Here is a 57,671-nt window from a genome sequence, read left to right on the forward strand (position 1 = left end):
AGTATTAAATCTGTAAGTTATTGATATGATTATAGGGTTTGTGGGGATCCGTCAGCCAGAATGCTTTTCCCGCGTTGATTGTTGTCACTGATAACCTGTCCATTTTCAGATGGATACGGTTATGCCCAGACAGAGAACTTCAATGCGTAAACTTCGTGAAATCCTAAGACTGCGCCTCTATGCAGGCCTGTCCATCCGACAAATCCGCGATAGCCTGCGTATCAGCATCGGCGCTATCCAAAAAGTAGCCACTACGGCCGAGCAAAACGGCATCACCTGGCCCTTGATTTGTATACTGGACGACAGCGAACTGGCCCGGCGGTTTTACCCTCAGGCCGATGCTCAAGTCTCCACACGGCTGGAACTACCCGATTGGTGCGCTGTGCACAAAGAGCTGCGTAAAGCCGGTGTCACTAAACATCTGTTGTGGGAGGAATACACCCAGCAGTACCCCAACCGCAGTTACAGCTACCCGCAGTATTGCCATTTGTACCAACAGTGGCAGAAAAAACAGCGCCGCTCGATGCGTCAGCATCATGTGGCAGGGGAAACCCTGTTTGTCGATTACGCCGGACAGACCGTGCCTGTGGTCTGTGGCAGTACAGGTGAAATCCGCTTTGCCCAGGTGTTTGTAGCTGTCCTTGGGGCGTCCAATTACACCTATGCGGAAGCCACCTTAAGTCAAACTTTACCGGATTGGCTAGGCAGCCATGCCAGAGCCTTCAGCTTCTTCGGTGGTGTGCCCCGCCTGATTGTGCCGGATAACCTCAAAAGTGGCGTCAGCAAAGCCTGCCGCTATGACCCGGACCTCAATCCTGCCTACCAGCAACTGGCTCATCATTACGACTGTGCCATCATGCCCGCCAGACCCTATAAACCTCAGGATAAAGCCAAAGCGGAAGTGGGCGTGCAGGTGATTGAACGCTGGATTTTAGCCCGGCTGCGCCATCACACCTTCTTCTCGCTGGCGGAGCTTAATCACTGCATCAAAGCACTGCTGCAGGAGGTGAATGAACGGCCCTTCAAGCAATTTAGCGGCAACCGCCGGGAATGGTTTGAACAGCTGGATAAACCGGCACTTGGCAACTTGCCGCGTGAAGTCTATCAGTACACTGAGATTAAACAGGTCAAACTGAACATCGATTACCACGTGCAGTATGGCGAGCACCTGTACTCAGCACCGCATCATCTGGTGGGAGAAAAGTTAGAACTGCACGCCACTGACCGCCTTATCACGCTGTACTTCCAGAATAAGCGGGTGGCCAGTCATCCGCGAGTGAACCGGCGTGGCATGAGTACCCAGGCAGAGCATATGCCCACCCGGCATGAAAAACACCACCAGTGGTCCCGTGGCCGGTTGATGAACTGGGCCAAAGACATCGGCCAGGATACCCTCGACTGGGTGGTTCGGGTGCTGGACAGTAAAACGCATGAACAGCAAGGCTACCGGGTCTGTCTTGGATTGCTCAACCTGACCCGTCAGTATCCACCAGAGCGGCTGAATCAAGCCTGTGCGATTGCCAACACCCATCAACTCAATCGCCTGAAAAACATCAAAGCTATCCTGTGTAGCAATCTGGATACCGTGGTCACCGAAGACGAAAAATTACCTGCATTACCCCAGCACCACGAAAACATCCGTGGCCCCCAAAGCTTCCATTAACAGAGACCACTATGAACCAACAAAACATCACTTTATTACGACAACTGAAACTGACAGGCATGGCGCAGGCCTTGCTGCAGCAACTGGAACAACCCGGCACCTATCAGGGGCTGTCGTTCGAAGAGCGGCTACAACTGCTGATAGACCATGAACATCAAAGCCGGGATAACCGCAAGCAACTACGGCTGCTGACCAGCGCCACCCTCAAAGTGCAGGCCAATGCCCGCGACATCAACTACGAACACCCGCGCGGGCTGAGCCAATCGGTGATGAGCGGTTTGCTCAGCAGTGGCTGGGTGAACAAACAACAAAACATCCTGATCACCGGCCCCTGCGGCAGCGGCAAAACCTATCTGGCGTGTGCCTTAGCACACAGCGCCATCCTAAAAGGCCACAGTGCAAAGTACTACCGGTTATCACGTTTACTGCTGGAACTGAATCAACAAAAAGCGGATGGCACTTACAGTAAGGCACTGAAACACATTGCTAAGTATGACGTGCTTATCCTGGACGACTGGGGCCTGGAACCACTCAAGGCCACACAGCGCAACGATCTGATGGAAATCATGGGCGATCGGCACCAACACGCATCCACCATCATGGTGAGCCAGTTGCCAACAGAAGAATGGTATCAGGCGATAGGAGATAACACGCTGGCCGATGCCATCCTGGACCGACTGATGCACAACGCCCACCGATTGAAATTAAAGGGAGAATCAATGCGAAAAGACAAAAGTGAATTGACTGAAAATGAACACCTGAGCTAAAAAGGAGCTGAGCCCAACTCGGGAAAAAACTGGTGTTCACAATCACCAGAATCGGTGTTCAGATAAAACAGAATACGCAATTGACTGGGATCAGTAAAAAAACGAACTAAAAAGTCTAGAATGCTAAACTTGTCAACTGAGAATGTTTTATCTGCTGATGGACTGCTTATAAATGAAAGAGCACATTATTAATGCTGCAATAAACCTCATTGAGACAGGCGATCCTATGCATTTTTCAGTGGCTAAAGTCGCCAAAGCTTTGGGGATATCGCAGGGTAATGTCACTTATTACTATCCAAGACGTGAGGACTTGGTGGAGTCAGTCGTTGAACGACTGATCCTTAGATACACATCTACTTCAAACTTCGACTTTGAATCGGGAAAAAACAAAGGAGAGCTGATCTCGAAAAAATTCCTGAGATTTCTGCTAGAGGACGCTCGAAGCCCTAAACTCGTTAAAATCATGATTTTTATATGGAGTAATGCATTAGGAAACACGAATATAGCAAAACACCTCGCACAGCTCTATAAAATGCCTGTAGAGGTGCATCTTCGGCTCTCAGGCAACGAAGGAACTGAAAAGCAATCTCAAACTATTTATGCCTTGTTGACGATCACGAGCATAATTAACGGCCTCGTTCCAATAATGGGCATCGCGAATTCGCCTTTTAATTACGAGGAATATTCAGTCTACTTAGAGTCACTCCTTGGTAAACTGCTTTTCTGACACACTGATTTCACTTTTAAAGTACATAAAAAACAACAAATTACCTCCAAATGAAACGGCATTTGTAAATCTTCATTTTTGGCTTAAAAATACTCAAATTTAATTAGCAACACCTACCTAATCAATATTAGACTATGGTTATTTAAAGCGGTGTTATACAAGAGTATCCATGCGAAATAATCAGCCAATCACTCGAAACGAAAGAACTTTTCCTGTTACAACCAAATTGATTTCAGTAACCGATACCAAAGGCACTATTATCGAATGCAACGATGACTTCGTTGAGGTGAGTGGTTATGAAAAAAATGAGCTGATTGGTAAACCACATAATCTTGTCCGGCACCCAGAAATGCCAGCGGCGGCATTTGAAGTGATGTGGACTCACCTCAAAGCAGGAAAACCATGGATGGGTTTGGTCAAGAATCGTTGTAAAAATGGTGATTATTATTGGGTAGATGCTTATGTCACACCGGTCACTGAAAAAGGCAGGGTTGTAGGTTATGAATCGGTACGCTCTTGCCCTAAGCGCGAAGACGTTGTCAGAGCAGAGGCGCTTTATGCAAAAATTAATGCCGGAAAACCATTAGCCAAAGCTCCTTTGATATCGAAAACGAACTGGGTACTTATCACTGCACTGGTGCTGTGCTCGGTTCTATTGTTAGCGGGCTTTCAAACGTTATCTGAATTACTACTTGTGCCTTCTGTTTTAATTTATGCCGTGTTGGTATCGCTAAAAAATCAACGCACGCTCCAATCGCTAAATGAAATGCTGGCAAGTAGCTTTTCACATGAACTAGCAGCACAAACATATACAGACTCTCATGGCACACTTGGTTTATTAAAAGTTGCAATATTAAGCCAGACTGCACATCTAGGAACAATAATTACCCGAATCGAAAATGCGGCGCTTAATGTGGCAAAAGAGTCAGAACAAGGCTATCAACTCACGCTGAAAACTTGCAGTGAGATAGAAAGGCAACAAGCAGAAACATTTCAAGTAGCAACAGCGATGAATGAAATGACCACGACCATAGCGGAGGTATCTAAGCATGTGTCTGACACTGCCAGTCACGCAGATATTGCCAATGATTTGGCTGTCAAAGGCAATGAAGTGGCCGAAGTCACGCGCCAATCCATTCAAAAGCTCAGAGATACGGTATCGGATATCAGTACATCAGTAGCGGAAGTATCAGAGCAAACCAGTCTCATTGCACAAGCGGCTCAAATCATCGAACAAATTGCAGATCAAACCAACTTACTAGCGCTTAATGCAGCCATAGAGGCAGCAAGAGCTGGTGAGCAAGGCCGAGGTTTTGCGGTAGTCGCCGATGAGGTACGTAACCTAGCAAAACGCACGCAAGAATCCACCCGCGAAATTTACTCTATTGTGCAGCAGCTAACGTCTAAGGCACAAAATGCAGTAGATACTGCAAATTTAGGTACGCAAGCAGCAGATGAAGGTCTGTTAAAGGTGTTAGAGAGTGGCAAGATGCTTAATGGTATTTCGGACGCAGTAGAACAAATAGCGCACATGTCGACCCAAATGGCTGCAGCAGTGGAGGAGCAGGCTCATGTAGCTGATGATATTAATAGACAAGTGGTGAACATCTCTGATTTAGCCGGCACAAGCTCAGACAGTGCAAATCATACTTCTGACTCTATTACTTTGCTAAAAACTACAGCGGATGAATTGCACGAACTGGTGGTGCGTTTCAAACGCTAGTCGCTTGGCTAAATTACAAAGTCATTTATTCGTAGTATTCGATATAGAGGTTACTCGATGAGATTGGGGCTGTTCAGCAGTGCGCCATTGCTACTTTTTTTGCTAGTGACCTTAAGCCTTGCGCTTGCATCAGTCTCAGCTTTGCCCGACCATTTTGGCCGTTTAGATGCTGACCATTTGTGGCTGACTCATCTGACATTAGAGCTTGCCTCTATTTTTGTGTCGGTCTCAATTGTCGCCATCTTGTTTCAACGGGTGGACGAAACCAAAAGTCGCTTTACCAATACGATTGTCTTTAGTTTCACAACGATTGCATTACTTGATTACATTCATTCGCTGTCATACCAAGGTATGCCGATATTCATAACAGAAAGCTCCACCGAAAAAGCGATTTTTTTCTGGCTGTCATCAAGGACACTAGAATTAATGGCCATGGTAGCAATCTCCTTTCACTTAAAGCTGCATGGTCATAAATTAATATGGCTATCGGCTGCAATGCTACTTGCCGCTCTTATCGGCTACGTAGGGCTTTATCACTTAGATAGTTTTCCAGCCACTTTTATACCAGGAACTGGAGTTACTCAGTTTAAGACAAACTTTGAATATGTCCTTTTTATTGGCAATTCAGTGTTGGCGTTAATTTTTCTCAAGCAATACAAGCATAGTCAGCGTGGTCAGTATTTATATTTCGCTGGCTCATGTTACTCAATGGCGCTTTGTGCATTAACACTCACAAACTATGCAACGCCATCAGACTACAGCCTACTTATTGGGCACTTATTTAAAATACTTTCAGCTGTATTCATTTACAGAGCAATTTACTGGACTGAGCTCAAGCGTCCCTATCAGTTAGCAAGATTGGCCGAAGCAAAAATCTATAAAAAAGATACGGAACTAAACACTATTTTATCCAATATTCCTTTGGGGATTATGCGGTTTGATAGTTCATTCAACTACCTGTATATCAACCCATATATGCAAAATATTTCATACATCTTTGATACACCTCAAATAGGGCGAAACATTCGTGATTCATTACCTAAAGAAGTGCTAGAACTGATGCTGACACACCTTGAGCAAGCGCTATCAGCCCATAAAGTTGAGTTTCAATTCGAATACACTTACTCAAATAACACCACAGTTCACCGCCAAGTGATTATGGTGCCAGAAAAAAATACTGAAGATAAAATAGAAACTGTACTTTGCTTAGTTGTTGATACAACGGAGAAGGAAACCGCTGAACGGATAAAATTAGCGGCGTTGCAGGAAACCGAAAAGCTCCGTAAAGCACTGGATGAACATGCCATAGTTGCGTTTACCGATGCTAAAGGCGTAATTACCTCGGTTAATAATAAGTTTTGTGAGATTTCTCAATACTCAAGAGATGAACTGGTTGGTAATACGCATCAGTTAATTAACTCAAAAGTTCATCCTCCAGGCTTTTTTAAGGAGATGTGGAACACTATAGCCACAGGAAGAATATGGCATGGTGAAATATGCAACAAAGCAAAAGACGGTTCATTGTATTGGGTGAACACGACCATAGTGCCGTATGTGGATAAAAACGGGAAGCCAACTCACTACATCGCGATTAGAGCTGATATCACGGAACGTAAATTTGCCGAACAGGAAGCGCAACGACTGGCCTATTACGACGAGTTGACTTCGTTACCAAACAGGCGCTTATTGAAGGAGAAATTGGAGAAGATATTAAATAATGCTAGCAATGCTGCTCCGGCTGTACATGCATTATTGCTCATCGACCTTGATAACTTCAAAGATATAAATGATTCCTTAGGCCATACTGCGGGTGACGAGCTGTTAAAGCAGGTTGGTTCGCGACTGCAGCAACAAACAGGATTAAATCAGACAGCAGCGAGGCTGGGTGGTGATGAATTTGTTCTTTTAATCGCTGGTGTTGAGCAGACTAAATCAAACGCTTCTATCAAAGTAGCTGCACAAGCAGAACAAATTCGAGCAGCATTAACTGAACCTTACCTTCTTGATGGCCAAAGCCTGAGTATTACGCCGAGTATAGGTGTCGCATTATTCGATTGCTCCGAACATGACGCTTCTGAATTCTTAAAACAAGCTGATATTGCTATGTATCAGTCAAAAGCTCACGGCAAAAATCAGGTCAGTTTCTTCGACCCTGAATTACAAGCTGAACTAAACAAACGCAATGAAATGCTTCGAGAACTGAGCCTTGCAACTCATCAACACGAGTTTAAGCTGTTCTATCAGCCTATTTATAACAAGAATAAAACCACTGTGGGTAGCGAGGCATTAATCCGCTGGAACAGTAAAACACTAGGTATGGTATCTCCAGCACAGTTTATACATTTGGCTGAACAATCTAATCTCATTTTAGATATTGGAAACTGGGTATTGCACACTGCATGTAAGCAGCTGTTTATGTGGTCGTTAGATGAATGCCGCTCTGCCTGGACTGTCGCAGTCAACGTAAGCGCAAGACAATTGCAACAGCCAAACTTCGTTGAAACAGTAAAAATGGCGTTAAAAGAACATGGGGCTAATCCATACCGATTAAAGCTGGAAATAACGGAAAGTATGTTGCAGGTGAATGTAGATGAAACCATTAAAGCCATGAAAGAACTGCGTACACTGGGGATCCGCTTCTCACTGGATGATTTTGGTACTGGTTATTCATCACTCAACTATCTGACTAAACTGCCTATAGATACGCTGAAAATTGACCGCTCATTTGTTGAGAATATGATCAACTCTCAAGAAGATGCTGCAGTAGTCGCTACAATATTATCACTGGCTTCAACTTTGAAGTTAGAAGTCGTCGCTGAAGGTGTTGAAACAGAGGAGCAACTGGAATTCTTAATTAAGTCCGGTTGTCAGTCATTTCAGGGGTATTTGCTTGGAAAGCCTGTGCCAGCTGAACAGCTACGCAACGGATGCTTATGAATAAAGGCATTTTAACAGTTATTAACGTGAATCATTAGTTCACCAAGGGCGAATAGCTGTTGCAAAAAATTGAGGTTCACAAAAAAACGAATGTTGGCTTTGCCTTATTTGCGGACGTTCGCTATTGGTTTAGTACACGTCTCAAGTTAATACAATGGTATGCGACCGCTGTTAACCGGAGTATGTTATCTGATCAACAAAATTTGGATGGGCAGCGGGCTCGGCTCATCCAACGGTTTGAGCACTTTTACAGGACATCACAGCTGAGTCATTCGCTGCAGTTAACTATCGTTACAGTTAGCTAGCGCAACATTTAATAACCACTGCGCAGGCTCAGCAGGTGTGTCCCATCGGCTGCACGGACGATTAGCTTTGCGTTGCTGGTTCAGCTGCCGGTTGCTCGGTGGCTGGCTTACAGCTGCTGATCACTTCTTGCAAATGGCCACCCAAATCTTGCGTCGCAAAGTTTTGGGTTTGCTGTGCCAAGGTGGTTAAGGTTTGCATGGCCTGTTCAAAGCCTTGTTGGCTGATGATCGTTTTCGCATATGCCGCCACATCGGCGCCTTGTTCCAGCATCGATGTCACGGTATTTAAACTGATTTCTTCGGAAAACAGCTGTTCCATATCAGCCAGTAATTTTGCTACTTGCGCTGATTCAACCAAGGCACCTTCGACAGAAATCAATTTTCCCATCGGATCGGCCGCCAAGTTTTTGGCGACACAAGCTGCAACAGTTCCAGATTCCGCACTTTGCGCTACCGCTTGCAGCCCTTGTTCACGAATTTGGGCGATGGCTTTTGCCATTTCCGGATCTTGCATCAGCCATTGTTGTTCTTGGGCATTTTTCGGATCTTCACCCAAATAACCACAACCGGTCATGCCAACCAAAACACTCAGTGCTAATAAAGGACTTAATTGACGCATAAAACACTCCTGATAGTTAAAAAGACGGCGCTACTTTACGTTGGATGCAGACAGTTGAATGCGTAAAGTAGCATGTATGAAGCATCATGCATTTAATGCTAACTAAATGGGGGCTGTTTCAGTCGGATCGAAAGCAATCCGATGAATGACCTGTAAAAAAGGTTGGTTCACCTGAGTTCAGGTGAGTTAAAAGTCTCGAAGAGAATTTGCGCTATATAGGCACACTGAAGCGCCACGTATCGAATGCAGCAGCTTAGCGTTTTCGTTTGCCAGTGATCATCGGTTTGATCAAGGCGATGCGGCCCCACCATTGTAAACCTAATACCGCAACCACATGCACACAAGCGAGGACAAATAAGCCATCTGCCAATCGTCCGTGCAGGGTTTCGAGTGCGTCGCTGCCAAAGAAATAATCAATTTCTTCGAGTAAAAAGCCTGTTGTCGTTAAAGCACTAAACAGCAGCAGAGAGAGATACAGCCACAAATAGCCAAATGGATTATGCCCGGAGTCGGGGTCAACTTGCCGATGCCGAAGATGATTAAAATGGGCTCGCCAATGTGCTTTATCTAAAGCACTGATCGAAAAACGTGCATTGTGGGGACCCAATCTTCCCCATAGCAGTCGGATGATCACCACCAGAAACAGTGTATACCCTGCAGCTTTATGCCAAAAACTACCGGTTTCGAAGATCCAATAATTCAACACGAACATCAAAACAGCAACCCAGTGCAGCAGACGCAACACTGGGTCCCAAATCATCAGCTCAGAACCTTTGTTGTCCTTCACTTTTTCTCTTCTTTCACCACCGCAGCATCTACCGGGTTAAAGTAGATTTCGACTTTTTCTTGCTGTGGGTTTTTGCCATAAATTTCATAACAATTGCCCGGGGTGACTTTAAATTGATCAATCACAAAGCCTTTGGCAATTAAGGCATCTTGAAAACTTTGCTCACTTTGCCAGGTTTCTTTGGCGGCGGTGGTGCATTGCACTTCAGATTCTTTGGCACAACCGGCAAGCACGGCGATAGCACAAATCAGCGGAACAAGTGAATATTTCATACAAGGACTCCTTAGTTACAGATGAGCAATGTTCAACATTGTGTTTCTAAAATCTTGATGATTCTAACAAAGTGGCTGAGGTTTGTCTGTCGATAGTTGGTTCGCTTAGATGGTTTGTTACAAAGATCGGGGCGCTCGCATGTGTTGTCGTTCATTCGGTGGTTGACCACGAGCTTTTTTTCAATCACATACAGCGATTGGATCATCGTTATTGCTTCATCGGCGATAGGTGACAGGCCTGTTTGGGTAATGTTGTCACTTTTGGTCACAGCGATACAAATTAAACGCAGAGATCTCTTGAAACGAAAAATTAGTGATGGAGGCTTTTTAAAAATTCTAGCAGCGAGTTGAGGTCTCGAAATTTGCGAGAGCGCCCAATTCAGTTTTGTCGGCAAACGTCTGCTTTCAGTGAAAAGCAGTGATTAAAGTGTTACTTCGGGGAATCGCTCACTGAGCTGTTATGAAAAATGTGAGGCATAATTTTACTCCTCTACGGTGACTTCTATTGGGGTATGAGCTTTCGGAGCAAAGGTCATTTTATGAAGTTAGAAAAGGGTGGTGAAAACATGAGTGGTCACGCCATGGTCACCGTTTGGTCACCAAACATAAAAAAACCACTTGAGTTTCCTCTAAGTGGTTGATTTGTATGGTGCACCCGCCGCGATTCGAACGCGGGACCTCTGCCTCCGGAGGGCAGCGCTCTATCCAGCTGAGCTACGGGTGCGCAACGGTGGGCATTTTATGGGGCTTTGTGGTTATTGTCCAGCCAGCATTTGGCCTAATTCTGTTGCTTGGGTTTGACGGCGCAAAAATTAACCAACTTCTACTCAAAGCAGCGCTTTTGCCGCAGAAGCTGTGGCTTTGTCCCAAAGGCAACAGAATTCCCTATTTGTCATCTTGTGTGCTTGCCAAAAATATGTAACTTTCAATGCTATGGGAAGGTATTGATATCACAGTAAAACACTGTGATATCAGATAAAAGTGTTCAGTGCTGGCGTTGGACGTTCGGCTTGAGGTGGGTATGGAGTCGGTGAAGGGTAAAGTGTATCGGCCTGCTTTGGGGCTGATGTTTGATGACAAAGTGATCACTGCGTTTTCTAATCTGTGGCGCTGTTTAGGCAATGCTGATTTCAGTACCGCTGTGATGGATGTGCTGGAAGCTGTGTGTCCTACCGATTCTTGTGGGGTGCTGGTGTTTTACCGCCAGCGTAAGCCTTTGAGTTTATTGCACCGTTTACCCTGTGGATCGTAAAGTCTCGGCTGATATTTATTCCACAGGGCCTTATGCGCTTGACCCTCAGTACCGGCTGTTTTTAGCAGGTTGCCCTACAGGTGCTTATTGGCTGCGTGATGTGGCGCCTGATGATTTTTATTCCAGCGAATACTACGAAACCTTTTATTCCAAAACCGGTGTGGCCGATTCTATTGATGTGTTGTGGCGTATTGATGAGGACTCGGCACTGGTGTTTTTTATGCAGCGTAATATTCATAGCAGCGAATTTACTGCTGCCGATTTAACCGCGCTGAATATGGTGTTGCCGATTTTATCTGAAGCTTTGGCCAAACATTATCAACTGGCCGCTGCGTTGCCGCTGGCTAATCCGGATGATAAAACTCACCAGCAGGTGGAATGTACCTTAAGTCATTTTGCCAGTTCTTTGCTGACCAAAAGAGAGCGTGATGTGCTGCTGTATATGCTGCGTGGTTATTCGTCGGCTTTAACGGCGGAGAAGCTAAATACCTCAGATGGCACAGTGAAAATTCACCGCAAGAATATTTACCGCAAGCTGGAAATTGGCTCACAGGCTGAGCTGTTTTCGTTATTTATCAACTGTATTCCTTTTGCCCGGCCTGAAGAGAATACCGATCCACTCCAGCTCTACCAGCAAAGCCACCAACCCCTTCGTACTTGAAGCCACAACTTTGTTGACTGCATGATTATTACAGAATAAGGCTCGCCCCAGTCACATAGTGTATCTATGCTCCTGGGGTCTCGCGAGCTTGTCGCCTCGCTGTGACTGCAATTACTTTGGGGTACTATCAATACCCCTGTGGCAGTGTCTAAAAAATAAACTACTGCTTTCTGGGTAGCCTTTGCTTCTGTCTGGCTGCTTTAAACCACCTGCTTCTACCCCCAACAGGATATATAAGCTTTGGCTTTTACTCTCTATTATCAAAGTGAAATCAAAACCAGACCAGGGCAGTAATAGCAAAGGCACACAGAGGCCGGTTGTTACAACGTAAGCCCGATAAAAATAATAATCACAGGCGGACATGGACCTGTAGCAACAAGCCGGAGTTAACAACATGACACAACAGAAGCTGAAATGCCTGCGCCGTTCCGCTTTGGCTGCGCTGATTACCGCAGCCCTTAGCCAGAATATGGCGTATGCCGATTTATCCGTAGGTTCTATTTTTGGTCAGACCGAAAAGGGTGTGACTATTTCGGTGAAAAACTTACAAACAGGCTTAAAACGCGAACTGACCTCAGACAACAGTGGCCGTTTTAATTTCTCCCAGTTACCTAGCGGCCGTTATCAGGTCGTTGCCAATGGCGTGACCCGTGAAGTCAATGTCGCCATAGGTACTGGTACGCCGGTCAATTTCAGTGAAGAAACCACTGAACGTATTGCTGTGGTGGGTTCGACTATCAGCCCTATTGATACCTCATCTGTTGAGTCGAGTACTGTATTTACCGCCGCTCAGATGGAACGTTTGCCTGTAGGCCGTGATATCAGCGATGTAGCTTTATTAGCGCCAGGCACAGTGCGGGGTGACAGTGGTTTTGGCAAGTTGGCGTCTTTTGGTGGCTCTTCTGTGGCGGAAAATGGCTACTACATCAATGGTTTTGATGTGACCAACGCCCGTACTTTTTTATCTTATGGCCGTGTGCCTTTTGACGCCATTGGCGAGCAGGAAGTAAAACCGGTGGTTTTGGTGCTGAATATGGCCGCGCCTTAGGTGGTGTGGTCAATATAGTCACCAAACGTGGTACCAATGAGTGGAAATTTAATGGCTCAACTGTCTGGTCTCCGGCTGATTTAGCAGCCTCAGGTCGTGATGTAGTCAGTCGCAGTGGTGAAGCAGGTGAGCGCAGTTATTACTCGGCGTACCGTTCGGCCGATGAGCAAGATGAGTTGTCTTACAGCTTGTCCGGTGGTGGTGCTATTGTGCAGGACAAGCTGTTTTTTTACGGCTTACTCGAAGGCAAAAAAGACAGTTTTGATTCGTATGAAAGTGACCGCAGCACGGCTGGCGAAAACACCTCGCCTAATGGTTTGGCTAAGTTCGACTGGTACATTACCGACAACCATATTCTGGAAGTGACAGGCATTCGTAATGTCGAGGAAACCGACTACACCGAATACCTGAACCCGGATGATGAGTATTTTACCGGTAAGCATGGCAACGAGCGGGTGCGTTACACCGAACGTAACGGCGGCGAAATTCTGATTGGTAAATATACAGGCCATTTAACTGAAGATTTTACAGTAGGTGTGCTGGTGGGGCGTTTAACCAACGACTCAGACTACATTACGCCTGATCCACTGGCGGGCGATGATTGTCCTTTGGTGGATATTTACGATCAGGACACAGACGATGTGATTGATGTCGGCTGCTGGAACAATATCGATGTGCGTTCGCTGGAATTTGGTCCCGACAACGACGAACGTAAAGCGCTGCGTTTAGATGCCGAGTGGCGTATTGGTGAACATACCTTACGTTTTGGCTACGACGACGAAACCTTCACTTCCCGTATTGCCGGTGCTGAATATTCAGGTGGCGTATTCTATCGCCGTTATACCCCGGTCGATTTTGAAGACAGCTGGAACGGTGTCGATATTCCGGCCAACGCCCATGTGGTGCGCAAGCGCACCCGTACTTCGCCGTCAGGCCGCTATGAAGTGAAAAACTCAGCTCTGTATTTAGAAGACAGCTTTTATGTCACAGATAACCTGATGTTGTACGCAGGTATTCGCAGCGAGTCTTTTGATAACCTCAATGCCGACGGCGTGTCCTTTGTTGATGCCAGCGATATGACTGCTCCACGTTTAGGCTTTGTTTGGGACGTAGAAGGCGATGCCAGCTCTAAGCTGTATGCTAATGCCGGTCGCTACTATATTCCTATCGCCGCCAACACCAATATCCGTGCTTCCAACTGGCAATATGTCACCACCGAATATTACCTGTATGACGGTGTGGTCGACCCCACTACTCAGGCTCCGGTGCAGTTAGGTGAAAAGCTGGGCGATACCTTAACCAGCGGTCGCAACAGCTCACCCGATCCGGCCACTGTGGCATCAGCCAACTTAGAGCCAATGCTGCAAGACGAACTCATTTTGGGTTATCAGCGTGAGTTGTCCGACTTATGGACTGGTGGTGTCAGCTTTATTTACCGTGAAGTGAAAAACGGTGTGGACGACTACTGTGGTCGTCAGGCCTTTATCGACTTTGCTGAAGATCAGGGTTTTGAAGATTTTGATGCGGATACCTTATCTACTTGCATCATCCTGAACCCGGGTGAAGCTCTGGAAATGGATATGGACGTGGCAGGGGATGGTGTGTTGCAACGGGTGACTGTGCCAAACTCTTACCTGCAACTGGCCGACTACAAACGCACTTACAAAGCGCTGGAGTTTAACTTTGAACGTGCCAGCGACAATGGCTGGTATATGCAAGGAAGTTATGTTTGGGCTAAAAGTCAGGGCAATAGCGAAGGTTTGGTCAACAGTTGGCTGGAATCTGAGTCACCGGGTTTAACCAACGACTTTGACCATAAAGTATTTGTTGATGGTACAGACGGTTATTTATCCAATGACAGACGCCATACCTTTAAGTTGTTTGGTGGTTACGAGCTGAACGAAGAAATGGAAGTATCAGCTAACTTGCTGGTGCAATCCGGTCGTCCTGTTAGCTGTTTTGGTTATGCACCCTTTGACGTCGATGAAGATGAGTATGAAGTGTTTGAACGTTATGCAGCCTCCAGCTTGTATTGCCGCAACGTGGATGGTGAGCAGGAGCTGACGCAACGTGGCCAGTTTGGTCGCACGCCATGGACTTACACTGTGGATTTAGGCTTCTCCTACCGTCCACAATGGATGAAAGGATTACTGCTGCAAGCCAATGTATTTAACGTGCTGAACAGCCAGCGTGTCACTGAATATGATGAGAAAGGCGATTTGTCGCTGGAAGATGAAGGCCAAAACCCTAACTTCCTGAACGATCAAAACTATCAGAGCCCACGCTCTGTGCGTTTAACCGCGCGTTACTCGTTCTAAATCTCCTTCGTACTTGAAGCCGCAGCTTTGTTGACTGCGCCTTCTCGCCCCGGTCACATAGTGATCTATGTTCCCGGGGTCTCGAAGGTTTGTCGCCGCGCTGCAACTCCAATTACTTTGGGGATTGGGTATGAAGTGTTGCTTTTTTAACAGCCAGGCTTGAAGCAACTGGCGCAACGGAATCAAATCTGATGCTAAATCCATCCAAGAAATCCCTAACCCTGCTGCCTCTGGCGTTGTGCTTGTGTACATCAGTGCAGGCGGCAGAACTGACCTCAGGCAAAGAGCTGTGGCTCTTTGGTGGCGGTGAACCTATTTGTTCCAGTGTGGAACTCAAGCGCTGTGCGCCGGATAAACAAGCTGAAGCTGCGGCTTATTTTCAGCGGCATCAGGGCGTGACTCAGAAAACATTCAAGCCTGATGCTAAACGCATCGCTGAATTAACAGCTTTGCCACATTGGCCGGAGAAAGCGGCCAGAGCGCAGCAAGTCAAACCTCTGCTGCTGACTAAGCTTGAGCAGATGCAAAACAAAGACTGGCCGGAAGATAGCTGGTATAGCGAGTTTGAGTCTTTTGAGCTATCCGATGACGAGCAGAATTTATTGGATGATGTATTTGAGCAGCGGCCTGTATTAAAAGACGGCAGCACAGCTCAGGTGAAAGTCTATTTCGACGGCACAGAACTTTATGTGCAGCAGATGTTTCAGCATTTTATTCAGTCAGCGAAAAACCGTGCACTAGCGCGGGCTAAAACCTCTGGTGCTGCAGCTGTTGCTAAAGTAACAGCACAAAAACCTAAGTTAGTGCTGATCAGTGCATCCTCCAATAGCCCTATGGATTGGGTGGATTATTACCTGCAACTCTTTAATGCAGCTGGTGCTGATGCGGTCTGGCTGCCGATAGAGCCAGCCTTAGTGCAAGTGGGCAACTGTGATAGGTTGGATCAGGACAGATTCCGCTGGAATGGTCAGTACAAAAGATCGGAGCGTTACCCTGAGCTGGCAGCGTATCAGCAGAAGATGTGCCGTAATCCAGATTTGATGAAGCAATTACTGTTGGATGCCGACGCCATTTTTATTAACGGCGGCGATCAGTCTCTGACTATGCGCAGCCTGCAGAAAAAGCCGGGCGAATTTACCGAGCTCGCCAGGCTATTGCATCAGCGTATTGATGCCGGAGTGCCACTGGCAGGCTCCAGCGCTGGTACTGCAGTGCAGTCAGGTAATACCAGGAAAAAGATCCCCATGATCAGCAGTGGCCAAACGGTCAAAGCGCTGCAATACGGTGCTTATGCCACCGAACCTAATGCACCTTTGTGCCACTACCATCAAAGCTGCAGCTCAGATTTGGATGGTAGCTGGTTAACTTACAGAGCGGCTGGTGGCCTGCAGTCTTTTACTTTAGGTGTGACAGATACGCACTTTCGTGAGCGCAACCGTGAAGGCCGGTTATTACGTTTACTCATCGATACCAATACAGACTTTGGTTTTGGTATGGATGAAGCCACAGTGCTGCGGGCTAATTTTATCGACCCGGATACAGCACAGTTACAAGTCGAAGGCCGGGGTGGGGTTTGGATAGCAGATGCCAGTGCAGCCAAAGCTAAGGCGGTAAAACAAGGCGATAAAACCACAGGCTGGAGTGCATCAGGCATGAAGTTTAGCCGTTTACTCGCAGGCGATACCGCCTTTTTCCAGCAAGGTATTCAGCAGGCTAAGCTGCAATGCACAGCGCCAGATCTGCTAGAGAACAGCAAAGTAGCCCCTGATACTTATGCTGCAGTGGATGGTCGGGTCTGGCAGGCCTTGCCTGGTCAGGTGCAGGCGTGTCAGCGCGAAGATGGCCGTTGGCGTTACCTGAACTTGTCTATGAGTCTACAGGTGGCCTATGAGTCTGCAGGTGACTTATGAGTGAGTTGCCATCCGGCATCAAGGCAACGGGCTGGCGTATGCCAGATACCTTACTCATTGTATTTGCGGTCTTGCTTTGTTCAGCCTTGCTGACCTTGCTTGTGCCGCAAGGTCAGTTTGATACAGCTCTGGATGCCAACACAGGACGGCAGTTGTTGCTGGCCGATAGTTACCGTATGGCACATAACGGCGAGCCTCAGGCTGTGGCTTTATTTGCTGATGGTGAAAAAACCGGTGTGTTGACGGCCTTTTTTGATGGCATGACCTCGGGTTCCAGAAATGGCTCAGCCATAGGTGTGATTATTTTTATTCTGCTGGTCGGCGGCAGTTTTGGTGTGTTGTTACGCACCGGAGCTGTGGATGAATTGCTGAAGCTTCTGATCAGCAAAATGCAGCATAAAGCCCGTTTGTTATTGCCTGTAATGGCGCTGTTTTTTTCTTTAGGCGGCGCTATTTTTGGCATGGGTGAAGAGGCGATGGCCTTTGCTATTTTGCTGGTGCCGCTGGTGCGAATGCTGGGTTACGACGCTATTACTGCTGTGTTACTTACTTATGGTGCCACTCAGATAGGTTTTGCCACCTCCTGGATGAACCCTTTTTCTGTGGCTATAGCCCAGAGTATTGCTGGCTTGCCGCCTTTGTCCGGCTCGGGTTTTCGTATCGCCATGTGGCTGGTGTTTACGCTGATTTATATAGCCTGGTTTATCTGGCGGGCTGAACGGCTCAGACGCAAAGCCGATCAGCAAACCGATTTTCAGATCACCCATCAGTTTCACTGGGGCCATTCGTTGGTGGTGCTGACTTTAGTAGCAGGCATGGTCTGGGTGGTCTGGGGTGTGGTGACTCAAGGTTATTTTCTGCGGGAAATTGCCACACAGTTTTTTGTCATGGCCATTGTCAGTATGACTTTGGGCACAGTACTGAAACTAAATAACACCAGCTTAAATGACTATGTCGATGCCTTTAAAACCGGTGCGGCTCAGCTGTTGCCTGCGGCTTTAGTGGTGGGCATAGCCCAAGGCATTATTTTGCTGCTGGGCGGCACTAACCCTGAGCAGCCGACTATTTTAAATACCATGCTGCATTCTGCCGCCAGCAGTATTAATGGCCATTCAGAGCTATTTGCTGCTCAGGCTATGCTGGTGTTTCAGAGTGGTTTTAATTTTTTTGTCACTTCAGGCTCAGGTCAGGCCGCTTTAACTATGCCTTTGATGGCGCCTTTGTCGGATCTGGTTGGCATCAGCCGTCAAACTGCCGTGTTGGCGTTTCAGCTGGGTGATGGTTTGGCGCATCTGTTTTATCCCACTTCAGCGGCTTTGATGGGCACGCTGGCCATAGCTGGTGTCGAGTTTAGCCAGTGGCTGCGGGCTATGTGGCCGCTGTGGTTATTGCTGACCGGCATGAGCATGCTGACTATGTGTGTAGCTGTGGCCATAGGGTACTGAAGTCTGGGTATTCAATTTTCTCAATCAGGGCTGCTGTCAGCCGGAGCAACAAGGATTTTTTATGATCACCAGAATTATCAATGGGATCTGTTATTCGCCTGAACCTTTGGGCCAAACCAACCTGCTAGTGGCAGGACGTCAAATTGCGGCTTTAGGAGCGCAAGCAGAGCTGAGCGGAGATATAGTGCAAACTGTCGATGCCAGTGACTGTTATGTGGTACCGGGTTTAGTCGATTCGCTGGCGCATATTATTGGCGGTGGCGGCGAAGGTGGCTTTCGTAGCCGCACTTCTGAGTTAAAAGTTACAGATGCGATTGAAGCAGGAGTTACCACTTTAGTGGGTGTACTTGGCACGGATGCTGTCACCCGCACTTTAACCAATCTGTTGGCCAAGGCGCATGCGCTGGATGAAGAAGGTTTAACTTGTTATTGCCATACCGGCTCTTATCAGGTGCCAGCTTATACTCTGATGGACGATTTACTGCAGGATTTGGTGCTGATTGACAAATTTATTGGTGTAGGTGAAGTGGCTATAGCCGATCACCGCTCATCGCAGCCGACAGTGCAGGAGCTGGCGCGTTTAGCCTCGCAGGCCCGTGTTGGCGGAATGCTTGCAGGCAAAGCCGGTATAGTCAGTGTGCATGTGGGGCCTTCGCCTGAGGGCATCACACAATTGCTGCAAGTGGCAGCCAGCACTGATATTCCTCTGACCCAGTTTTATCCGACTCATATGAACCGCAATCAGGCCTTGTTGCAGATGGGCTTTGATTATGTGGCTCAGGGTGGTTATATCGACTTAACCACCAGCACCACGGCGCAGGATTTAGCTCAGGGCGAAATCAAATGTGCCGATGCCTTGTTGCAGGCGGTCAAAGCTGGTGTGAACTTACAGCAGTTGACTTTTTCATCCGATGCCAATGCCTCGTTGCCGATGTTTGACGCGCAGAATAATTTTGTTGGTTTAGGTGAAGGTCGTATCGCCAGTTTATACGAAGAAATGACAGATGCGATTCGTTTAGGGGTGCCGGTGCAGGATGCGCTGCGGGTGGTGACTTCAAACCCGGCCCGTATTTTAAAGCTGCCGCACAAAGGCCAGTTGCAGCTGGGTGCTGATGCCGACTTGTTACTGATTGATAAACATACTTTGGAGTTAAAGGCGGTGATGGCAAAAGGCCGCTGGTTGTTTTCCGATGGCCGTGTTGCTGTAGAACGCAGCAGCTTATTTTTCTGAGCTGATTCTTTAGTGATCGAGCAAAGCAAAGGTGTTGATTTTTCAGCACCTTTGTTTCCACAATAGCAGCCTGACGACAAACTTAGGATGCTGTGATGACTCCCGCTGTTTTGCTGCTGAAAAAACTTAAAGTGCCGCATCAGGTATTGGAGTATCAACACGACCCTGCGGCTGAATCTTATGGTCTGGAAGCTGCGACCAAGCTGGGTTTAGCTCCGGTTGAGGTGTTTAAAACCTTAGTGGTGGCTTTGGACGGTAAAGAGCTGGTCACCGCCATAGTGCCTGTGGATCAGCTGCTGAATATGAAGCAGCTGGCTAAAGCTGCTGGTGCAAAAAAAGCCGCTATGGCCGCAGCTGCTGATGTCGAACGCAGCAGTGGTTATGTGCTGGGTGGTGTCAGCCCGCTTGGGCAAAAGAAACTACTACGGACTTTTATTGATGAGTCGGCAGCTGATTTTGAAACTATCTATGTCAGCGCTGGTAAAAGAGGTCTGGAGATAGGGCTCAAGCCTGCGGATTTACAGGCTTGCCTTAAGGCTAAGCTGGTGAGCTTATGTCAGCACGAAGGTTAAGAGCTAAGCCTAAGTCTTAACCAAGCGTTGTATCCAATACCATCATTACCGCAAAACCCACCATTAAGCCCAAAGTAGCTGCTGTCTGATGGCCATTGCGATGGGTTTCAGGTATCACTTCATGCGATACCACAAAAATCATAGCGCCTGCTGCTAAACCTAAACCCATAGGATAAGCGGCGGCAAAACCACTGGATAAACCTACGCCAATTAAAGCACCTAAAGGTTCTAACAGACCGCTGGCTGCTGCGACAAACACAGCAAAACCAGGTTTAAAACCTGCAGCTCGTAAGGATAAAGCCACAGCTAAACCTTCAGGGATATCCTGCAGCGCTATAGCAGTGGCCAGAGGCAAACCGACCGACATATCGCCATTGGCAAAACTAACGCCCACCGCCATGCCTTCAGGTAAGTTATGTAAGGCTATAGCAAAAACAAATAACCAAATGCGATCACAAGCTTGAAAACCCGGGCCACAAGGGCCGGTTTTGTCGTGTTCATGTGGGGTAAACGCATCTAAACCCAGCATCAGCAATACGCCTAATGACATACCAAACACCACGACCAAAGCACCCAGAGTGTCGCTTTGAAATAGCTCTGTGCCTGCTTCAATGCCTGGTAATAACAAGGAAAAAGCACTGGCCGCCAGCATCATGCCTGCAGCTATACCTAATAAGCTGTCTTCCATCGCCTGCGGCAAACTACGAAATAACAAAGCTGGCAAAGCGCCCAAAGTGGTGGCGACAAAACCTGCGCTGCCGCCCAGTAACGCCAGCTTTAAGTTTTCAGAGGAAGGGGAGTTGGATAAATGCACAATACTTTGTCCAAGCAGGACCAGTACCGCCAATAAACCTAAAGCTAAACCTACAGCAGCTAGTTTGTGTTCGCCGGCGTGGTGTTTGAGTTCACTCAGCCAATCCGAGCTTACAGATAAGGTCTTTTCGTTCATGCTCAGTCCTTTGCCAGATAACTGCTGTAGTTAATCAAGTTAAGTATTAATCCGCAAGCGGCTTTGCTCTGAGCGGAGTAAAGCATAAAAGTTGCAGCAAAAACTATAAAAAAGGCCAGCGATTTGCTGGCCTTTTTCTCCCCGTCGACGTCTATCGTCCCCTGTTGTTTTTATTCTTTTTGCCCCTGTTTTTTTATCAGGTTAGGCAAATCAATACTCGTAATTTCAATAACCAAGAGTATAAAAAATCAACTGCGTTAGTTATAACTAATTTAACCGGTAATCGCCACCATCTTTTGCACGAAAACACGGACTATTTTGTGTACTGGCGATACAAGGCTGTGCCTGAGCGTTGCCGCGTATCATACTGAACCAGCCAGTCTGCTCACCTGTCAGCTGTAATTGGATGTCTTCAATACCTGCTTTATCCATGGAGCCATTTACTCCTTTGTGGCAAAACAACAATTCGACATGGCGTTCGCCATCTTTTAATAACAGCGATTGTGGCTGCTCCGGATGACCGCCAAAAGCGACAAACTGCGCCGGTGTTCTTAAGCCACTATTGCTACCGTCGGCAAAATAAGCCAATACATGCTGGTAATACACCACATAACTGCAGACTTCTTTATGCGAGCCTCTGTCCAGTGGAAAAACTTTATCCAGAAAAGCTTTGGAGTAATCCATGATCTGACGGACATGACTCTGGTTCAGCTCTGCAATATGGCTGATCTCTTCCCGGATATCATGGTCCTGGTGTGAGTTTTGGGTGGCTGTCATGTTCATGATTTCTGTCCTGTTCTGTGTTGCTTTTAATTAGGTCTTAAGGCTGTAGGGCCAGTAAAGCAGCATTGCTGTTGCTTGATATTTAGTCTATGTTAGTTTTCTGAATAATTTCACAATAAAAACTTCACAGTGTGAATTTTACAAAATGACAGCTAATAAAAGTTTACTCAGAAAGTCGCATTTCCTTGGTACTAAGATCAGAAACCTTAGAAAGCGCAATAATTTGACGATGGAAGACTTGTCGACCCGCTGTATCAGAGTGAACTCTGAGTACGCGCCGTCCGTGTCTTATTTGTCGATGATTGAACGTGGCAAACGGGTGCCGAGTCTGGATATGCTGCAGGTCATTGCTGAAGTTTTTCAAAAAGAAGTCGAATGGTTTTTGGATGGTGAAGAGCAGCAACTGGATATCACACCACAAAAAGGCAGTCGTGGTGGAGTGTCTGGTATGGCGCTGGAACCGGGCTTTTTGTTTTCTAACGATATTCTGCAAATTGCTATTCCGGAGATGTTGTCACAAACCGGTATTAGCGGCCGTCAGTTTGCCCAGCTGCTTATTCGCGCGCATCAGGAGCATCATCAAAACCATTTCCCTGAGCTGGAACGGGCCGCTGAAGAAGTGGGTTTAAAACGTATGCCCTTGTCGGTAGACGATTTAATGCAGATAGTGCAGCAACTGGGTTTGCAGGTGCGCTGGTTTGAGCAAACGCCGAAAGAGGTACTGGACGAGCTGGGCGTATTGTCGAAAAACGTACCAACTTCATACTTTTTACCTCCTGCCACTTTGCATTTAAATAAGCTGTTGCAGCAATGGCCGACCCGGCTGAAATACGAACTGGCTGTGCATATCGGTCATGCGGTACTGCATAACAAAGACGGTGTAAAAAGCGGCATGATGGTGGGTGGTGCTTTTGAATCTGTGCCGACGGACGACAGTGCTGTGGCACCACAGGATATTCTGCATGCCTGGCGTGACTTTGAATCGAGCTTTTTTGCCGGTGCTTTGTTGTGTCCTAAAATGCCATTTCGCCAGTTGCTGGATAAACAAGGCTATGAAATCAGTTCACATCAGTTAGCTGGTGTATCGGCTTCTGTCGCTATGCGGCGGATGACGGCCGTATCTCCTTACAGCCACTGGCATTATTTTGATGCCTATACACCGGGTAAATTAAAGGCGGTGTATAGGGGCAATGGTATTCCTTTGCCCTGGGGCAATATGCGCCAGGTGGAGGACCCGTGTCAGCACTGGGCGGTATTTCGCATGTTTGAAGCAGCCGAATCGGCCCATTCCGCGCAGTTGTCTATTTTAGATGTGCAGGGCCAGCCACGGATTTATTGTTGCGAGTCGACCAAAGTGTCGGACTTAGCGGGCAATGCTCATGTGCTTTGTGCCGGGATAGATTTAAACCCGGCTATTGAGGCGCAGGGCATGGATGTGGAGACTATGGCGCAGGAGTTAAAGCAATTGTGTCGCGCTCAGGGCGGCTCTGCTGTGGTACCTAAAGCTATTCGTTCTACCTTGACCACAGTGTCGAATATTTTGAATATTAACTGGGTGGCCCGAAGTTTAGATAAACCAGCCCAGCTGATTTGCTCGCGTGGTAATCATTGTCCACGAGAGCCAGGCTGTTACCAGCACTGCTCCGCGAAATAAAAGCATAAAAAAAGGGTCCACACTGGACCCTTGATAAGCTTATAAACCTTGCTTTAACTGCCAGCTTAATTGCTGCTCAGCGAAAAATGGCACTATAGGGCTGCCATCAGGCAAAGTGATCTCTGCTGGTACAGTCCAGTCTTGTTTCACTAAGGTGATGGTGCCGCTGTTGCGTGGCAGGTTGTAGAAGTCCGGGCCATAGTGGCTGGCGAAACCTTCTAACTTGTCTAAGCAACCTAAGTCTTCAAATACCTGAGCGTACAGCTCAATAGCGCTCCAGGCACTGTAACAACCGGCGCAACCACAAGCTGCTTCTTTACGGTGCTTGGCATGAGGTGCTGAATCTGTGCCTAAGAAAAACTTCTTATTGCCGCTGGCCACTACAGCACGCAGCGCTTCCTGATGGGTACGGCGTTTGAGCACCGGCAGGCAGTAGTTATGTGGCCGTACACCACCGACTAACATATCGTTGCGGTTCAATAATAAATGCTGTGGTGTGATGGTGGCTGCAATACGCTCTGGTGCGGCTTTGACAAACTCAACCGCGTCAGCCGTAGTGATATGTTCAAACACCACTTTAAGGCCAGCAATAGTGTTTATCAGCTGAGTTAAATGCTGGTCGATAAAGACTTTTTCTCGGTCAAAAATATCGATATGGCTGTCGGTCACTTCACCATGTACCAACAACAGCATCTGCTGCTCTGCCATCACTTCCAGCACAGGGTAGAGTTTACTTAAGCTGCTGACACCGGAGTGAGAATTGGTAGTTGCGCCTGCCGGATATAATTTAGCGGCCACCACTCCAGCCGCTTTGGCGGCTTTAATCTCTTCGGCTGTAGTTTTGTCTGTTAAATACAACACCATCAGAGGTTCAAAACTGCTGCCTGCAGGGCGTGCGGCCAGAATACGTTCTTTATAAGCTAAAGCTTCTGCTGCATTGGTGACAGGAGGAACAAGATTGGGCATCACGATAGCGCGCTTAAAACAACGGGCAGTAGCTGCCACTGTTTCTTTCAGCATATCGCCATCGCGAAAATGTAAGTGCCAGTCGTCCGGGGTTTGCAGAATTAATTCAGTCACAGCGCTCTCCTCTACTGATGCAGTGTCATGCCGTCAGGGCGTCGCAGTTTAGCACGGCTTGAGGTGATACTCAGCACAAGTTTTATTCTGTTGCTCTGGCATGGAGTCATACCACTGGTATAGGTTATAGTCAGTGGTGATAAATCAATATGTTCAGCAGGTTGCATACCATGGAACAGAGCAAGGCTTTAAATCAACAATCTCAATGGTTGCTGCCCTGGCAATGGATAGTTCCGCTGTTTTGTTTGCTTTGTGCCTTACTTATGACTGAATACCAGTCGAGGCAATTGGTCGAACAACGTCAAAATCAGGCATTACAGCAGTTAGTTGGGATCTCAGGCCAGTTGCGCTCTTTTGTCGAAGCTGAACTGAATACTTCTTTGTATATGAGTCTGGGTCTGGCGTCGCATATACGAGCCAGCGACGGCAAGCTGTCTGAGAAAGAAATGCTGTTTTTACTGCAGAACTTGCTGGAGCAAGGCAAACATATCCGCAATATAGGGTTGGCTCCTGACAATATACTGACGCTGATTTATCCGGTTCAGGGCAATGAGCGTGCTTTGGGGCTGAACTACAAAACTTACCGCAACAATGGCCTGAGATTAGGCAGTTAATTGAGAACAAAGAAGCCAAATTAGTGGGGCCAGTTGCCCTTATTCAGGGAGGGGATGGTTATGTTTACCGCGTGCCCTTGTTTTTAAATGATGGCAGTTATTGGGGTATTGTCAGTACAGTACTGGATTTAACGGCTTTTAATCAGATGCTGCTGCAACAGGCAAACAGCTACCAGGTGCAAGTGGGGATCCGCGAAAAAGATGAAAATTCCCCAGCTTTATTTGGCTACTCCCATTTATTTAATGAAGAAGCATTGGTACTGGATTTAAATATCAAAGGTGCACAGTGGCAGATTGCTGTTCGGTTTTTGGATGAGGCGGCTGGTTGGAGTTTGTGGCAATGGCGTTTGTTGGGCGCCTCTTTGTCTGTGGTGTTTTGCCTGATGTTGGCCTGGTTGCTGTACTCCTACCGTCGCAGTGCATTGTTTGCTGATGCCTTGCAAGACAATGAAATATACTCGCGTCGTATTATGGATAGTGTGCTGGATGTGATTGTCACCACAGACCTGGACGGCACCATTGATCGCATCAACAGTGCCATCGCTACAGTGTTTGGTTACCTTCCGATGCAGTTAGCTGGTCAGCCTTTTACCCTGTTGTTAGCGCCAGGTCAGGCAGAAGTTCTGGCTACTTTAGCTCCAGACGAGGGCACGGCGGTTGAACTGAAAGGTAGACGCCAAAATGGTGAAATTTTTGCGATAGATTTATCGCGTAACAGCACTGAACATCAGGGAAAGGCTCGTTATGTCTGGTTGATCCGCGACATTTCGGAGCGGAAAAAAGTAGAGCAGTTGAAAAATGATTTCGTTTCCACTGTCAGTCATGAACTGCGTACACCTTTAACTGCGATCAGCGGTGCTTTAGGTCTGGCTGTTGGTGGCGCTTTAGGGCCATTGAATGATAAACAACAGCATATGCTGACGCTGGCGGAGCAAAACAGTCAGCGTTTAGGTAAACTGATCAATGACTTGCTCGACATCGAAAAACTCGCCGTCAATAAGATGCAGTTTAAACTCAGGTTATGGCCTTTGGTCGCTTTATTGCGTCAGGCGATAGAGCTGAACCAGCCTGTCGCTTTGCAACGACAGGTCAAACTAGAGTTGCACTGTGCTGAGCAAGATGACTTGTGGGTTGAAGTGGATGAAGTACGATTGCAGCAGGTGATGGCAAATTTGCTGGCGAATGCCATCAGGTATTCACCCATCGGATCTGCGGTGGTGGTCAGTGTGGAGTTATCCGCCAACACAGTTCGTGTCAGCGTGACGGATCAGGGGGATGGTGTGGCAGCTGATTTTGAATCCCGCTTGTTTCAGAAGTTCTCTCAGGCAGATTCATCAGATCGCAGACAAGTAGCGGGTACAGGCTTAGGCTTAGCTATTTGCAAAGATTTGCTTAAAGCTATGGGTGGCACCATCGGCTATCATAGCGCTACAACGGGTGGTGCTTGTTTTTATTTTACTTTGCCTCTGGCAACTGAATTGTCTCTTGAATAAGGCGTGTTATGTTGACGTTACTTGATTTAATCGCAGTAGTTTGGTTTTTGTCGTTATGGACAGGCTACACCATAGTGGCTAAACGTAAGGCCCGCACTGTCAGTTGTTTATCCTTTGAATTGCGTCGTAAGCGTACTCACTGGATGCAACAGATGTTAGGCAGAGAAAACAAAATATCAGATGTCACCTTGCTGGCTACTCTGGAGCGCAATGTGTCGTTTTTTGCATCCAGTACCTTGTTAATATTAGCCGGCTTGTTAACAGCTTTAGCGTCGAGCAACAGTATCAGCGATGTCTTAAGTTACCTCACACCTTGGGTGACTCAGACCAAAGAAACCATTCAGGTGAAAATTTTATTTTTAGCTGTAATTTATGTCTTTGCGTTTTTCCAGTTTACCTGGTCGCTACGTCAATATGGATTTGGCGGAGTCTTGATTGGCGCTGCTCCTGATGGCCGCGAAATGACTACAGAAGAACAAGCCTTGTATGCTAACAGAACAGCAAAAGTGATTGATCAGGCAGGACATTCTTTCAACTACGGTTTGCGGTCTATGTATTTTTCTTTAGCTACTTTGTCCTGGTTTATTGATCCCAGTTTATTTATGGCAACCGCAGTGATTGTATTGCTGGTAATGAAACACCGGGAATTTCATTCCAAAGCTCTGAAGGCTTTGCAGGAGTGTTGAGTTGCCAGCTCTGAGTAAAATGAGATCTCATTTTACTCAGAGCCAATAAGTTAGTTACTCAGCCTTGTATTCAAAGGCTTTAATCACGCGGGCAACACCATCCACATTACGAGCCAGATTTACTGCTCTGTCCGCTTCTTGTTGATTGACCAGACCCATTAAAAACACTTCGCCGTTCTCTGTCACTACTTTGATATTTAAACCACTGACGTTTTCATCGGCCAGAAACTTGCCTTTGATACGGGTAGTGATCCAACTATCTTTGCTGCCGGTTGCAAAGCTGATTTCGCTGGCAATACGAAGCTGATTGTGTACGTCTTTGACGCCTTCGACTCTGGATACCTGACCCGCGACTTCGCGCACACGCTCGTTAGGTACCTGACCTGTTAACAGCACTATGCCGTTGTAACTGGTCATATTGATATTGCCCTTATTTTTGGTTTCAGGATTTTCGTCTAAAGCCCGAATCACTTTCACCTGAATACTTTTATCGTCAATCTGACTTCCCAGAGTACGTGGGTCGCCTGCTGATTTCACAGCTGTGGCGCCGCCAGCTAATACAGCTGCGGCACAACCTTGTAATAACCAGCTGGTCAGTACTACCAGCATTAATTTATTCAACATCAAAGATCTCCTTGTTGCGGAAACAGTGTTATGTCGATCAGCTCGCATAACGCATGCAATAAAAAGGTATAACACTCAAACACCCGCGCTGGTCTGTGCGCTGGCACCTTTAATTCTGTGTCCTGATTACCTAATAAACCCGATAATTCACCACTGTTGTCTACCGTCAAAGCCACCACAGTCATATCTTTGGTTAACGCAGCTTCAACGGCTTTAATCAGATTATGCTCCTCGCCAGTCATGGAGATAGCGACCAGAACATCACCAGCCTGACCTAAAGCCCGTACCTGGCGTGCCAGATGGTCAGGGTTTTGTTGATTATCAGGCTGTAAGCTGGAGTTGTTGCTCAACAAAGCGAAAGCCGGTAAACAAGGCCGTTCGGCTTCAAACTGATCCAGAAGCAACTGCGCAAAATGAGTGGCTAAAGCTGCAGATGCGCCTTCACCGCAACAAATCACTTTGCCGCCATTGATCAGGCAGTTCACCAGACTGACAGCCGCATTTTCGATAGGGGCAGACAAAGCTTCGCCTGTCGCTATCATGGTTTGAATATTTTCAGTAAAAAGTTGCCTGATATGGTCTTGCATTAGTTCACTGTTCCTGCAAAAGCGTTCTTAATCCAGCGGATATCTGCTGGCTGTTCGGTAATGGCCACTACATCAAAACGACAATGCTGTTGGCCAACACTTTGTAAATAACACAAAGCTGTACGACTTAGTTTCTGCTGTTTGCTCAGGGTCACCGCAGCAGCCGCACCGCCAAAGTTGCTGCTGCGCCTGAACTTTACTTCTACAAAAACCAGTGTTTGTTGCTCACGCATTACTAAATCAATTTCACCAAAGCGACAACTGTAGTTTTGCTGTACCAGTTGTAAGCCTTGCTGTTGTAAAAACACTAAGGCCTGTTGTTCATAAAACTGCCCAGTGCTTTTACTCATTTACGGCGTCCGTGGTGTCAGCAAACCATCCTTACTGTATTTGCCCCAGGTTAACTGTCGCTGAACCTGTCCACCTGTGGACAGCGCCAGATTGCCAGTTAAACCCTGATAACGCAGTGCAGGAAATTGTTGCTGTTGCTTTAAACGGAAAATTAAGTGATAGGCGTCGTACCCCATAGCAAATAAGCGCTGTAGGGTTTCATCCTGCTGTGGAAACAGCTGCTCAAATTGCTGGCGGAATTCCTGCTGCTGACCAGTACTGAGCATCCAGGGCATTTCAGTAAAAGTGAGGCCCTGCAAATCACGGCGGTCAGTAAATTCTGCCGACTTTTGATGACTACGTGAACTGGCGTATACAGGCACTGTGGTTTTGGTTGGCGCTACTGACACATCAATATAAGGTTTTAGCAAACGGGTTTGCGACGGATCAGCCAATAAATAAATCGCGTCTATATCCTGACGACTATGAGGCTCAGCTTTGACACTTTCACCCGCTAATTTGCTGATGTCGCGAATACGTTGCTCACTGGCTGCGGTTTCCAGCAGTTGTTTGATGGTGCTTTCCATCCCCGCCTGATCGGCAAACCAGTAGATTTCAGGTTCTTTGCCCGCCACTTGTTTCCAGTCACGGCCGAATTGTTCTGCCATACGCTGACTCAATGGGTTACGGGACGCCATCAGCACAGGTTGTTTATAATTTTTTTGTTTAAACAGCATGGCCATTTGATGGGCTTCATCTTCCACACTTAGAGAAAAATAAAATTTATCAGCAGAGTGTTGCACCAGATCAGTTTTACCATTTAAAAACAGCGTAGGAATAGTCCAGTCCGTTTGTTGTGAAATGGCATCCACTTGTTCTCTGAGCAAAGGCCCAATGACAAAATCTACTTGTTCAGCCGCCAGTTGTTGCTTCAAAGCTGCAGCTTCAGTTTGGCTGTCGATAAAAATTAAACGCGCCTGCTGGTTGGCTGAGGCGGCCAGAATGCCTTGTTGTATGGCTTCGGCATGTTGGCGGAAGTTGCTGCTAAAAGGTAATAAAACGGCAATAGTTTGCGGCGAAAACGCATCCACAGCACTTAATTGCTGAATTTCGGCCGGTAATTGCTGTAAAGACGGCACATTTGAGTATTGTTGCTGCCAGTCGCTAATCGCCTGAGTTAAAGCTGGCGTATTCCCTAAATACTGTTGATGCAGTTGTAATAATTTGGCCCAGCCCTGAGTGGTGGTGTCTGTGCTTTGGCTCAGACTACTTAATTGGTCTGGTGTCAGCATACCTAATTGCTGCCATAAAGCGCTTTGATAAATGCTTTGCTCTGGCTGCAAGGCCAGCAATTGCAGATAAGTTTTTACCGCTTTTTCCGGCTCTCTTCTGCTACTTTGATACTCTGCCAGGCTTTGCAGATACGCAGCTTTGTCTTCATCTCTGAACGAACTTAGCGAATACTGGCTGCTGAATTTCTCGATATCGTCATGATCTTCAGCTGCGATCAGACCCTGGAAAAAGGGCAATAAGTTGGCTTGTTGCACATCAGGAGTCGCCTGGCTAGCCAGCACACGGCTTATGGCCTGAGCCTGTTCAGTTTCACCTTGTTGCAGATGAGCTTTGGCCGCTTCAAGCAGTTGCCATTGCTGCTCTGAACCTTGCTGCTGACCGGCTTGTTCAATAAAGTCGGCACCAGACAAAGGCTTTTCTATTTTAACAATTTCTACTTCTTCCTCTGCCAAAGGTGCAGGTTTGACGATCGGAGCCCGTTTTACCGGAGCGGTCTGCTCTGGAGTAGAAGAGCAACTGGCTAACGCTATAGCGCTGCCTAAAAGAATAAATGGCTTCAGTTTGCTGGATTTCACAATGCACAGGTACAATGAAGGAAACATGCAGGTATCTTACTCAGTGCCGTGCCTAAGCTCAATGAATTCCAGCCAAAGTAATTCAAGTACAACGGAATAAGCGCCATATGACTGCACCAAGCGGAAATTTATACATAGTAGCCACGCCTATCGGCAATTTAGACGATATCAGTCAGCGCGCTATCAAAACGTTAAGCTCTGTGGCCTGGGTGGCAGCAGAAGATACCCGACACAGTGGTAAGCTGCTCAGTCACCTGGGTATTTCAGCCAAAATGTTGGCGCTGCATGACCACAATGAAAAACAACGTGCTGCTACTTTATTACAGAAATTACAGGCAGGCGAAGACGTGGCGTTGATTTCAGATGCGGGCACGCCGCTGATTAGTGACCCGGGATACAGTCTGGTGCGTTTATGCCGCGACGCAGGTGTCCGTGTTGTGCCCATTCCTGGTCCTTGTGCTTTGATCAGTGCTTTATGTTGTGCGGGTTTGCCTACAGACAAGTTCCACTTTATTGGTTTTCTACCGGCCAAAAGCCAGCAGCGTCAGAACGTACTCAGCACCATTCCACAAGGCGTGGGTACCTTGATTTGCTATGAAACAGCGCGCCGTATCAAAGACTGTTTAGAAGATGTAGTGAAAGTCTTTGGTGCAGAACGTGAGCTGGTGCTGGCCAAAGAGCTGACCAAAACCTTTGAAAACTTTGTGTATGGTACTGCTGCACAAATTACAGCATGGCTGGATGAAGATCCGGCCCGTTGTCAGGGCGAAATGGTGCTGATGATAGCGCCGACTTTAGCCGCCGAAGAAGAAATTAACCCGGCCGCTCAGCAAACCTTAAAACTCTTGATGAGCGAATTACCACTGAAAAAAGCCGCTGCTTTAACCGCAGAAATTCACGGTGAAAAGAAAAATGCCTTGTATAAGCTGGGGTTGAGTTGGGGCGCTGAAGACTAAATTTTCGGCTGTGGAATTGAAGCTGGGTGATGAAAGCTTAGTTCCGTTTAGCCAAATTCATCGGAGTTGCAACGCGGCGGCAAGAGCTTGAGTCCCCAATCACATAGATAAACTATGTGATTGGGGCGAAATGGCGCAGCCAACAAAGTTGCAGCTTCGAGGAAGAAGGGTATAATGCGCGCCGTGAGTTGGCCCAGACAATCGCTGCCTGCGTAAGCAGGGGGAGGAAAGTCCGGGCTCCATAGGGCAGGGTGCCAGGTAACGCCTGGGGGGCGCGAGCCTACGACTAGTGCAACAGAGAGCAAACCGCCGATGGCCCACGCAAGTGGGATCAGGTAAGGGTGAAAGGGTGCGGTAAGAGCGCACCGCGCGACTGGTAACAGTTCGTGGCACGGTAAACTCCACCCGGAGCAAGACCAAATAGGCCCCCATTGGCGCGGCCCGCGTTGGGGGCGGGTAGGTTGCTTGAGGCGTGCGGTGACGTACGTCCTAGAGGAATGATTGTCCACGACAGAACCCGGCTTAACGGGCCGACTCACACCTTTCTTTTTTAACAAGGTAGCTAGCCTTGTGTCAGTTTTGCTAGTCTTGCTGCCTCTGTTCTTTCGTTCTGATTGTTATGCAAACAACAAAATCTTCGATACCTGAATCCATCCCCTTCTGGCAAGCCTTCTGGTTCTGGTTAAAGCTGGGCTGTATCAGCTTTGGTGGGCCTGCGGGGCAGATTGCTATCATGCATACTGAGCTGGTGGAAAAACGCCGCTGGATCAGTGAAGGCCGGTTTTTGCATGCGCTGAATTATTGCATGTTGTTGCCTGGGCCTGAAGCACAGCAACTGGCGACCTATTTAGGCTGGCTGATGCACCGTACTTTAGGTGGGGTGGTAGCGGGTCTGTTATTTATACTACCTTCATTAGTGTTACTGGTGCTGCTGTCCTGGGGGTATCTGGTCTACGGTGAACATCCTTGGGTTGCCGCTATTTTTTATGGCATCAAACCTGCTGTAGCTGCGATCGTCTTACACGCAGCCTGGCGGATAGGGGGGCGGGTGATGAAACATCCGCTGCTTTGGGCTATTGCCATTGCGGCTTTTGTCGCCATTTTTGCGTTAAAACTGCCTTTTCCGCTGATTGTTATAGCTGCAGCTGTGACTGGTTTGATTGGCAGCAAACTGGTACCAGCCGCTTTTTCCGCTAATACACACTCAAGTGCGCAGAAAAGTTATGGCCCGGCCTTGATTGACGACAGCACGCCCACGCCTTCTCATGCCTTGTTCCGCTGGCGCCGTTTTAGTCTGGTGTTGTGCTGTGGTGTTGTGCTTTGGGCTTTGCCTATGGCGGCCTTGACCCTGAGCCTCGGCTGGCAGCACCAACTGACGCAAATGAGTTGGTTTTTTACTAAAGCGGCTTTGCTGACTTTTGGTGGTGCTTATGCGGTATTGCCTTATGTCTATCAGGGGGCTGTCGATAAATTTGGCTGGTTAACGCCGGGGCAAATGATGGATGGATTGGCATTGGGTGAAACTACGCCAGGTCCGCTGATTATGGTGGTGGTCTTTGTTGCATTTGTCGGGGCTTATGTCGCGGCCAGCTTTGGACCTGATCTGATGTTGTTTGCTGGAGTCACTGCGGCGCTACTGGTGACCTGGTTTACCTTTTTGTCTTCCTTTATTTTTATTCTGGCTGGTGGTCCTTTGGTGGAATCCACTCAAGGCAAGCTGCAACTGACCGCACCATTAACTGCCATTAGTGCCGCAGTGGTGGGTGTTATTGTCAATTTAGCGCTGTTTTTTGCTTATCATGTGCTTTGGCCTGCAGGTTTTTCCGCCACTTTTGATTGGCAAGCCGGCCTTATTACCGTACTGGCTGCATTGGCATTGTTTGTGGCGAAACAGGATGTGATGCGGGTGATAGTTGGTGCTGCCATAGCGGGACTGTTGTTGTCTTTTTGGAGTCTTAATTAATGTGGATTGATTTGAATCAGCTGGATGCATCAAAAGCTTATAAGCTGCTCACCAGTATTATAACGCCGCGCCCCATTGCCTGGGTTTCTAGTTTGTCTGCAGACGGCGTATTGAATCTGGCGCCCTTTAGCTTTTTTCAAATGGTGACGGATCAGCCTCCTACTTTGATGATTTCCACTCAGCATAAAGCCGATGGCAGTCGTAAAGATACCAGCTTAAATATCGAAGCTACCCGCGATTTTGTCGTTAATCTGGTGCCATTTGCGCTGGCGAATGAGATGAATATCAGCGCTGCGGCTGTACCTGGGGATCAAAGCGAATTTGACTTAGCGCGACTGGAGCAAGCTCCATCCAGCCAGATTCAAGTACCTCGTGTGGCTTTAGCTCCGGTGGCGCTTGAATGCCGCCTGGCGAAGCTACAACCTTATCCGCCGGAAAACCCAAGCTGTGAAGTGATTTTTGCAGAGGTACTGGCGTTATATATTAATCCTGCGATATTGGACGCCAATGGCTTACCTGATCCATACAAAATGGATTTGATCAGTCGTATTGGCGGTTCAGGTTACAGCAGGGTTGCTGCTGATATATTTCAATTAGCCCGACCTGCTTCGGCAGTCCGTCGCTGAACTTCCTGTTTTTAGCCCTGACTCTGTCACCAGCGTCAGGGCTTTTTTTATTGTTAGTTGTGAGCGCTTGCTAACTTCATGAGTCTTTGTTTTATTGGTTTTTTCTTTGGCTTTTATCCATTTTACTCAGGTTTCCAGCTTTGATCTTCGTTGTTGTCAGTTATTGTGTTTTTTAGCCTTTACCTTGTTCTCTTTAAGTATTCATGGATAAGTATCTTTTTTTTATCAAATAGAATCATAGGGTTATTTGATTTTTTTGATTTCAGAAATGGATGCCTTCAGGTGAGGAGATGCAGCTTGGTCGCATACCTATGGTCGTTAGTCTAAGAAGGTTGGTTATGCGTAACTTAATAAAAAATTTCAAAGTATTTTAAAGTTTTTTTCTTCCACTTTTTCCCACAGAAATCAGGATCTTCGCGCTAAGCCTTGTTTTTACTGGATCTATCAAGATCAAACAAAGGGGTTTTCACCTTGACAAGCTTTCTTCTGCAGCCCTAAACTGTACATCAGTGGGAAATTGTGGGTATTTGTGGATCAAATATCAGGATCAAACAACAAGAAAGTGGGATTAACATGTTCCGTGGGTCGTTTTCTTTAACATTGGATGATAAGGGTCGGTTAGCGCTGCCAACGCGTTACCGCGATACCTTATTTGCTGATGCTGAAGGGGCCATGGTTTGTACTATTCACACCAAAGATCCTTGCTTGCTGCTCTATCCATTGCCTGAATGGGAAGACGTTGCAGAACAACTGCAGCGTTTATCCAACCAAAACCCACAAGAGTTGCGCTTCAAACGTTTATTGATAGGCCACGCGTCGGATTGTGACATGGATAAAAGCGGCCGCATTCTATTACCTGCGCCACTAAGAAGCCATGCCAGTCTGACAAAAAACATCCGCTTAGTCGGACAACTTAACAAATTCGAGATTTGGGACGAAGAGACATGGAACAAACGTGTTGCCGAAGATATGGCAATCGAACGTGATATGTCTGCTGATGCTGAGATCTCCGAGCGGCTGCAGGATTTTGTACTCTGATGGAGCAAAGCGCCCATATCTCCGTGCTATTGGCCGAGACCATAGACGGATTAGCCATTAAACCCGACGGGATTTATCTCGACGGTACTTTTGGCCGTGGTGGTCATAGCAGAGTGATTTTATCCAAATTAGGCGAACAAGGTCGTTTGTATGCTATCGATCGCGATCCTGCTGCTATTGCCGCCGCAGAGCCTTTATTAGCCGATCCTCGTTTTTCTATTACCCACAGTCCTTTTGCTGCTTTGGCCCAAATCGCTGAAGACCAAGGCATTAGCGGCAAAGTGGACGGCATACTGCTGGATTTAGGTGTGTCTTCACCTCAGCTCGATGATGCTGAACGTGGTTTCAGCTTTATGCGCGATGGCCCGCTGGATATGCGGATGGACCCTACATCAGGTATCTCTGCTGCTGACTGGCTGGCTAAAGCCGATGTGGAAGACATTACTTTTGTATTACGCGAATATGGCGAAGAAAAATCAGCCTGGCGTATTGCCAATGCCATAGTGGATAGCCGCAGTGAGCAACCACTGACCCGCACAGCTCAGCTGGCCAGTTTAATCAGCTCAGTGGTGCCAAAAAGCCATAAAGAGAAAAAACATCCTGCAACCCGCAGCTTTCAGGGCATTCGCATTTATATCAACAGCGAACTGGATCAGATCAAAACTGCGCTGGATGCTGCTGTGCAGGTATTAAAACCTGGCGGCCGTTTAACAGTGATTAGCTTCCATTCGCTGGAAGATCGGATGGTAAAACAGTTTATGCGCTTAAAAAGCAAAGGCGCTGCCATTCCGAAAGGCTTGCCTTTAACCCAGGATCAACTGAACTTGTACACGCCGTTGAAGCTGATTGGCAAAGCCATAATGCCGTCTGATGCCGAGCTGGAACACAACGTCAGAGCCCGCAGTGCCGTATTGCGTATAGCGGAGAAAACCGCATGAGCTCCATCAAACTGAACCGTCTGATTGTAAGCGACATCTGGCAGCATAAATTTCTGCTGGTGTTGATCCTATGCTGTTTAGGTTCAGCTTTAGCCGTGGTGGAGTTCACTCATATGAACCGCCAGCTAACCATGTATGAAGATAGAATTTTGCAACAACGCGACACCTTAGAAATGGAGTGGCGTAATTTATTGCTGGAGCAAAGGGCCTTGTCTGAACACAGCAGGGTGGAAGAGCTGGCAGCGACCAAACTGAATATGGTCAGGCCCAGCGGCCCGCAAGATGTGGTGGTGCAGGAACCATGATAAAGAAACCCGCAGCACCTAAAAAGCAGGCAAAAAAGAATCAACAGCCGACTGTCATCAGTTGGCGTTTTGCTTTTGTAATTGTGTCCTTATTTGCAGTATTCAGCGGCCTGATTATCCGTGCGGCTTACTTGCAGGTGTTAGAACCTGAAATGCTGCTGGAACAGGGCGATATGCGGACCTTAAGGGTAAAATCTGACGCGGCGATGCGTGGCATGATTTTAGACCGTAATGGCGAAGAACTGGCGGTCAGTGTGCCCGTGCAGTCGATTTGGGCAGACCCGCAACTGGTGATCCGCAACAGACACAAAATTGATGAACGTCGTTGGCATGCGCTGGCCGATATGCTGCAGATCAGTCCGCAGCAACTGTCGGATAAAATTGGTGCCGATGACTCCAAACGTTTTGTTTATCTGCAACGTCAGGCCAGTCCCGCTACTGTCGATTACATCAAACAGTTGAAAATTCCGGGTATTGCCTTTCAGCAGGAATCACGCCGTTATTATCCTGCCGGTGAAGTGACTGCACATTTGTTAGGTTTTACCAATGTCGACGATCAGGGCATGGAAGGTATTGAGCGGCAGTTTAACGACGTGTTAACCGGTAAACCTGCACTAAAAACCATACGTAAAGATGCCAAAGGCCGTGAAATTGAAGTGCTGTCACAAACCGATGGCCAGGCGTCGAATAATATTCAATTGAGTATCGACCAGCGTATTCAGGCCGTAGCCTACCGTGAACTGAAAAAAGCTGTGATGCAGTTTGGCGCGACTTCTGGTTCTGTGGTGGTCGTGGATGTGCATAACGGTGAAGTGCTGGCGCTGGCTAATGCACCTTCGTACAACCCAAATAACAGAAAAAATACCGACAGCAACAGATATCGGAATCGTGCTATTACCGATACGTTCGAGCCCGGTTCTACCATCAAACCTTTGCCTGTATTAGCGGCTTTGGAGAATGGTACAGCGACTATGGATACCGTCATTTCAACAGGTTATGGCCCGGTGCGGATCGGCGGTCGTTTAGTGCGGGATATCAACGGTTATGGCGATTTGGATTTAACCGGCATTATGCGCAAATCCAGTAACATAGGGGTGACGCGTTTAGCTTTGGGTCTGCCAACTGACAAGTTTCTTGATATGTATTACAAGATGGGTGTGGGTTCAGAAACAGGTTTAGGCCTGACTGGCGAGACTCCAGGGGTCCTGCGTGAACAGCGCCGTTGGGGCGAGCACGCTTTAGCCACTATCTCTTTTGGTTATAGCTTTACGGTCAATGCGGTGCAGCTGGCTCGTATTTACGCCACTATCGCCAATGGCGGTGTGTCTTATCCGTTATCTATTTTCAAAAGTCATAAAAAGCCTTTAGGGGAACGAGTAGTCAGCGAAGAGCATGCTGACAACATGGTTGCCATGCTGGAAGCTGTGGTTGGGCCTGGCGGTAGTGCGAAAAAAGCTGCGGTGCCGGGTTACCGTGTAGGTGGTAAAACAGGTACTGCGAAAAAAGCTGGTATTCGTGGTTACAGCGATGATTACATTGGATCTTTCGCTGGTATTGCTCCTATTTCAAACCCTCGTATTGCTGTGGTGGTGATTATTAATGAACCAAGCGGCGATTATTACTACGGTGGTGAAGTGGCTGCTCCTGTATTCTCAGCAGTCTCTGGCGCTGCGTTGCAGTTACTCAATATAGCGCCAGATGCCAACGACAGTCGTATTACCAAAGTCAGTGGGGTGCCTAATGCCGGCTAACTTACTGCAGCAGTGGCTGACTCCTTTTAAAATCCAGCTGCCAGCGTCAATCGCAGCTTTGCCATTACAGCATTTACGTATCAATAGCGCTGAAGTGCAAAAGGGCGATGCGTTTCTGGCCCTGCCTGGCACTAAGACTCATGGTAATCAGTTTATTGAAAAAGCTTTAGCCGCAGGTGCAGTGTTAGTGCTGACTGATACTCAGCCTGCGCTGAATGATCAGCGTATTGTAGTTGTACCTCAGCTAGTTGAACTGCTGAGCGCTTTAGCTGCAGCTTTTTATCCGCATGATGCTCAAAAACTGGTGGGTATTACCGGCACCAACGGTAAATCCAGTACTGCTATTTTTGTCAATCAGCTGGCCGTGTTGTTACAGCAACCAGGCGCCGTGATTGGCACTTTGGGTTATGGTGATTATCGTCATCTGACGCCACTGAATAACACCACACCACATCTGGTGGATATTCACCGTATTCTGCATAGCATCCAGAGCACAAAAGCAGTTCAAGGCGATGTGCTGGTGGCGATGGAAGTATCTTCGCATGCCTTAGTGCAACAGCGTGTGGCTGGTCTGCAGTTTGAAGTGGCTGTGTTTACCAATTTAACCCGCGATCACCTGGATTATCACGGCACTATGCAGGCCTACGGCGAAGCCAAGGCTTTGTTGTTTCAAGCGGATTTAGCCAAAACAGCTGTGATTAATGTTTCCGATGAGTTTGGTCGCCAATTAGCTGCGGACTGCACTCTGCCTGTACTGGCTTATGGTCAGTTAAAAGATTGTGTTGGCTATAACGAATATTTAGCTTATGACCAATTGGAAATTACCCCGCAAGGTTATCAGTTCCGTTTAACCAGCCATTTAGGTCAACAGCAGCTGCAACTGAAAGTGCTGGGTGAATTTAATATTCAAAACGTATTGGCGGCCATGGGCGCCATGCTGCAGTTAGGTTATAGCTTTGAGGCTTTAGTCTGGGCTGCGCAGCAGTTGAGCAGTGTACCGGGCCGTATCGAGCAGTTTTATCAAGCGCGTCGCAACGTGATGGCTGTGGTGGATTATGCCCATACGCCGGATGCGCTGGAGCAAACTTTACTAGCCGTTCGTAACCATTGTCAGGGCCAGCTTTGGCTGGTGTTTGGTTGTGGTGGCGACCGAGACAAAGGCAAACGTCCTTTAATGGGGGCAATCGCAGAGCGATTAGCGGATCAGCTGATTATCACGGCAGATAACCCACGCACTGAAGATGTGATGGCGATTTGTCTGGATATAGCAGCAGGCTGCACAGAGCAGCAGTATCAGCTGATTACTGATCGTAAAACCGCGATACGCACTGCTTTAGAACAAGCCAAAACCGGTGATCTGGTGCTGATCGCTGGCAAAGGGCATGAAGATTATCAAATTATTGGCCATGAAGTTTTACCCTACGACGAACGTGCCTTTGTCCGACAACTGGTGACGGAGACTGCTTTATGATCCCTTTACAAACAAAAGAAATAGCACAGTTAGTGCAGGGACAACTGGTTGGCGCTGATATTCAGATCCAAAGCGTCAGCACAGACAGCCGCAATATCAATCAGGGCGATTTGTTTATTGCCTTAAAAGGCCCGAATTTTGACGGTCATCAGTTTGCCGCCGACGTGATTGCCAAGGGCGCTGTGGCTTTGATTGTAGAGCAGCAGTTGGACGTTGCTGTGCCGCAAATTATTGTTGCCGATACCCGATTGGCGTTGGGAGCTTTAGGCGCTGCGGTAAAACACAAGGTTAATCCTAAGTCTGTGGCCGTGACCGGCAGTGTAGGTAAAACCACAGTCAAAGAAATGATGGCTGCCATTTTGGACCGCATCGGTAATGTACTGGCGACTGCAGGTAACTTTAACAACGATATTGGTGCGCCTCTGACCTTATTACGTTTAACAGAGCAGCATCAGTATGCAGTGATGGAGCTGGGCGCTAATCATTTAGGTGAAATTGCTTATACCTCGTCTTTAGTAAAACCTGAAGTGTCCATCATCACCAATGTGGCTGCCGCTCATTTGGAAGGCTTTGGCGATTTGTTTGGTGTCGCCCGGGCCAAAGGTGAAATTTATGGCTCTTTAGGTGCTGATGGCGTGGCTATAGTGCCGCTGGATAGCGAGTTTTCCGGGTATTGGTTAAAGCGTTTACAGGACAAAAAGGTACTGACTTTCAGCAGTACTCAAGCTGCTGATTTCAGCGCTGAACACATAGTGCTGAATGAACAGGGCTGTGCCAGTTTTGATTTAGTTTGCCCACAAGGTCGTATTTTTATTCAGCTGGTATTGCCTGGTAAACACAATGTCGCTAACGCTTTAGCTGCTGCTGCTGCAACTTTGACCTTAGGTGCCAGCCTGACTGATGTGCAGTTAGGTTTAGCCGCAATGAAGCCAGTCAAAGGTCGTATTAATGTCACGCAAGCCAGCGATAAGTTGCGGCTGATTGACGATACCTACAATGCGAATTCTGAATCGACCAAAGCCGCCATCGACTTATTAGTCACTTATCCTGGCTTCAGAGTTTTAGTTTTTGGTGATATGGGCGAACTGGGCGCTGATGCCCGTTTGTACCATGAAGAAGTAGGTTTATACGCCAAGCAAAAGGGGATTAATCTGTTATTCACCCTGGGTGTGTTATCACAGAGCGCCAGTGATTTATTTAACGGCCAAGGTGCCCATTTTAGTTCCCGTCAGCAACTGATCCAAAAGTTAAGCCCGATCCTTGATGAGCAGTCCGATGCGACTGTGCTGGTCAAAGGTTCGCGCAGCGCTAAAATGGAATTGGTCGTGCAGGACTTGCTAGAGAGATGTCAGCAGGAGATCAGCCCATGTTAGTGTGGTTAGCCGAGTATTTAACTCAATATATCAATGCCTTTAACGTATTCAGTTACCTGACCTTCAGGTCTATTCTGGGTATTTTAACGGCTTTAATGTTAAGCCTGTACCTGGGGCCTAAGCTGATCGCCAAACTGCAGCTGCTGCAAATAGGTCAAACGGTACGGGATGATGGCCCGCAAAGTCACTTCTCGAAAAAAGGCACCCCAACTATGGGTGGTTTGCTGATTTTAGGTTCGGTGCTAACCAGTATTCTGTTATGGGCCGACCTGGCGAATAAATATGTCTGGGTGGTGATTTTTACGCTGGTCAGCTTTGGCTGGATTGGTTTTATTGACGATTACCGCAAAGTAGTGCGTAAAGATCCAAAAGGCCTGATTGCCAAGTGGAAATACTTCTGGCAATCCCTGTTTGCTGTGGCAATTGCATTTTTCCTGTATGCCACGGCAGAACGTCCGGCTGAAACCAGTTTAGTGGTGCCTTTTATTAAAGATGTGCTGCCACAGTTGGGCTTTATCTTTATTGCTTTGTGTTACTTCGTCATTGTGGGTACCAGCAACGCGGTGAATTTAACCGATGGTTTAGACGGTTTAGCCATAGTGCCAACCATTATGGTGGCTTTTGCCTTTGCCATCATTGCCTATGCCAGCGGTAACGTGAATTTTGCCAATTACCTGAATATTCCTTATCTGCCCCATGCCAGTGAGCTGGTGGTGGTTTGTGCTGCATTAGTAGGCGCTGGCCTGGGTTTCCTCTGGTTTAACACCTATCCGGCTCAGGTTTTTATGGGCGATGTAGGCTCTTTGGCCCTGGGTGCAGTGCTGGGTGTGATTGCCATTTTAGTCCGTCAGGAAATTGTGCTCTTTATTATGGGCGGTGTTTTTGTGATGGAAACTGTGTCTGTGATTTTGCAGGTCGGTTCTTACAAATTACGCGGCCAGCGCATTTTCCGTATGGCGCCTATTCACCACCATTACGAATTAAAAGGCTGGCCTGAGCCCCGCGTTATAGTGCGGTTCTGGATCTTGTCCGTCATTTTTGTGCTGATTGGTTTAGCTACTTTAAAACTGAGATAAAACATGAACACTAAGTTGTTTCAGGGAAAACGTGTTGCTGTGATAGGACTAGGCCTTTCAGGTCTGGCCACAGTGCGCTTTTTGCTGAAACAAGGCGTCAAACCTGTTCTGATGGATACCCGCTTAAAAGTGGCAGGGCTGGAACAGATCCCAACTGACAAAGTGGACGGGATTTATTTAGGTGAGCTGGATGCCAATCGTCTGGCTCATATGGACGTGTTAGTCGTGAGTCCTGGCTTAGATCCTAAGCACCCGGCTATACGTTTTGCCTTGGCGCAAGGCGCCCATCTGATTGGTGATGTCGAGCTGTTTGCACTGCAAAATCAAAAACCAGTACTGGCTATCACCGGCTCTAATGGTAAGTCGACTGTCACCAGTTTAACCGCCCATATGCTGCAGTGCTCTGGCCTACGGGCGGTCGCAGCTGGCAATATTGGTTTGCCCATTCTGGATGCGCTGCAAAGTGATGCTGAAGTGTTTGTGTTGGAACTGTCGAGCTTCCAGCTGGATACCACGCATTCATTACACAGCAAAGCGGCCTGTATTCTCAATGTGACTGAAGATCATATGGACAGATACGGCACTATGGCCGCTTATGCTGCATCGAAACAACGGGTCTATCAAGGCACTGAACTGGCGATTTACAATAAAGCCGATGGCCTAACTACACCAAAAACTTCGGTGCTTGCTTTGGCTTTAGATTTAGCTGGTTCTGACTATGGTGTGGTTCAGTATCAGGGCGAAAGCTGGTTATTAGTTGCGGCCGAGCCTTTAATGCCGGTACGTGAGATGACTATAGTTGGCCTGCATAATCAGTTTAATGCTCTGGCCAGCTGTGCTTTAGCTTTAGCCGCCGGTGCAAGCCGTGAAGCTGATTAAAGCGCTGCAAAGTTTTACCTCATTACCACACCGTTGCCAGTTAGTGGCGGATCATAAAGGCGTACGCTGGGTCAACGACTCCAAAGCCACCAATGTGGGCGCAACTCTGGCTGCTATTGCAGGTTTACGTTCTGAAGTTACAGGCAAGCTGATTTTAATTGCTGGTGGTGATGGCAAAGGTGCTGATTTCAGTGAACTGGCCACAGTGCTGAATAATGATGTCGATCATTTAATTACCTTAGGCCAGGACGGCCCAGCTATCGCTGCCTTAAAAGCTGGCAGTTTTGAAGTCAAAGATCTAATGGCGGCAGTAAAAACTGCGGTTCAACTGGCCACGGCCAATGATTTGGTGTTGTTATCACCAGCCTGCGCCAGCTTAGATATGTTTAAAAACTACGAAGACCGTGGTCAGCAGTTTGCTGCAGCAGTGCAGAAGGTGTGGTTATGAAGCAAATGCTGCTGAACCTGATCCCTTCACCCACTGAAGCTATAGCCCAGTGGTGGCAACGTGACGAAGCCAATAGCTATGACAAAGTATTTCTTGTGCTGCTGGCTTTGGTATTAGGTGTGGGTATCATTATGGTCACCAGCGCTTCAGTGCCTGTGGCTGAGCGTTTGCACGGTAACCCGCTGCATTTTACCATTCGTCACTTGGTGTATTTGTTTATTGGTTTCAGCGCGGCTTATATGGTGCTCAATGTGCCGGTGTCCTGGTGGCATAACACCAATATACTGCTATTGATGCTGGCCTTGGTACTGCTGATTGCAGTGTTGTTGTTTGGTCGTAATGTCAATGGTTCCACTCGCTGGCTGGCATTGGGTCCTATCAATATACAGGCGGCTGAACCTGCTAAGTTATTCTTTTTTGTCTACCTGTCCAGCTATTTGGTACGTAAGCATGAGGAAGTCAGAGAGAACATTAAAGGCTTTATCAAGCCACTGATCATTATGTTTATTCTGGCGGTTTTGCTGTTAATGCAACCTGACCTGGGAACAGTGATAGTAATGTTTGCCACTTCTGTGGTGCTGCTATTTTTAGCTGGCGCTAAATTATGGCAATTCTTTTGCCTGATTTTTACCGGTTTAGCTGCGATAGGCGTGTTGATTGTCTACAGCGAATACCGCTGGCGCCGGGTGACTTCGTTTTTAGACCCGTGGGCTGACCCTTTTGGCAGTGGTTATCAGTTAACTCAGTCCTTGATGGCTTTTGGCCGTGGCAGCTGGTTTGGTCAGGGCCTGGGCAACAGCGTACAAAAACTGGAATATTTACCCGAAGCTCATACCGATTTTATCTTCGCGGTGATTGCAGAAGAAACCGGCCTGATTGGTGTGTTTGTGATCTTAAGCCTGCTGTTTTTACTGGTCAGCCGTGCTTTATGGATTGGTAACAAAGCTTTGTTTAAAGGCATGAGCTTTCACGGCTTTTTAGCTTATGCGCTGGCGATTTGGATTGGTTTTCAAACCTGCGTCAATGTGGGTGTGGCAAGCGGTGTATTGCCAACCAAAGGTTTAACTTTGCCTTTTGTCAGTTCAGGCGGCAGTAGTCTGATCATTATGTTAGTGGCCGCAGCTTTATTAATCCGTATTGATTTTGAAGTACGGCTGAAAGGTCGTCATGCCATCAGCGGGGGGCCTCATGCCTGAGCTGATGCAGACTGCTGGTAAACAGCAAAAAACAGCTTTGATTATGGCGGGTGGTACTGGTGGCCATATTTTCCCTGCTAAAGCTGTGGCTGAATTGTTAAAACAGCAAGGCTGGAGTATTCATTGGCTGGGTACAGCGGATCGAATGGAAGCGACTTTAGTGCCGCAGTTTGGTTTTCCGTTTCACAGCATTGCTGTGGCTGGTTTACGCGGCAAAGGCTTAAAAAGCCTAGTCAAAGCGCCGCTGATGTTATGGCGTTCTATCAGTCAGGCCCGTGCTTTAGTCAAGCAACTGAACCCTGAACTGGTGTTAGGTTTTGGTGGTTATGCCAGTGGACCTGGTGGTTTAGCCGCCTGGTTAGCCGGTAAACCTTTAATAGTGCATGAGCAAAATGCAGTAGCGGGCACCACCAACAGATTATTGGCCCGTATTGCGAAAAAAGTATTAGTGGCTTTTCCACAGGCTTTTGCTGATCGCAAAGACAGATTAGTAGTGGGTAACCCTGTGCGTGCGGAAGTGCTGGCTGTGTCTGGCCAAAAACAATTGCAGGCGCCAACAGCAAGCTTAAAAGTGTTAGTGGTAGGCGGCAGTTTAGGTGCGCAAGTGTTTAATCAGCAGTTACCGGCCTTGTTTGCGCAGGCTGCACAGTTTGGTGAACTGGAAATACGGCATCAGACCGGCAAGGCGATGGAGCAGCAAGTGCAACAGGCATATGCCGCTTTGCCTGAATTAAAGGCCAGTGCCAGCGCTTTTATTGAAGACATGGCTGCGGCTTATACCTGGGCTGATCTGGTGATTTGTCGCGCAGGAGCTTTAACAGTCTCTGAAGTGGCTTGTGCCGGTGTGGCGGCGGTCTTTGTGCCTTTGCCATCGGCTATTGACGATCATCAGACGGCGAATGCCAGCTGGTTAGTGCAAAAACAAGGGGCGGTCTTGCTGCCACAAAGCGAATTCAGTAAAGGTGCTTTGTTGCCTTTACTCCAGTCCTGGTTGCAGGACAAAAGTGCACTGCGTCATTTGGCAAATAATGCCCGCAGAACAGCAATAGATGATGCCGCAGAACACGTTGTGAGAGTCTGTGGTGAAGTAATGGATAAGACTAAATGAGCAACCAACAAAACAAAAATGCAATGCGCAGAGTAGAGCGGATCCACTTCGTTGGGATCGGCGGCGCTGGTATGGGTGGTATTGCCGAAGTATTAGTCAATGAAGGTTATAAAGTTTCAGGCTCAGATATAGCGCCAAACCCTGTGGTCGACCGTTTAACCTCTTTAGGTGCTTGTATTGTGATTGGCCATAAAGCCGAAAACATTGAAGGTGCCAGTGTAGTGGTGGTCTCCAGTGCTATTAAAACCGATAACCCTGAAGTCGCTGCCGCTATTGAGCACCGGATTCCGGTAGTACGCCGCGCTGAAATGCTGGCGGAGTTAATGCGCTTCCGTCATGGCATAGCTATAGCCGGTACTCATGGTAAAACCACCACCACCAGTTTAATCGCTTCTATTTTTGCTGAAGCTGGCACTGACCCTACTTTTGTGATTGGCGGCTTATTAAATTCTGCTGGTACCAATGCCCGCCTTGGCGCTGGTCGTTATTTAATTGCCGAAGCGGATGAAAGCGACGCTTCTTTCCTGCATTTACAGCCTATGGCGTCAGTGATCACCAATATTGAACCTGATCATATGGAAACTTATCAGGGTGACTTTGAAAAAATGAAAGCCACCTATCTGGAGTTTTGCCATAACTTGCCATTTTATGGTGTCGCCGTGATGTGTATCGACGATGCCGTAGTACGTGAGCTGATCCCACAAATTGGCCGTTTTGTTATTACTTATGGTTTTAGCGAAGATGCGGATTATGTCATCAGTGACTTCGGTCAAACCGGTACTCAAAGCCATTTTGTTATTACCGATAAAAACGGCGTAGCAGCCAGATTGAGCTGAATTTAGCCGGTCGTCACAATGCATTAAATGCAACCGCCGCTTTTGCCGTGGCCAAAGATGAAGGTATAGCAACGGATTCCATTTTAGCTGCGCTGAAAAAATTCGAAGGTATAGGCCGTCGCTTTGAACAGTATGGCGAGTTTGAGACAGGCCGCGGCAAAGTGCTGCTGGTCGATGACTATGGTCACCATCCAAGCGAAGTGGCTGCCACTTTGGCCGCTGCTCGCAACGCCTGGCCAGAGCGCCGTATCGTCATGGCTTATCAGCCACACCGTTACACCAGAACCCGTGATTTATACGAAGACTTCGCCAAAGTGCTGTCTTCTGTCGATTTATTGTTATTGCTTGAGGTGTATGCCGCAGGCGAAGCCGCTATTCCAGGCGCAGATAGCCGCAGTTTATGCCGCTCCATTCGTGCCCGTGGTCAGCTGGATCCTATTTATGTGGCGACCCCTGCCGACTTACCCGCTGCTTTAGCTGACGTGTTGCAGGACGGTGATGTGCTGCTGACTCAGGGCGCTGGCAATATAGGGGCACTGGCTAAACAACTGGCAGCCTCTAAATTAGCAATTTCTGCATTAAAACCAAACGAGGGAGCTTGAAGTATGAGCAGCAAATTTGGCAAAGTAGCTGTGATGTTTGGTGGAACCTCGGCAGAACGTGAAGTGTCGTTACGCTCAGGTGCTGCTGTGCTGGCCGCTTTGCAAAAGCAAGGTGTCGACGCCCATGCTTTTGACCCAAAAGATCAGCCGCTAAGTGCTCTGACTGCAGCTGGTTTTGATCGTGTATTTATCGTTTTGCATGGCCGTGGCGGTGAAGACGGTACTATGCAAGGTGCTTTGCAGTTGATGGGCTTACCTTACACAGGTAGCCGCGTTTTAGGTTCAGCCCTGGCGATGGATAAAATTCGCTGCAAATGGCTATTTCAGGCACAAGGCTTACCTACAGCAAAATTTTTAGTGGCTGAAGCTGGAAAACAACTGAATTATCAGGATATTTTGCAGCAATTAGCTGGTAAAGTGATGGTGAAACCAGCGAATGAAGGTTCCAGTATCGGCATGAGTGCGGCAAGCACTGCACAAGAGTTGGAACAGGCCTTAGCTGTGGCATCGAAATACGATGCGGATGTACTGGTTGAACAGTGGATCCAGGGCCGTGAATTTACCGTGACTGTATTAAACGGTAAGGCGTTGCCTATCGTTGAAATGCGTACTCCCCGCTCTTTTTATGATTATGAAGCCAAGTATCAGTCCAATAGCACTGAATACCTTTGTCCTGCGCCTTTAACCGCCGACCAGACTGCCTTTTTGCAACACACTGCAGCTGCTGCCTTTACCGCTGTTGGTGCGTCAGGCTGGGGCAGGGTGGATGCGATGCTGGATGAGCAGGGGAATTTTTATCTGCTGGAAGTCAATACAGTGCCTGGTATGACAGAGAAGTCGCTGGTGCCTATGGCGGCTAAAGCAGCGGGTTTAACTTTTGAGCAGTTAGTTCTGCAGATTTTAGAACAGACCTTATGACAAAAAATGGTAAGACAGTCAGAGCACCTATCAACAAAGCCTTCTGGGCTGGTGTGGTGTTTTTCTGTTTTTCCGTCTGGTTTGTCTGCTGGCTGGGGTATCAGATCTGGCTTTGGAGTCAGGATCAACAAAGCGCTCCTATCCAGCAAGTAAAGGTCTATGGCGATTTTTCTCAGATTGAAGCTGCAGCGTTAAATCAAAAACTGCAACAACAGTATCTGGGTAACTTTTTTAATTTGAACGTGGATCAGGTGCAGCTGTTTCTGCAGCAACAACCCTGGGTAGCTCAGGCAGCCGTGCGCAAACAATGGCCTGATACGCTCGTGGTGGTAGTGACTGAACATAAGCCAGTCGCGGTATGGAATGACCACTATTTACTCAATCAACAAGGTCAGATCTTTGTCGCTCCTGTCGCTGAACTAAAGCAGCCATTGCCAAAGTTACAAGGTCCGGACGGGGCCGAGCAGGATGCTCTGACCATGTTCAATCAATTGAATCAAATGCTGACCGTCCATCAGCATGCGGCAACAGGACTCACAGTGTCAGCCCGTCAGGCCTGGCGACTGAATTTAGCAGAGGGCATTCAATTGACTCTGGGCCGGGAAGATACGGCAAAGCGGGTGCAGCGGTTTATAGATTTGTACCCTGTGATTAGTAAACATAAAACTCAGGCAGTCGCCGAAGTTGATTTGCGTTATGACACAGGCGTCGCTGTACGTTGGGTCGAAGCGCCAGAACAAAGAGAACAAGATGACAAAGTCGACAGAACGTGATCTTATCGTTGGCTTAGATATAGGCACAGCACAGGTAAAAGCCTTAGTGGGCGAAATTACTGCTGACAATCAGTTAAGTATTGTTGGTGTGGGCACTCATGTAGCCCGTGGTATGGACAAAGGTGGTGTCAACGATCTGAACCTGGTGGTGCAGTCTGTGCGCCGCGCCGTGGAAGAAGCTGAACTGATGGCTGATTGCCGCGTGTCTTCTGTGTATTTAGGTATTACCGGCAAACATATTCGTTGTCAGAACGAAAGTGGCATGGTGCCAATCAACGATGCCGAAGTGACAGCGGAAGATGTGATCAACGTCATTCATGCCGCCAAGTCAGTGCCTATTTCGGCTGAGCGTCGCATGTTGCATGTACTGCCACAGGAATTTTCAGTCGACATGCAGGAAGGCATTAAAAGCCCAATCGGCATGTCAGGGGTGCGGATGGAAGCCAAGGCGCACATCATCACCTGCGCCAATGATATGGCAAAAAATATCGAAAAATGTGCTGAGCGCTGCGAGCTGCATGTCGACCAGCTGATTTTCTCATCATTGGCATCCAGCTATGCGGTGCTGACGGATGATGAAAAAGAGCTGGGTGTCTGTGTGGTAGATATGGGCGGCGGCACTATAGATATCTCGGTCTTTACCAATGGTGCTTTGCGCCATACCGCAGTGATCCCTGTGGCTGGTAATCAGGTCACCAGCGATATTGCCAAAATCTTCCGCACGCCTTTAGGCCACGCCGAAGATATCAAAGTGCAATACGCCTGTGCACTGCGCAGCATGGTCGGTAAAGAAGAAAACATTGAAGTGCCAAGTGTGGGTGGTCGTCCGGCTCGCAGTATGTCACGCCATACCCTGGCTGAAGTGGTAGAGCCGCGTTATCAGGAATTGTTTGAACTGGTGCTGGAAGAAATTCGCAGCTCTGGTCTGGAAGAGCAAATTGCCGCAGGCATAGTGCTGACAGGTGGTACCGCCAAAATGGAAGGTGCGATTGAGTTTGCTGAAGATGTGTTCCAGATGCCAGTGCGATTGGGTTACCCGATCGGCATTACAGGTTTAAGAGAATATGTGCAGGACCCGGCCTACGCCAGCGTAGTGGGGTTACTGATTTATGGAAAAGACATGCGGACCCAGCAGAAAAAAGCTGTCGCTGCCCGCGAGTCGGTCGGCGGCATGGTGAAACGTCTCACCAGCTGGTTTAAAGGCGAATTTTAACTTTTTGAGTAAGCGTACTAAAACGGAGAGAGAGCTATGTTTGAGTTAATGGAAAACCACAGCGAAGAAGCTGTCATTAAAGTCATAGGTGTTGGTGGTGGTGGCGGTAACGCTGTTGAGTATATGGTTGCAAGCAACATCGAAGGTGTTGAGTTTATTGCTGCCAATACTGACGCGCAGGCGCTGCGTAATTCGTCTGCCCATATGACCCTGCAATTGGGTGCTGGCGTCACTAAAGGTTTAGGTGCTGGTGCTAACCCTGATGTAGGCCGTCGTTCTGCAGAAGAAGACCGTGAAACGATCAAGAAAACGCTGCAAGGCGCGGACATGATCTTTATCGCTGCCGGTATGGGTGGTGGTACTGGTACTGGTGCTGCTCCAATAGTGGCTGAAGTAGCCCGTGAAATGGGTATCCTGACTGTTGCTGTTGTGACTAAGCCATTCCCGTTCGAAGGCAAAAAACGTTCTGCTTATGCGGACGAAGGTATTGCTGAGCTGGCAAAACATGTTGACTCATTAATCACCATTCCTAACGACAAGTTATTAAAAGTCTTAGGCAAAGGCACTAGTTTGCTCGATGCGTTCAAAGCGGCTAACAACGTGTTGTTAGGTGCAGTGCAAGGTATTGCTGAGCTGATTACTCGTCCAGGTCTGATTAACGTTGACTTCGCCGACGTGCGTACAGTGATGTCAGAAATGGGTACTGCCATGATGGGTACTGGCCGTGCTTCAGGTCCGGATCGTGCAGAAGAAGCCGCTGAACAAGCGATTTCCAGCCCGTTACTGGAAGATATCGATTTATCAGGTGCTAAGGGTATTCTGGTGAATATCACTGCGGGCCTGGATATCAGCATTGAAGAGTTTGAAACTGTAGGTAATGCGGTGAAAGCATTTGCTTCAGAAAATGCCACTGTGGTTGTAGGTGCTGTCATTGATCCTGACATGTCGGATGAACTTCGTGTCACTGTAGTTGCCACAGGTATAGGTGCAGAGCGTAAGCCTGATATCAGCCTGGTACCAAATCACCGTCATGAACCAGTTCGTTCAGCGCACGTTTATGGCAATGCTGGTACAAGCTATGCGCATCATCAGGGGAACGCTGCCCGTGACTTGTCACAAGCGCCGTTAGAAGCTCCTGTAGCGCAAAACAAACCTGTTGCGGAAAAACAAGCGAACATCGATATTTTCGATATTCCGGCGTTTTTACGTAAACAAGCTGACTAATTTTTAGTCAGTTGACAAAAGGCTCAAAGGTTGGCATAGCTGGTCAGCTGTGTTATGCTTCGCCGCCATTTTGGATTTGTTCAATATTTGAACAGGAAAAAATATGATTAAACAACGTACCATTGCAAAATCAATCAGCTCGATCGGGGTGGGTTTACACAAGGGAGAAAAGGTTACGCTTACTCTCCGGCCTGCTCCTGATAATACCGGTATTGTATTCCGGCGTGTCGATCTGAACCCGATCGTTGATTTTAAAGTCACCCCTGAATTAGTGGGCGACACAGTAATGTGTACGTGTTTGATCAACGACGAAGGCGTACGCCTGTCCACCACTGAGCATTTAATGGCTGCAGTGGCTGGTTTAGGTATCGATAACCTGTTTATCGAAGTAGACTCTGCTGAAATTCCAATTATGGATGGCAGTGCCAACCCTTTTGTTTACCTGTTACTGGAAGCCGGTATCAGCGAACAGAAAAAAGCCAAAAAGTTTATCCGCATTAAGCAAAAAGTACGGGTAGAAGACGGTGATAAGTGGGCTGAGTTTGTGCCACATCACGGTTTCCGTATGGATTTTGCCATCGACTTTGATCACCCTGTGATTTCTGAAACTAAACAGCGCATGAAGCTGGACTTCTCTGCCGCGTCTTTTATCAAAGACATCAGCCGTGCCCGTACTTTTGGTTTCCTGCAGGACATTGAATATTTACGCGCCAATAATCTGGCGTTAGGCGGTAGTTTTGATAACGCCGTCGTACTAGACGAGTTCCGGGTGTTAAACCAGGATGGTCTGCGTTACGAAGACGAATTTATCAAACACAAAATTCTGGATGCAATCGGTGATTTATACATGGCCGGTTACAGTATTCTTGGCGAGTTCCGTTCTTATAAAACGGGCCACGCTTTAAATAACCAGTTATTGTCTGCAGTGCTGGCTGATCAGGCGAACTGGGAATTTGTCAGCTTCGATAAAGAAGCGCAAATGCCAATATCCTATCTGGCACCGCAGCTTGCTTAAGTCTTGATTAGGTTTTCGGAGCAGAGCGGTTCTTTTGAGCCAGCTCTGCCAGCCTTTGTAATTTCTGCTTTAACTCACCTTCACTGTTTTGTGCTAAAGCTAGTAAATACACCGCCGCTTGTTCAGAGATTTTAGGTCCTTCAGTTTTGATTTCTTCCGCTTTGACATACTGCAGTTGGGTATTTGGTGAGACTTCAATGTCTATCCCTGCCAAATCCGGCAAGATTTTCTGGCGGAAATTGTCTAGAATGGCTTCTCTTTGCATTTTCAGCCGGGTGGCCCAGGCGGGTGATTGACACAAAATTACTAAGCGACCGGCTTTTATGGTACTAATTTTGCAAAAACCGGATGGATCCAGTTGCAGAAACTGCGCTAATTCGGTATTAAGTTGGCGCAACAGATCGGCGTGCTGCATAGTCGACAACAAAGAGCTTTGTTGCAGCAACTGACTTAGATCCACGGGTTTCTGAGAATAGCGCGCCATCTTCACTGATAAATTTATACTGAGGTTGCATGAGTGTAACAGTTTTCTATCGTGGCCGACATCGCCACTTCAGCTTTGGCAGCACGCCATCGCAACTGACAGTCACGGCCGTCTTGTTGTTTTGCATCGCCTCTGGTGCTGGTGCGGCCTTTGCTAATTTATTTCAGCAAGGCAATGCTGAACTTGAAAAGGTGCAGTTAAGTCGCGCTGCAGAAACAGAAGAAATTGCTGATATCCGTCGCCGTGCTGAAAATCAGCTGGCTGCATTAACGGCTAAAGTTGCCACGCTGCAGGCTCAGGTGAACCGACTGAATATGGTTGGTGAACGTTTAATTGATGCCGCCAATTTGTCGACGGAAGAGTTTAATCTGCACGAAACTCCAGCTATGGGAGGCCCGGCACAAACTCCGACTGAAATCAGTCTGGCTGAACTGAATGCCGTGTTGTTGCAGCTCAATGAGCTGGAGCAAAATCTGCAATCCGAGCAAACCCGCTTTGCCATGCTTGAATCTCTGGATTTGAATCACCATATAGGAAAAAGCGTTCAGTTGTCTGGTCGCCCTGTATTAAGTGGTTACCTGTCTTCCAGTTTTGGCGTACGTAGCGACCCCTTCAGTGGTGAACCCGCAGTGCACCGTGGGGTAGATTTTGCCGGTAAAGAAGGTGATTCTATTTTTGCAACAGCAGGTGGCATAGTGACCTGGGCTGGTGAACGTTTTGGTTACGGTAAAATGGTTGAGATTGAGCATAGTGATGGGTATCGCACCCGTTATGCTCATGCTCAGGCGACCACTGTTCAGGTTGGACAGATGGTAACCAAAGGCCAGGAAGTTGCCATTATGGGCAACACAGGCCGTTCGACAGGGCCACATGTGCATTACGAAGTTCTGAAAAATGGTCAGCAAATTGACCCTATGATGTTTGTTAATCGCCGTATTCAATAATATATACCCGGTTTTCTGAGGCGGGCGTTTCAGAAAGTCGGGTAACAAAGGCTCAGGCCGGACTCGGAGCGAGTCTCAACCAAGAAGTGGTATTTATAAAATGTTTGGAAAATTTTTCGCCAAATTAATTGGTAGCCGTAATGATCGTTATTTGAAGAAATTAAAAAAGACGGTTGATCTGATTAATAGCCTGGAACCTGCTTTTGTTGCTCTGTCTGATGAAGAACTCAAATTAAAAACCGCTGAATTCAAGCAACGTTTTGCCGATGGCGCAACCTTGGATGATTTACTGCCAGAAGCTTTTGCCACAGTACGCGAAGCCAGTAAACGTATCTTTAAAATGCGTCATTTTGATGTGCAGCTGATAGGCGGTATTGTGCTGCATCAGGGCAAAATCTCTGAGATGCGCACAGGTGAAGGTAAAACCTTAACCGCAACTTTGCCAGCCTACTTAAATGCGTTAAGTGGTCAGGCGGTGCATGTCATTACGGTGAACGATTACCTGGCCCGTCGTGATGCCGAAACCAACGCCCCTTTATTCGATTTCTTAGGCTTAACCGTAGGTGTCAACGTGCCTGGTATGGGCCATTTAGACAAACAAGCCGCTTACAAAGCTGATATTACCTACGGCACCAACAACGAATTTGGTTTTGATTACCTGCGCGATAACATGGCATTTTCTGCCATAGAACGGGTGCAGCGCCACTTAGCTTACGCCATTATTGATGAAGTCGACTCTATTTTAATAGACGAAGCCCGTACGCCATTGATCATATCCGGTCAGGCTGAAGACAGCTCTGAGCTATACCGTGTCATTAATACAGTAGTGCCTCAATTAGTGAGGCAGGAAAAAGAAGACGAAGAAGGTGTAGAGGGTGATGGCCACTTCACCATCGACGAAAAAGCGAAACAAATTTATCTGACTGAGCTGGGGCAAATTCGTGTCGAAGAAATTCTGCAGGAACTAGGCTTAATTCAGCCAGGTGACTCTTTATTCTCTGCCGCTAATATCACTCTGCTGCATCATACTTATGCCGCTTTGCGCGCGCACAACCTGTTTAAAAAAGACGTCGATTATGTGATCAAAGATAACGAAATCGTTATTGTTGATGAGCATACAGGCCGTACTATGGAAGGCCGTCGTTGGTCTGAAGGTTTGCACCAGGCTATTGAAGCCAAAGAAGGTGTGCGTATTAACCACGAAAACCAGACCTTAGCTTCTATTACCTTCCAGAACCTGTTCCGTTTGTACGACAAGCTGGCAGGTATGACAGGTACAGCCGATACCGAAGCTTTTGAATTCCAGTCTATTTATGGTTTAGAGACTATAGTGGTTCCTACCAATAGACCTATGGTGCGTAAAGATATGGCCGATTTGGTCTATCTGACGGTGGAAGAAAAGTATCAGGCTATTATCAAAGATATTGAAGAAAACCGAGCTCTGAAGCGTCCTATCCTGGTCGGTACTGCTTCCATTGAAAGCTCTGAGTATCTGTCGAAGTTACTGCATGACGCTAAAATTCCGCATCAGGTATTAAACGCCAAGTTCCATGCCAACGAAGCGCAAATTATTGCGCAGGCTGGTCAGCCTGGTACTGTGACTATAGCAACTAACATGGCCGGTCGTGGTACTGACATAGTACTGGGTGGTAACTTGCAGGCTGAATTAGCTGCTTTAGGGGAAGCTAGCCCGGAACAAATTGAACAAGTCCGTCAGGATGGCAAAAGCGCCATGATGCGGTGATTGAAGCAGGTGGCTTACACATCATTGGTACTGAACGTCATGAATCTCGCCGTATCGACAACCAGTTACGTGGTCGTTCAGGTCGTCAGGGTGACCCTGGTTCTTCTCGTTTCTATCTGTCTTTAGACGATGCCTTAATGCGTATTTTTGCTTCAGACCGTATGGCAGGCATGATGCGTAAGTTAGGTATGGAGCCGGGTGAGGCGATTGAACACCCTTGGGTCAGCCGTGCTATCGAAAACGCCCAGCGTAAAGTCGAAGCCCGTAACTTTGATATCCGTAAGCAGTTATTGGAATTCGATGATGTTGCCAACGATCAGCGTAAAGTGGTGTATGAGCAACGTAACGAGTTGATGGATGCTGCTGATATCTCTGAGACTATCAAGGCGATTCGTCACGATGTAGTTGCTTCCGTACTGGATCAATACATTCCACCTCAGTCTCTGGACGAGATGTGGGATATCCCTGGCTTAGAAGCCCGTTTCCGTGCTGATTTTGCCATCGACATGCCTATAGCCAAGTGGTTGGCAGACGACAAGAAACTGTTTGAAGAAAAACTGCGTGAACAAATCCACGAGGTGGTGGATAAATCGTACGAGCTGAAAGAACACATGGTTGGCCCTTCCGTGCTGCGCCAGTTTGAAAAATCAGTGATGCTGCAAAGTTTAGACACACACTGGAAAGAACACTTAGCCGCGATGGACCACCTGCGTCAGGGCATTAACCTGCGTGGTTACGCGCAGAAGAACCCGAAACAGGAATATAAGCGCGAAGCTTTCGAGTTGTTTTCTACCATGCTGGATAACCTTAAACTGGATGTCATTGGTGTGTTATCAAGGGTGCAAATCCGTGCCGCTGAAGATGTGAATGCAGTAGAAGATCAGCGTCGTAAAGCAGAAAGCACAGAGATGCAGTTCCAGCATGAAGAAATGGAACAAGTAGCGACTGAAGTGCCACAAACCAGTCCTGCACCTGTGTTTCGTGACGCCGAAAAGGTAGGCCGTAATGACGCATGTCCTTGTGGTTCTGGTAAGAAATACAAACAGTGTCACGGTAAGCTGGTGTAAGCCATGACAGTCAAAGTGGTTCATGTCGCTGTAGGTGTGGTTTTACAGGACCATAAGGTGCTGTTAGCTCTTCGTCCTGACAAGTTACACCAGGGCGGTCGCTGGGAGTTTCCGGGTGGTAAAGTGGAAGCGGGTGAAAGCACCGCACAAGCTTTAGCACGTGAGCTGCAAGAGGAAGTGGATCTGGCTATTGCGGGTTCCACTGCCTGGTTTGAACTGCAGTATGCTTATCCAGAAAAAACGGTGTTGCTGGATATTCATCTGGTGCAGGACTTTACAGGCGAGGCAAAAGGTTTAGAAGGGCAGCCAGTGCGCTGGGTGCCTTTGTCGGAGCTCAATCAGTATCAGTTTCCTGATGCGAATCAGCCTATACTCGACAAATTGATAAATGAATTCGGGCGCTGATAGCGCCCTTTTTTATTTTATCCCCTAAGTAATTGGAGTTGCAGCGCGACGACAAGTGAGCGAGACCCCAGGAGCATAGTTGTCTATGTGACTGGGGCGAGGGCACGCAGTCAACAAAGCTGCGGCTTCAAGTACGACGGGGATTATTTAAAAAATTCGTTATCTTGTTCCAGTAACTCATTCTCTAACTGTTCTAATTGCTGCTCAGACAGTGGCGAATCGGCGCGGCCTTTATCCGGTATTTTGTGTTCTTCATTGGCCCAGGCGCCTAAATCTATTAAACGGCAACGGTCAGAACAAAAAGGCCGGAAGGTGGACTCCGGACCCCAAATCACCTCTTTCTGGCAGGTTGGGCATTTGACGATAGTGGCCATAAGACATACTCCAAAAACGTATTCAAAAGTGCGCTAGTG

General features: G+C 47.6%; 50 protein-coding genes, 1 tRNA gene, 1 other RNA gene and 2 pseudogenes. 41 read left to right on the forward strand and 13 right to left on the reverse strand.

From position 1 onward, the window contains the following. Positions 1-121: 121 nt before the first annotated feature. The 5 genes from istA to WH43_RS07970 all read left to right on the forward strand — a co-directional run bounded on the left by istA (position 122) and on the right by WH43_RS07970 (position 7,817). A complete protein-coding gene (gene istA, locus WH43_RS07950; protein WP_053424104.1) occupies positions 122-1,663 on the forward strand; it encodes an IS21 family transposase in 1,542 nt (513 codons plus the stop codon). A gap of 11 nt (positions 1,664-1,674) precedes the next feature. Then, positions 1,675-2,430, forward strand: coding sequence for an IS21-like element helper ATPase IstB (istB, locus tag WH43_RS07955; protein WP_053424105.1), 756 nt, complete (start codon positions 1,675-1,677; stop codon positions 2,428-2,430). A gap of 172 nt (positions 2,431-2,602) precedes the next feature. Then, positions 2,603-3,157: a TetR/AcrR family transcriptional regulator gene (locus WH43_RS07960; RefSeq protein WP_053424106.1), complete on the forward strand. Its 555-nt coding sequence runs from the start codon at positions 2,603-2,605 to the stop codon at positions 3,155-3,157. Positions 3,158-3,326: 169 nt separating this feature from the next. Beyond that, complete coding sequence (locus WH43_RS07965; RefSeq protein WP_053424107.1) at positions 3,327-4,880, forward strand: methyl-accepting chemotaxis protein; 1,554 nt, start codon at positions 3,327-3,329, stop codon at positions 4,878-4,880. A gap of 57 nt (positions 4,881-4,937) precedes the next feature. Beyond that, positions 4,938-7,817, forward strand: a complete 2,880-nt coding sequence (locus WH43_RS07970) for a bifunctional diguanylate cyclase/phosphodiesterase (RefSeq protein ID WP_053424108.1) — start codon at positions 4,938-4,940, stop codon at positions 7,815-7,817. A 366-nt stretch (positions 7,818-8,183) separates the two neighbouring features. On the opposite strand, the gene WH43_RS07975 is transcribed toward WH43_RS07970, so the two are convergent. The 4 genes from WH43_RS07975 to WH43_RS07995 form a co-directional block, all read right to left on the reverse strand. Next, positions 8,184-8,741, reverse strand: coding sequence for a hypothetical protein (locus WH43_RS07975; protein WP_053424109.1), 558 nt, complete (start codon positions 8,739-8,741; stop codon positions 8,184-8,186). Positions 8,742-8,994: 253 nt separating this feature from the next. Next, positions 8,995-9,528: a cytochrome b/b6 domain-containing protein gene (locus tag WH43_RS07980; RefSeq protein ID WP_053424110.1), complete on the reverse strand. Its 534-nt coding sequence runs from the start codon at positions 9,526-9,528 to the stop codon at positions 8,995-8,997. Further along, on the reverse strand, positions 9,525-9,800 hold the full coding sequence (locus WH43_RS07985) for a PepSY domain-containing protein (RefSeq protein ID WP_053424111.1): 276 nt from the start codon (positions 9,798-9,800) through the stop codon (positions 9,525-9,527). Before WH43_RS07985 ends, WH43_RS07980 begins: the two co-directional genes overlap by 4 nt. A 647-nt stretch (positions 9,801-10,447) precedes the next feature. Then, positions 10,448-10,524: transfer RNA gene (locus tag WH43_RS07995), tRNA-Arg, on the reverse strand. A 297-nt stretch (positions 10,525-10,821) separates the two neighbouring features. On the opposite strand from WH43_RS07995, the gene WH43_RS08005 reads away from it, so the two are divergent. The 8 genes from WH43_RS08005 (at position 10,822) to ybaK (ending at position 20,237) form a co-directional block, all read left to right on the forward strand. Continuing rightward, the gene (locus WH43_RS08005; RefSeq protein ID WP_053424114.1) at positions 10,822-11,052 is read left to right on the forward strand and encodes a hypothetical protein; all 231 of its coding nucleotides are present in this window, start codon (positions 10,822-10,824) and stop codon (positions 11,050-11,052) included. Then, positions 11,042-11,713, forward strand: coding sequence for a helix-turn-helix transcriptional regulator (locus tag WH43_RS08010; RefSeq protein WP_053424115.1), 672 nt, complete (start codon positions 11,042-11,044; stop codon positions 11,711-11,713). The genes WH43_RS08005 and WH43_RS08010 overlap by 11 nt, the downstream gene beginning before the upstream one ends. A 394-nt stretch (positions 11,714-12,107) precedes the next feature. Next, positions 12,108-12,761, forward strand: a complete 654-nt coding sequence (locus WH43_RS08020) for a carboxypeptidase-like regulatory domain-containing protein (protein ID WP_053424117.1) — start codon at positions 12,108-12,110, stop codon at positions 12,759-12,761. A 5-nt stretch (positions 12,762-12,766) separates the two neighbouring features. Beyond that, positions 12,767-15,079, forward strand: coding sequence for a TonB-dependent receptor domain-containing protein (locus tag WH43_RS08025; protein ID WP_053424118.1), 2,313 nt, complete (start codon positions 12,767-12,769; stop codon positions 15,077-15,079). 191 nt (positions 15,080-15,270) lie between these two features. After that, positions 15,271-16,989: a cyanophycinase gene (locus WH43_RS08030; RefSeq protein ID WP_082335720.1), complete on the forward strand. Its 1,719-nt coding sequence runs from the start codon at positions 15,271-15,273 to the stop codon at positions 16,987-16,989. Continuing rightward, entirely contained in the window at positions 16,986-18,434 is a 1,449-nt protein-coding gene (gene yfcC, locus WH43_RS08035; protein ID WP_053424120.1) for a putative basic amino acid antiporter YfcC, read from the forward strand. Before WH43_RS08030 ends, yfcC begins: the two co-directional genes overlap by 4 nt. Before the next feature lie 61 nt (positions 18,435-18,495). Next, complete coding sequence (gene iadA, locus WH43_RS08040; RefSeq protein ID WP_053424121.1) at positions 18,496-19,665, forward strand: beta-aspartyl-peptidase; 1,170 nt, start codon at positions 18,496-18,498, stop codon at positions 19,663-19,665. 95 nt (positions 19,666-19,760) lie between these two features. Continuing rightward, positions 19,761-20,237: a Cys-tRNA(Pro) deacylase gene (gene ybaK, locus WH43_RS08045; RefSeq protein WP_053424122.1), complete on the forward strand. Its 477-nt coding sequence runs from the start codon at positions 19,761-19,763 to the stop codon at positions 20,235-20,237. Positions 20,238-20,253: 16 nt separating this feature from the next. Here the strand turns inward: ybaK and WH43_RS08050 are convergent, their stop codons facing one another. Next, complete coding sequence (locus WH43_RS08050; protein WP_053424123.1) at positions 20,254-21,186, reverse strand: ZIP family metal transporter; 933 nt, start codon at positions 21,184-21,186, stop codon at positions 20,254-20,256. Between the two features lie 267 nt (positions 21,187-21,453). Beyond that, positions 21,454-21,969: an aldolase/citrate lyase/malate synthase family protein gene (locus tag WH43_RS08055; protein WP_152342812.1), complete on the reverse strand. Its 516-nt coding sequence runs from the start codon at positions 21,967-21,969 to the stop codon at positions 21,454-21,456. Positions 21,970-22,114: 145 nt separating this feature from the next. Here WH43_RS08055 and WH43_RS08060 point away from each other — a divergent pair, with 145 nt between their 5' ends. Beyond that, entirely contained in the window at positions 22,115-23,623 is a 1,509-nt protein-coding gene (locus WH43_RS08060) for a DUF3612 domain-containing protein (protein WP_053424124.1), read from the forward strand. Positions 23,624-23,662: 39 nt separating this feature from the next. On the opposite strand, the gene pyrC is transcribed toward WH43_RS08060, so the two are convergent. Then, complete coding sequence (gene pyrC, locus WH43_RS08065) at positions 23,663-24,703, reverse strand: dihydroorotase (protein ID WP_053424125.1); 1,041 nt, start codon at positions 24,701-24,703, stop codon at positions 23,663-23,665. Between the two features lie 170 nt (positions 24,704-24,873). On the opposite strand from pyrC, the gene WH43_RS08070 reads away from it, so the two are divergent. From WH43_RS08070 to WH43_RS08080, 3 genes are read left to right on the forward strand one after another with little or no spacing between them, the layout of a single operon-like run. Continuing rightward, a complete protein-coding gene (locus WH43_RS08070; RefSeq protein ID WP_053424126.1) occupies positions 24,874-25,317 on the forward strand; it encodes a hypothetical protein in 444 nt (147 codons plus the stop codon). 23 nt (positions 25,318-25,340) lie between these two features. Continuing rightward, entirely contained in the window at positions 25,341-26,810 is a 1,470-nt protein-coding gene (locus WH43_RS08075) for an ATP-binding protein (protein ID WP_053424127.1), read from the forward strand. Positions 26,811-26,818: 8 nt separating this feature from the next. Beyond that, positions 26,819-27,496, forward strand: coding sequence for a DUF599 domain-containing protein (locus WH43_RS08080; protein WP_053424128.1), 678 nt, complete (start codon positions 26,819-26,821; stop codon positions 27,494-27,496). Between the two features lie 54 nt (positions 27,497-27,550). Here the strand turns inward: WH43_RS08080 and dolP are convergent, their stop codons facing one another. From dolP to WH43_RS08100, 4 genes are read right to left on the reverse strand one after another with little or no spacing between them, the layout of a single operon-like run. Next, the gene (gene dolP, locus WH43_RS08085) at positions 27,551-28,120 is read right to left on the reverse strand and encodes a division/outer membrane stress-associated lipid-binding lipoprotein (protein WP_185148556.1); all 570 of its coding nucleotides are present in this window, start codon (positions 28,118-28,120) and stop codon (positions 27,551-27,553) included. Further along, positions 28,120-28,707, reverse strand: coding sequence for an SIS domain-containing protein (locus WH43_RS08090; protein ID WP_053424129.1), 588 nt, complete (start codon positions 28,705-28,707; stop codon positions 28,120-28,122). Before WH43_RS08090 ends, dolP begins: the two co-directional genes overlap by 1 nt. Further along, entirely contained in the window at positions 28,707-29,057 is a 351-nt protein-coding gene (locus WH43_RS08095) for a YraN family protein (protein WP_053424130.1), read from the reverse strand. Before WH43_RS08095 ends, WH43_RS08090 begins: the two co-directional genes overlap by 1 nt. Further along, on the reverse strand, positions 29,058-30,932 hold the full coding sequence (locus WH43_RS08100) for a penicillin-binding protein activator (protein WP_053424131.1): 1,875 nt from the start codon (positions 30,930-30,932) through the stop codon (positions 29,058-29,060). An 80-nt stretch (positions 30,933-31,012) separates the two neighbouring features. Here WH43_RS08100 and rsmI point away from each other — a divergent pair, with 80 nt between their 5' ends. The 21 genes and pseudogenes from rsmI (at position 31,013) to lpxC (ending at position 52,614) form a co-directional block, all read left to right on the forward strand. After that, positions 31,013-31,861, forward strand: a complete 849-nt coding sequence (rsmI, locus tag WH43_RS08105) for a 16S rRNA (cytidine(1402)-2'-O)-methyltransferase (protein WP_053424132.1) — start codon at positions 31,013-31,015, stop codon at positions 31,859-31,861. Positions 31,862-32,046: 185 nt separating this feature from the next. Then, positions 32,047-32,402, forward strand: an RNA gene (gene rnpB, locus WH43_RS08805) — RNase P RNA component class A. 78 nt (positions 32,403-32,480) lie between these two features. Then, positions 32,481-33,824, forward strand: a complete 1,344-nt coding sequence (gene chrA, locus WH43_RS08110; protein ID WP_053424133.1) for a chromate efflux transporter — start codon at positions 32,481-32,483, stop codon at positions 33,822-33,824. Beyond that, positions 33,824-34,450: a flavin reductase family protein gene (locus WH43_RS08115; RefSeq protein ID WP_053424134.1), complete on the forward strand. Its 627-nt coding sequence runs from the start codon at positions 33,824-33,826 to the stop codon at positions 34,448-34,450. Before chrA ends, WH43_RS08115 begins: the two co-directional genes overlap by 1 nt. 573 nt (positions 34,451-35,023) lie before the next feature. Then, a complete protein-coding gene (gene mraZ, locus WH43_RS08120) occupies positions 35,024-35,488 on the forward strand; it encodes a division/cell wall cluster transcriptional repressor MraZ (protein WP_053424135.1) in 465 nt (154 codons plus the stop codon). Then, positions 35,488-36,426: a 16S rRNA (cytosine(1402)-N(4))-methyltransferase RsmH gene (gene rsmH, locus WH43_RS08125; RefSeq protein WP_053424136.1), complete on the forward strand. Its 939-nt coding sequence runs from the start codon at positions 35,488-35,490 to the stop codon at positions 36,424-36,426. The genes mraZ and rsmH overlap by 1 nt, the downstream gene beginning before the upstream one ends. Further along, positions 36,423-36,731 carry a cell division protein FtsL gene (gene ftsL / locus WH43_RS08130; RefSeq protein ID WP_053424137.1) on the forward strand — a complete coding sequence of 103 codons (309 nt, stop codon included), beginning with the start codon at positions 36,423-36,425 and terminating at the stop codon, positions 36,729-36,731. Before rsmH ends, ftsL begins: the two co-directional genes overlap by 4 nt. Further along, positions 36,728-38,482: a penicillin-binding transpeptidase domain-containing protein gene (locus WH43_RS08135; protein ID WP_286049578.1), complete on the forward strand. Its 1,755-nt coding sequence runs from the start codon at positions 36,728-36,730 to the stop codon at positions 38,480-38,482. The genes ftsL and WH43_RS08135 overlap by 4 nt, the downstream gene beginning before the upstream one ends. Then, the gene (locus tag WH43_RS08140) at positions 38,472-39,953 is read left to right on the forward strand and encodes a UDP-N-acetylmuramoyl-L-alanyl-D-glutamate--2,6-diaminopimelate ligase (RefSeq protein ID WP_053424138.1); all 1,482 of its coding nucleotides are present in this window, start codon (positions 38,472-38,474) and stop codon (positions 39,951-39,953) included. Before WH43_RS08135 ends, WH43_RS08140 begins: the two co-directional genes overlap by 11 nt. Further along, positions 39,950-41,326, forward strand: coding sequence for a UDP-N-acetylmuramoyl-tripeptide--D-alanyl-D-alanine ligase (locus WH43_RS08145; RefSeq protein WP_053424139.1), 1,377 nt, complete (start codon positions 39,950-39,952; stop codon positions 41,324-41,326). Before WH43_RS08140 ends, WH43_RS08145 begins: the two co-directional genes overlap by 4 nt. Beyond that, complete coding sequence (gene mraY, locus WH43_RS08150; protein WP_053424140.1) at positions 41,320-42,402, forward strand: phospho-N-acetylmuramoyl-pentapeptide-transferase; 1,083 nt, start codon at positions 41,320-41,322, stop codon at positions 42,400-42,402. Before WH43_RS08145 ends, mraY begins: the two co-directional genes overlap by 7 nt. 3 nt (positions 42,403-42,405) lie before the next feature. Beyond that, positions 42,406-43,281: a UDP-N-acetylmuramoyl-L-alanine--D-glutamate ligase gene (gene murD, locus WH43_RS08155; protein ID WP_286049579.1), complete on the forward strand. Its 876-nt coding sequence runs from the start codon at positions 42,406-42,408 to the stop codon at positions 43,279-43,281. After that, positions 43,268-43,729, forward strand: coding sequence for a glutamate ligase domain-containing protein (locus tag WH43_RS20495; protein ID WP_286049580.1), 462 nt, complete (start codon positions 43,268-43,270; stop codon positions 43,727-43,729). The genes murD and WH43_RS20495 overlap by 14 nt, the downstream gene beginning before the upstream one ends. After that, positions 43,726-44,925 (forward strand): putative lipid II flippase FtsW, encoded by a 1,200-nt coding sequence (ftsW, locus tag WH43_RS08160; RefSeq protein WP_053424141.1) that lies wholly within the window; start codon positions 43,726-43,728, stop codon positions 44,923-44,925. Before WH43_RS20495 ends, ftsW begins: the two co-directional genes overlap by 4 nt. Then, positions 44,918-46,033: an undecaprenyldiphospho-muramoylpentapeptide beta-N-acetylglucosaminyltransferase gene (gene murG / locus WH43_RS08165; RefSeq protein WP_053424142.1), complete on the forward strand. Its 1,116-nt coding sequence runs from the start codon at positions 44,918-44,920 to the stop codon at positions 46,031-46,033. The genes ftsW and murG overlap by 8 nt, the downstream gene beginning before the upstream one ends. Then, positions 46,030-47,471, forward strand: a pseudogene (murC, locus tag WH43_RS08170) (UDP-N-acetylmuramate--L-alanine ligase). The gene murG and the pseudogene murC overlap by 4 nt, the downstream one beginning before the upstream one ends. A 3-nt stretch (positions 47,472-47,474) precedes the next feature. Then, a complete protein-coding gene (locus WH43_RS08175) occupies positions 47,475-48,389 on the forward strand; it encodes a D-alanine--D-alanine ligase (protein ID WP_053424143.1) in 915 nt (304 codons plus the stop codon). Further along, positions 48,386-49,162 carry a cell division protein FtsQ/DivIB gene (locus WH43_RS08180; protein ID WP_053424144.1) on the forward strand — a complete coding sequence of 259 codons (777 nt, stop codon included), beginning with the start codon at positions 48,386-48,388 and terminating at the stop codon, positions 49,160-49,162. Before WH43_RS08175 ends, WH43_RS08180 begins: the two co-directional genes overlap by 4 nt. After that, positions 49,140-50,375 (forward strand): cell division protein FtsA, encoded by a 1,236-nt coding sequence (gene ftsA / locus WH43_RS08185; protein WP_053424145.1) that lies wholly within the window; start codon positions 49,140-49,142, stop codon positions 50,373-50,375. Before WH43_RS08180 ends, ftsA begins: the two co-directional genes overlap by 23 nt. A gap of 36 nt (positions 50,376-50,411) precedes the next feature. Next, on the forward strand, positions 50,412-51,599 hold the full coding sequence (gene ftsZ, locus WH43_RS08190) for a cell division protein FtsZ (RefSeq protein WP_053424146.1): 1,188 nt from the start codon (positions 50,412-50,414) through the stop codon (positions 51,597-51,599). A gap of 103 nt (positions 51,600-51,702) precedes the next feature. Further along, a complete protein-coding gene (lpxC, locus tag WH43_RS08195; protein WP_053424147.1) occupies positions 51,703-52,614 on the forward strand; it encodes a UDP-3-O-acyl-N-acetylglucosamine deacetylase in 912 nt (303 codons plus the stop codon). Between the two features lie 7 nt (positions 52,615-52,621). On the opposite strand, the gene WH43_RS08200 is transcribed toward lpxC, so the two are convergent. Next, positions 52,622-53,098, reverse strand: coding sequence for a DUF721 domain-containing protein (locus WH43_RS08200; RefSeq protein WP_053424148.1), 477 nt, complete (start codon positions 53,096-53,098; stop codon positions 52,622-52,624). Positions 53,099-53,127: 29 nt separating this feature from the next. Here WH43_RS08200 and WH43_RS08205 point away from each other — a divergent pair, with 29 nt between their 5' ends. The 3 genes and pseudogenes from WH43_RS08205 (at position 53,128) to mutT (ending at position 57,258) form a co-directional block, all read left to right on the forward strand. Beyond that, a complete protein-coding gene (locus WH43_RS08205; protein ID WP_053424149.1) occupies positions 53,128-54,042 on the forward strand; it encodes a M23 family metallopeptidase in 915 nt (304 codons plus the stop codon). A gap of 100 nt (positions 54,043-54,142) precedes the next feature. Then, a pseudogene (secA, locus tag WH43_RS08210) lies at positions 54,143-56,853 on the forward strand (preprotein translocase subunit SecA). Between the two features lie 3 nt (positions 56,854-56,856). After that, a complete protein-coding gene (mutT, locus tag WH43_RS08215; protein ID WP_053424150.1) occupies positions 56,857-57,258 on the forward strand; it encodes an 8-oxo-dGTP diphosphatase MutT in 402 nt (133 codons plus the stop codon). 143 nt (positions 57,259-57,401) lie between these two features. On the opposite strand, the gene yacG is transcribed toward mutT, so the two are convergent. Beyond that, a complete protein-coding gene (gene yacG / locus WH43_RS08220; protein ID WP_053424151.1) occupies positions 57,402-57,632 on the reverse strand; it encodes a DNA gyrase inhibitor YacG in 231 nt (76 codons plus the stop codon). Positions 57,633-57,671: the final 39 nt, after the last annotated feature.

It is taken from the genome of Rheinheimera sp. KL1 (assembly GCF_001275035.1).
GTDB classification, from domain to species: Bacteria; Pseudomonadota; Gammaproteobacteria; order Enterobacterales; family Alteromonadaceae; genus Pararheinheimera; species Pararheinheimera tangshanensis.

Coding starts and splice junctions, on each gene's coding strand:
- istA (WP_053424104.1), top strand. CDS start 122: ATGCCCAGACAGAGAACTTCAATGCGTAAACTTCGTGAAATCCTAAGA.
- istB (WP_053424105.1), top strand. CDS start 1,675: ATGAACCAACAAAACATCACTTTATTACGACAACTGAAACTGACAGGC.
- WH43_RS07960 (WP_053424106.1), top strand. CDS start 2,603: ATGAAAGAGCACATTATTAATGCTGCAATAAACCTCATTGAGACAGGC.
- WH43_RS07965 (WP_053424107.1), top strand. CDS start 3,327: ATGCGAAATAATCAGCCAATCACTCGAAACGAAAGAACTTTTCCTGTT.
- WH43_RS07970 (WP_053424108.1), top strand. CDS start 4,938: ATGAGATTGGGGCTGTTCAGCAGTGCGCCATTGCTACTTTTTTTGCTA.
- WH43_RS07975 (WP_053424109.1), bottom strand. CDS start 8,741: ATGCGTCAATTAAGTCCTTTATTAGCACTGAGTGTTTTGGTTGGCATG.
- WH43_RS07985 (WP_053424111.1), bottom strand. CDS start 9,800: ATGAAATATTCACTTGTTCCGCTGATTTGTGCTATCGCCGTGCTTGCC.
- WH43_RS08005 (WP_053424114.1), top strand. CDS start 10,822: ATGGAGTCGGTGAAGGGTAAAGTGTATCGGCCTGCTTTGGGGCTGATG.
- WH43_RS08020 (WP_053424117.1), top strand. CDS start 12,108: ATGACACAACAGAAGCTGAAATGCCTGCGCCGTTCCGCTTTGGCTGCG.
- WH43_RS08030 (WP_082335720.1), top strand. CDS start 15,271: ATGCTAAATCCATCCAAGAAATCCCTAACCCTGCTGCCTCTGGCGTTG.
- yfcC (WP_053424120.1), top strand. CDS start 16,986: ATGAGTGAGTTGCCATCCGGCATCAAGGCAACGGGCTGGCGTATGCCA.
- iadA (WP_053424121.1), top strand. CDS start 18,496: ATGATCACCAGAATTATCAATGGGATCTGTTATTCGCCTGAACCTTTG.
- ybaK (WP_053424122.1), top strand. CDS start 19,761: ATGACTCCCGCTGTTTTGCTGCTGAAAAAACTTAAAGTGCCGCATCAG.
- WH43_RS08050 (WP_053424123.1), bottom strand. CDS start 21,186: ATGAACGAAAAGACCTTATCTGTAAGCTCGGATTGGCTGAGTGAACTC.
- WH43_RS08055 (WP_152342812.1), bottom strand. CDS start 21,969: ATGAACATGACAGCCACCCAAAACTCACACCAGGACCATGATATCCGG.
- WH43_RS08060 (WP_053424124.1), top strand. CDS start 22,115: ATGACAGCTAATAAAAGTTTACTCAGAAAGTCGCATTTCCTTGGTACT.
- WH43_RS08070 (WP_053424126.1), top strand. CDS start 24,874: ATGGAACAGAGCAAGGCTTTAAATCAACAATCTCAATGGTTGCTGCCC.
- WH43_RS08080 (WP_053424128.1), top strand. CDS start 26,819: ATGTTGACGTTACTTGATTTAATCGCAGTAGTTTGGTTTTTGTCGTTA.
- dolP (WP_185148556.1), bottom strand. CDS start 28,120: ATGTTGAATAAATTAATGCTGGTAGTACTGACCAGCTGGTTATTACAA.
- WH43_RS08090 (WP_053424129.1), bottom strand. CDS start 28,707: ATGCAAGACCATATCAGGCAACTTTTTACTGAAAATATTCAAACCATG.
- WH43_RS08095 (WP_053424130.1), bottom strand. CDS start 29,057: ATGAGTAAAAGCACTGGGCAGTTTTATGAACAACAGGCCTTAGTGTTT.
- WH43_RS08100 (WP_053424131.1), bottom strand. CDS start 30,932: ATGTTTCCTTCATTGTACCTGTGCATTGTGAAATCCAGCAAACTGAAG.
- rsmI (WP_053424132.1), top strand. CDS start 31,013: ATGACTGCACCAAGCGGAAATTTATACATAGTAGCCACGCCTATCGGC.
- chrA (WP_053424133.1), top strand. CDS start 32,481: ATGCAAACAACAAAATCTTCGATACCTGAATCCATCCCCTTCTGGCAA.
- WH43_RS08115 (WP_053424134.1), top strand. CDS start 33,824: ATGTGGATTGATTTGAATCAGCTGGATGCATCAAAAGCTTATAAGCTG.
- mraZ (WP_053424135.1), top strand. CDS start 35,024: ATGTTCCGTGGGTCGTTTTCTTTAACATTGGATGATAAGGGTCGGTTA.
- rsmH (WP_053424136.1), top strand. CDS start 35,488: ATGGAGCAAAGCGCCCATATCTCCGTGCTATTGGCCGAGACCATAGAC.
- ftsL (WP_053424137.1), top strand. CDS start 36,423: ATGAGCTCCATCAAACTGAACCGTCTGATTGTAAGCGACATCTGGCAG.
- WH43_RS08135 (WP_286049578.1), top strand. CDS start 36,728: ATGATAAAGAAACCCGCAGCACCTAAAAAGCAGGCAAAAAAGAATCAA.
- WH43_RS08140 (WP_053424138.1), top strand. CDS start 38,472: ATGCCGGCTAACTTACTGCAGCAGTGGCTGACTCCTTTTAAAATCCAG.
- WH43_RS08145 (WP_053424139.1), top strand. CDS start 39,950: ATGATCCCTTTACAAACAAAAGAAATAGCACAGTTAGTGCAGGGACAA.
- mraY (WP_053424140.1), top strand. CDS start 41,320: ATGTTAGTGTGGTTAGCCGAGTATTTAACTCAATATATCAATGCCTTT.
- murD (WP_286049579.1), top strand. CDS start 42,406: ATGAACACTAAGTTGTTTCAGGGAAAACGTGTTGCTGTGATAGGACTA.
- ftsW (WP_053424141.1), top strand. CDS start 43,726: ATGAAGCAAATGCTGCTGAACCTGATCCCTTCACCCACTGAAGCTATA.
- murG (WP_053424142.1), top strand. CDS start 44,918: ATGCCTGAGCTGATGCAGACTGCTGGTAAACAGCAAAAAACAGCTTTG.
- WH43_RS08175 (WP_053424143.1), top strand. CDS start 47,475: ATGAGCAGCAAATTTGGCAAAGTAGCTGTGATGTTTGGTGGAACCTCG.
- WH43_RS08180 (WP_053424144.1), top strand. CDS start 48,386: ATGACAAAAAATGGTAAGACAGTCAGAGCACCTATCAACAAAGCCTTC.
- ftsA (WP_053424145.1), top strand. CDS start 49,140: ATGACAAAGTCGACAGAACGTGATCTTATCGTTGGCTTAGATATAGGC.
- ftsZ (WP_053424146.1), top strand. CDS start 50,412: ATGTTTGAGTTAATGGAAAACCACAGCGAAGAAGCTGTCATTAAAGTC.
- lpxC (WP_053424147.1), top strand. CDS start 51,703: ATGATTAAACAACGTACCATTGCAAAATCAATCAGCTCGATCGGGGTG.
- WH43_RS08200 (WP_053424148.1), bottom strand. CDS start 53,098: ATGGCGCGCTATTCTCAGAAACCCGTGGATCTAAGTCAGTTGCTGCAA.
- WH43_RS08205 (WP_053424149.1), top strand. CDS start 53,128: ATGAGTGTAACAGTTTTCTATCGTGGCCGACATCGCCACTTCAGCTTT.
- mutT (WP_053424150.1), top strand. CDS start 56,857: ATGACAGTCAAAGTGGTTCATGTCGCTGTAGGTGTGGTTTTACAGGAC.
- yacG (WP_053424151.1), bottom strand. CDS start 57,632: ATGGCCACTATCGTCAAATGCCCAACCTGCCAGAAAGAGGTGATTTGG.